This is a genomic window from Halovibrio salipaludis (assembly GCF_002286965.1).
Lineage (GTDB): Bacteria > Pseudomonadota > Gammaproteobacteria > Pseudomonadales > Oleiphilaceae > Halospina > Halospina salipaludis.
This window is the reverse complement of sequence record NZ_NSKD01000002.1, coordinates 514462-570874: the sequence shown is the minus strand read 5'-3', so window position 1 is coordinate 570874 and position 56413 is coordinate 514462. Positions and strand designations below refer to the sequence as shown.

Below are 56413 nucleotides of genomic sequence, written 5' to 3'. Positions count from 1 at the left end.
ACCTGGCGCAGCGGACCCAGGATTCCACCAATCAGGTCCAGGAAACCATCGAGCGGCTCCAGCAGCAGGTCCAGACCCTGGTCAGCGAGAGTGAGGCGAGCGCCAGTGCCAGCCGGGAGAGCGTTGCCTCGGTCAACCGGACGTCCGAGGCCATCCACCGTGTGATGGAGGCCATTGGGCAGATCCAGGGCATGAACGACCAGATCGCGGCGGCTGTGGAGCAGCAGAGCCAGGTGTCGGACGACATCAGCCGGCGGATGGAAACCGTTTCAGAGGTGGCTGAACAGACGGATACGGATGCCGGCCACACGGTTGAGGCGGCCCACGCCATACAGGCGCAGATGGATCAGCTGCGTACCACCATGGGGCGTTTCCGAACTCAGTGACCCAGTACCCGCTTGCGCAGGCGACGCCAGCGGGTGATCAGCCAGTCCATGACAGTGGGCCGGTCATCGATCATCTCCGCTTCCTCGTGATGGGGGCGGGTGGGATCGCTTTCATCCTCGCCGGTTTCCACCTCCACGCCATAGCGTTCGCTGGCGTGTTCCCACTCTTCCCAGTCGTGCGGCGTACCGGCGTTCGGCTGATGGAGACGCACCGCCCGTTCCCAGGAATTCTCGCGGAGTGAATGCTCCCGCTCCTGGTCCGAGGGCTCGATGCCGTATTTTCTGAGGAACTCGTCGGGGTTCATGGGCGCCTCCGGCTGCCGTTCACCGTGAGTACCAGTGTAACGACAACCGGCGGCGCTGCCATCATTATCGGATCACTGTTCCACGAAGGCGCGTTCAATCACGAAATGGCCCTGGTGGCCCTGTTTGGCTTCCTGGAAGCCGCGCTCGGTGAGGATGCGCACCATGTCCTTGAGCAGGCCCGGGCTGCCGCAGATCATGAAGCGATCCTCTTCCAGGCTAAGGTCGGGCATGCCCAGGTTCTTCGTCAGCTCGCCGTTTTCGATCAGGTCCGTAACGCGGCCCTGATTGTCGAAGTTCTCACGCGTGACCGTGGGGTAGTAGGTCAGCTGGTCCCGGATCATGTCGCCCAGGTACTCGTGCTGCGGCAGTTCGCTGGTGATGGCCTCGCGGTAGGCCAGTTCATCCACGTAACGCACGCCGTGGACCAGGATCACGTTCTGGAACTGCTCGTAGATTTCAGGGTCCTTGATGATGCTCAGGAAGGGCGCCAGGCCGGTGCCGGTGCCAATAAGGTAGAGGTTACGCCCCGGCAGGAGGTTGCCGCCGATGAGCGTCCCCGTGGGCTTCTGGCCGACCAGTACCTCGTCGCCCACCTCCAGGTGCTGCAGGCGCGAGGTCAGGGGGCCGTCCTGGACCTTGATGCTGAAGAACTCGAGGGTGTCCTCATGGTTGGCACTGGCCATGCTGTAGGCCCGCATCAGCGGCTTGCCGTCCTCCAGCTGCAGGCCGATCATGGTGAACTGGCCGTTCTTGAACCGGAATGCCGGATCACGGGTTGTACGGAAGCTGAAGAGTTCGTCCGTCCAGTGGTGAACGTCCAGTACGGTCTCCACATTGTATTTGGCCATTAATGCTACCTCGCTGATGGCTCACCGGGTGAGTGGGCGCAGGCAGTTGCCTGGACGATACCCAGTGTTTAACGTATGTATTGGTTGAATGGATTATCAGGCTATGTTTTATCGGAACACTCGATTATGAAGTACACGCTGCGCCAGCTTGAGGTCTTTCTGGCCACGGCCCGTAATGAAAACATAACCCGCGCGGCCGATGAGCTGGCCATGTCCCAGTCCGCTGCAAGCGGTGCGCTGCGCGATCTCGAGAACCAGTTCAGCGTTCAGCTTTTCGACCGCATGGGCAAGCGCCTGCAGCTCAATGAGCTGGGTCGGCTGGTACGCCCGAGGGTCGCTTCGCTGCTTGATGAAGCCCACGAGCTGGAACATGCGCTGGCGCGTCATGCCGAGGTGGGGCACGTCAAGGTAGGTGCCACACTGACCATCGGCAACTATATGGCGGTGCCGATTATGGCACGATTCATGAGTGAAAACGAGGGCGCCAACGTGTCCCTGGAGGTGGCCAACACCCGCACCATCGGGCGTAAGGTGGCGGATTTTGAACTGGATGTGGGTCTGATCGAGGGGGAGATCCATTCCCCGGAGCTGGAAGTGATCCCCTGGCGGGGCGACCGGCTGATGGTGTTCTGTGCCCCGGGACATCCGCTGGCAGAGCGGGAGGCGCTGACCGACGAGGACCTGCTGGCCGCCACCTGGATTCTGCGCGAGGGCGGTTCCGGAACGCGCCAGACCTTTGACCGCGCCATGCACGGTCTGCTGCCGGATCTCAACGTGCTTCTGGAACTGCAGCACACCGAGGCCATCAAGCGCGCCGTGGGTACCGGTATGGGCGTGGGCTGTCTGTCCGAGGTGGCCCTGAGGGACGCCTTCGACCGCGGTGACCTGATCCCGCTGCCCGTGCCTCACAGGGATCTGGCCCGCTCGTTCTATTTCATACTGCATCGCCAGAAATACCGCAGCGCTGGCGTGGATCAGTGGCTGAAGCTGTGCCGTGAAACCACCGGACTCAATGGAACCATGGAGGCGGCCGATGGGGAATGAGCTGCAGAACCGGGAGATCCGGCTCGCGTGGCTGGGATTCATTACCGCATTACTGCCGATACTGACCTTCCACACCACCTATCTGCTGTCCGCGTGGAATGGCTATGTGCCCTGGTGCGTTCCGTACTGGGATGCCTGTACCTCCATCAGCGCCACAGGGCGCAACGGCCTGGCCTATTTCATTTTCAAGGGCGCGATGATTCCGGCGATTACGCTCCAGGTCCTGTTCTGGGCGATCAATCACCGCTGGCTGCAGGCGCTGGGGTACCCGCGAGGTAAGGCTGTGGGCTGGCTCGGGGCGCTGGCGGCGGCTTTTCTGTTGCCCTATGTGCTGAGTCTGGGCCATGCCGGAGATGCTTTCGCGCTGGCACGGCGCATCGGCACGGCCGGCTACGTGGGGGTGACGGGCATCGTCCAGATCCTGCTGGGCAGTGTACTGTGGCGTTCGCGCTATCCGTTGCTGCAGCGTGGCGGCGCCCGGTTGCTGGCGCTGAGTGGCGTTACCCTGGGTATCGCCATCCTGACGCTGATCCTTCAGTCCATTCCGGCGGTTGATTACGACAGCATCAAGTATGCCTTTGACTGGATCCTGATTGTGCTCCTCAACATCCACGGCGTTGGCGTGGCCGTGCTCTGGTGGCGGGCAGGCCTGGCGGTTACACTGCCGCGCACCCTCAATCTGGAGTAGCGGCGGATGCATGTGGCGGTCCTGGGTGCCGGTGTGATCGGCACCACCACAGCCTGGTACCTGCGTGAGGCCGGGTATGATGTGACTGTGGTTGAACGCCGGGCTGGCCCGGGCGAGGAGACGAGCTTTGCCAATGGTGGCCAGATCTCGGTCTCGCACGCCGAGCCATGGGCCAGCCCGGGTGCTCCTGTCCAACTCCTGCGCTGGCTGTTCCGCCCTGATGCGCCCCTGCGCTTCCGGCCGCGCCTGGACCCTCACCAGTGGGCCTGGGGGCTGCGTTTTCTCAGTGAATGCCGCAGTCACCGCTATGTACGGAATCTCGAAACCGTTGTGCAGCTTGGCCTCTACAGCCGGCAATGCCTTTCCGAACTGCGTGAACGCACGGGGATCGAGTACCACCAGCGCCGGGAAGGTATTCTCCACTTCTATACGGATCCGGGCGTCTACGCCGCTGCCCATGACCCCGCCGCCCGTATGCGGGCCCTCGGTTGCGAACGCGAGGTGATCGATGTGGCGAAGGCTGTAGCCAGGGAGCCCGCGCTTGGCACGCTGCAGCCAGAGCTGAAGGGCGCCACCTGGACGCCCGGGGATGAATCCGGTGACGCCCATGTTTTCACCGCCCGACTGGCCGGGATGGCCGAGGCGGCAGGCGTGCGATTCCTGTTCAACAGCCGGGTGATGGGACTTGAAACCGAGGCTGGGGCGGTGCGGCGGGTCCGTCTCAACCAGGCCGGGGCCTTTACCCATCTGGAGGCGGATGCCGTGGTGGTCGCATTGGGCAGCTTCTCGGCGCCCCTGCTGCGGCCCCTGGGCATCAACCTGCCGGTGTATCCGGCGCGTGGCTATTCCGTGACGGTACCGGTGCGGGATCCGGAGCAGGCCTACACCGTCAGCCTGATCGATGATGAATACAAGCTTGTCTATTCCCGTCTGGGAGATGAGCTGCGCGTGGCGGGTATGGCGGAGATTGACGGCTGGCGCCAGGATATTGACCCGGCCCGTTGCCGCCAGATCCTGGACCGGCTGGCGCACTGCTTCCCCAAGGCGGGGCACTGGGACCAGGCCCGGTTCTGGGCGGGGTTGCGGCCCGCGACGCCTTCGAGTGTGCCTTTCGTGGGTACGACCCCCTGGCCGGGTCTCTACCTGAATACCGGCCACGGCACCCTGGGCTGGACCAACGCCTGCGGTTCGGCGGCGCTCCTGAGCGATCGGATTGCCGGAGAAATGGGCCCGTTGGATCTGGATTACCATGGGCGCTGAAACACCCCGGCTACTGTGCCTCTCCGCCTACGAGGCGGCCAGCCATCGACTCTGGCGGGAGCGGCTGGGGCAGGGGTTGCCGGATTATGACTGGCAGGCCCTCACGCTGCCGGCGCGTCATTTCCGGTGGCGCATCCGGGGCAATCCCCTGAGCTGGTACGACGCCCCGGAACTGCAGCGGGCGCCGGATCTGGTGCTCGCGACCAGCATGGTGGACCTGGCCGTGGTCCGCGGCCTTAACCGGGGGCTCGCAGCCGCGCCCACCGTGGTTTATTTCCACGAGAACCAGTTCGCCTACCCGGAGCAACATGAGCGGGTGGCCAGTAACGAGCCCAAGGTGGTGAATCTGTACACGGCCCTGGCGGCCGACCAGGTGCTGTTCAACAGCGAATGGAACCGGAGGAGTTTCCTGAAAGGGGCCCGGGAGCTGCTCAGGCGCATGCCGGACCGCAAGCCGGAAACCGCCGTGGCCACCATCGAGGCGCGTTCGCGGGTGGTGCCGGTGCCGATCCCCGATGAGCGGTTCACGGCGCTGCAGCGGGACTGGCCCGCGGTCCCCCATCTCCTGTGGAATCACCGTTGGGAATACGACAAAGGCCCGGAGCGTCTGCTCGCTCTGCTGCGGGCCCTGCGCCAGCGTGGGCAGCCCTTCCGGCTGAGCCTGGTGGGCGAGGGATTCCGTCAGGCGCCGGAGGCGTTCGCGCGCATCCGGGAGGAATTCGCCGGGGAACTGGTCAACCTGGGCTACATGGAAAGCCGGGAGGCCTACGACCGGCTTCTGGAGGAGGCGGACATGGTCCTGTCCACTGCGCTGCATGACTTCCAGGGGCTGGCGGTGCAGGAGGCCATGGCGGCGGGCTGCGTGCCCATTGTCCCGGACCGTCTTGCCTATCCGGAGTATGTGCCGGCGGACTTCCGTTACCTTTCCCAGGAGGCCCCCGAACGGGAAGGGCAGGCGGCGGCGGAGCGGCTTATGGCTGTCCTGGCGGAACCGCGGCCCGGGCCGGAGACCCTGATGCCGGAACGCTACCGCCGGAACCGCGTCATCCCGGAATACCGGCAGCTGTTCGAGTCACTGCTTGGAGGGACAGGCCCACGGCCTCAGCCACGCCCGTGAAATCCCCATCCGGCGTGGTCTGGATCTGAAGCGGTTCGCCTGTTACCGGATGCTCGAAGGACAGGCTCACCGCGCACAGCATAAGGCGGTTGAGCCCGTACTGCTCCCGGAAAAAGCGGTTATGGATGCCCTTGCCGTAGTTCACGTCCCCGATCAGGGGATGGTTGCGGCTCTTGAGGTGACGCCGGAGCTGGTGGCGGCGCCCGGTGACCGGACGCAGGCGCACCAGACTGTAGCGGGTATGGGTATAGCGCCCGTCCACGGAGATCGGGATCGAGGTGCAGGCCAGGCGATGGTACAGGGTCATGGCCGACTGTGGGGCCTTGCGGCGTTTGCGCTTGCGGCTGTCCGGGTCGCGCGGGGCCAGGGGCTGGTCGATGATGCCGCCCAGCGGTGGCCAGCCGCGCACCACCGCCAGGTAGTCCTTGCGGACCCGGTGAGCCTGGAACGCATTGGCCAGCTCACGGGCTGTGTCCGGGTCCAGCGCGAACACCAGAATCCCCGAGGTGGGCTTGTCCAGCCGGTGGACCGGGTAGAGATGCTGGCCGATCTGGTCGCGCAGCAGGGGCAGGGCGATGCGCTGTTCGTGGCGATCCACCTTTGTGGGATGCACCAGCATGCCGGAGGGTTTGTGCATCGCCACCAAATGTTCATCCCGGTAGAGGATGCTGAGTGGTTCGCGCTCCTGAGGCTCTCCGGTTATCATCGTTGCCATGGATCAGGGCTCCCGCACAATCACTGAAATCAATCGGCCCGTGCCGGGTGAAGCCAGCCACCGTGCTGTAAACCCGGGGCGGCCTATGAAGGGCGGAGAGGATACCACAGGCGGGTGTGCCGGCCGGAATCCGGGTCACTGCTCCGGCTGGGGATCCGCCGTCATGCCCGCCTGCTGACCGGGAGCTCCCATGGGAAACAGGACGTCCATGCCCCGCCGGCTCTGGTGGCTTGTTCTCGGGCTCAGCCTGGCGCTGCACCTGCTGGTTGTCAGCCTTCTCCCTCCCATTCTGCCCCGTATGCCGGAGGTGGAGCCCCTTCAGCGGGACGTACGCGTTTCCTTTCCGCAGCCTGAGCCCGAACCCCCACCGGAGGAATCCGAGCCGCCTGAGCCGGAACCTGAGCCTGAGCCCGAGCCCGAGCCCGAGCCGGAACCGGATGAACAGCACATGCCCCGGGATACGGATGAGGTGACGGACCTGGATGGCACCCGCATGGATGCGCCCGAGGCCGAGGAGGAACCAGCCGCCGCACCGGAAGATCCCGGTGCCACAGGCGACGCGCCCAGCCCGGAGACCTCTGAGCCCCCCAGCCGCCCGGAATCCCCGGAGGACACTCGGGAGGGGGCGGATGAACAGCCGTCGCCGGACAGTGGCGCCCCCAGTCCGGATGCAGCGACTGAGGGCGAGGCCCGGAGCGAACCGGATCCGGCCAGTGCCAGCATGTCCCTGGGCCAGGAAGAGGTGGAACCGGAGACGGCGCCGGAGACCGGGAAGGGGCCGGAAATCGGCGCTGATACGGGCATGGAAGCGCTGGATGAGGGGGAAATGGATGCCATCCGTGGCGAGTCCATGGTCAGCGAGATCGAGGAGCGCCGTATCCGCATGGCGAATGAGTATCTCGCCCGGATGAAGCGCCAGATCATGGCCCGCTGGGAACAGCCCGACGGGGCGGAGGCGCGTCACCGCGGCGAGATCCGTTTTTCCGTGGACGCACAGGGCTATCTTCAGAGCTCCCGCGTCCATCTGCCCAGCGGCCACAGCCGTCTGGATGAAAGCGCACTGCGTGCGGTGCGCTCCGTGGGGCGGTATCGTGTGCCGGACTCCCCGGCCATTGTGCGCCGCTATTACCAGAATCTCCGATTCACCTATTCGGGAGAACCCCTGAACAATGATGACTGAAGCCAGCCCGGCGCTCAGCATTCTGGAACGCTCACTGGACCGGCTGGGGGAGCGCGTCTGCCTTGTCGGCCATGATGGCGCCATGCCCCACTGGACGGGATGCCGGCTGCACGCGCTGACCACCCATTACGGTGTTTACGGGCACGGTGGCGGGGCTGACGGAGGCATGCTCTTCGGCTATGACGATCCGGAGACACCGGATGCGTTTGACACCATCGTGATCCTGATGCCCAAGGCGCGCTCGGAGTTGACGATGCGCATGGCCTGGGCGGCTGCCCGGCTGGCCGCGGGCGGAGAACTGTGGCTGGTAGGGGCGAAACGTGAAGGCATTGCACGGGGCAGCCGTCAGTTCCGGGAGCGCTTCCCCGGTGCCTTCCGGGTCGACAGTGCCCGGCACTGTCAGCTCTGGTGCGCGACGCTGGAGACTCCGGCGGCGCCTTTCCGTGTCGGGGACTGGCTGGAGCCGGTCACGGTGGCGGCTCCGGGCGCCGGGTTGGAGCTCTACAGCCTTCCCGGCCTGTTCAGTGAGGGACGGCTGGATGAGGGTACCCGCCAGCTGCTGGCAACGGTAACGGAGAAACCGGCTGAGCCGGTGCTGGATCTGGCCTGCGGCAACGGCGTGATCGCCGCCTGGCTGCGCCACCAGTGGCCGGAGCTCACTGTCACACTGGCCGACGTGCACTGGCAGGCTCTGTGCTGTGCCCGAGCGTTTTTCGGGGAAGGGCAGGGTGTGACGGTTGTCGCGTCAGACGGTCTTGCTGGTATCACAGGCCGTTATGCCAGCGTCTTCAGCAATCCGCCTTTCCATCAGGGTCAGAAGAAAAATCTGGATCCAATCCATCAGTGGTTCCGGGTATTGCCGGAGTTCCTGAAGCCGGGGGCTGAGCTCAGGCTGGTGGCCAATGCTTTTCTGCCCTACCAGGAGCCAATGACCCGCTCCATAGGCCCGGTTCGGACCCTGTCGGACGATGGCCGGTACCGGGTCTATTCAGTCCGCTACAACATTCACGGAAAGAATGTCGGGAATTGATTGCATTGATTTTAATTATGATATGAATCCGGATAGAATACGCCAGCGCTCGAGGCACGACTCCTCGTCACAGGGGAGCCGCCGACCAATCGTGTTGTTCCACTCCCGAAGCATAGGTGAATCATGTCGAACTACATGAAGGACATTGAAGAAGCAGCTGCACTGCGCAAGTCGCAGGGCGGCAAATGGGACCACATTACGCCTGAGTATGTGGCCCGCATGCGCGCCCAGAACCGGTTCCAGACCGGCCTGGACATCGCGCGCTACACCGCGAAGATCATGCGCGAGGACATGGCCGAGTACGATAAGGACCACAGCAAGTACACCCAGTCCCTGGGTTGCTGGCACGGGTTCATCGGCCAGCAGAAGATGATGGCCGTCAAGCGCCACCACGGCACCACCAAGCGCAGCTACCTGTATCTCTCAGGCTGGATGGTCGCCGCCATGCGTTCCGAATTCGGCCCGCTGCCGGACCAGTCCATGCACGAGAAGACCGCGGTACCGAGCCTGATCGAAGAGCTCTACACCTTCCTCAAGCAGGCGGATGCGCGTGAACTCAACCATCTGTTCCACGATCTGGACGCAGCCCGTGAAGCCGGTGATGACAAGAAGGTCCAGGAGCTGATCGACAAGATCGACAACTTCGAGACCCACGTTGTGCCGATCATCGCCGACATTGACGCTGGTTTCGGTAACGAGGAAGCGACCTACCTGCTGTCCAAGAAGATGATCGAGGCGGGCGCCTGCGCCATCCAGATCGAGAACCAGGTGTCCGACGCCAAGCAGTGCGGTCACCAGGCCGGCAAGGTCACCTGCCCCCACGAGGACTTCATCGCCAAGATCAACGCGGTTCGCTACGCGTTCCTCGAGCTGGGTGTTGAGGACGGTGTCATCGTTGCGCGTACCGACTCCCTGGGCGCTGGCCTGACCCACAAGATTCCGGTCTCCCAGGAGCCGGGCGATCTGGCGGCCACCTATACCAGCTTCCTGAAGACCGAGCCGGTCAAGTCCGCCGAGGACGTTCAGGAAGGTGACATGGTCATCAAGAAGAAGGGCGAGCTGCACAAGCCGATGCGCCTGCCGAACGGCCTGTACGAGTTCCAGGAAGGCACCGGTGAAGATCGTGTTGTGCTGGACTGCATCACCAGCCTGAAGAACGGCGCGGACCTGCTGTGGATCGAGACCGAAAAGCCGCACGTCGGCCAGATCGCGGGCATGGTCAACCGCATCAAGGAAGAGATCCCGGACGCCAAGCTGGTCTACAACAACAGCCCGTCCTTCAACTGGACCCTGAACTTCCGCCAGCAGGTGTTCGATGCGTGGAAGGAAGAAGGCAAGGATGTGTCCCAGTACGACCGCGCCGATCTGATGAACAGCAAGTACGACGATTCCGAGCTTGCTGCGGAAGCCGACCGCTGGACCCAGAACTTCCAGAAGGATGGTTCCAAGCACGCGGGCATCTTCCACCACCTGATCACGCTGCCGACCTATCACACAGCGGCCCTGTCCACGGACAACCTGGCCAAGGGCTACTTCGGTGAGGAAGGCATGCTGGCCTATGTGCGGGACGTCCAGCGCCAGGAGATCCGTAAGGGTCTGGCGTGCGTCAAGCACCAGGATATGGCCGGCTCCAACATCGGTGACGACCACAAGGAATACTTCGCGGGCGAAGCAGCCCTGAAGGCCGGTGGTAAAGACAACACCATGAACCAGTTCTAAGACCGGTTCCGGTGTTGCGGCCCCGCGGGGTCGCGCCGATACAGAACCCCCTGCCGGATTCCGGCAGGGGGTTTTTTGTGCGTGTCTGTCCGTTATGCTTGAAGCATTACTGGATTATGGGAGGTCCGGACATGTGGCACCTGTTCAGCAGGGAAAAAATGCGGATGGTGACGCCGGAGGAGGCGTTGGCCGGGCGTTCTTCCGGAATGCCCGTCAGCAATCGGCATGCGGTGCTGGGAGCCCCTCTGCTCCCGCCTTTCCCGGATCACTGCCGGGAACTGATTGTGGGCATGGGCTGTTTCTGGGGCGCCGAGCAGTGTTTCTGGCAGCTGGAGGGAGTCCATACCACAGCGGTGGGCTATGCCGGCGGTTATACGCCCAACCCCACCTATGAAGAGGTGTGCACGGCACGCACAGGCCATACGGAAGCGGTCCGGGTCATTTATGAGCCGGAGGTGGTGTCGCTGGAAAGGCTCCTTCAGGTCTTCTGGGAGTCCCATGACCCTACCCAGGGCATGCGCCAGGGCAACGATGTGGGAACCCAGTACCGTTCCGCGCTCTATCTTCCGGATGAGCAGAGCCTTGGGATCGCGCAGGCCTCCATGGAGGCCTATCAGAAGGCGCTGGATGCCGCCGGACAGGGGCATATCACCACCGAACTGGCGCAGGCCGTGACCTTCTATTACGCGGAGGACTGGCACCAGCAGTATCTGCACAAGAACCCCGGGGGTTACTGCGGGCTGGCGGGCACGGGCGTGCGTTACGCATAAAAAACCCCGTGCGCAGGGCACGGGGAGGAGGGGTAACCTGTGTGAGTCAGGCAGGGGTTACTGCTGCGTGTCAGCGCTGTCGGAAGCCGCGGAGTGGAAGCGCTCGCGCATGCTGCGCAGCTGCTGCTTCAGGGCCGTCAGCCGCTCGCTCGCCTGCTGGCGGTAGTTGGCCATCAGCGGCTTGAGATCATTGGTGTAGGAGGCTTCCACCCGGTTCATGAGGTAGGCGGACGTCATGTGCGCGTTCCACGACAGGCGCTTGCGTGTGTCGTAGGTGGCGGCGTCCAGGCTGAACATGAACTCCCGGAATGACGGGTTCTTCTCGCGGATATCCCGCACCATCTCCTGGAAGGACTCATTTTCCGCATCCCGCGCACCGAGATCCCTGAGCACACGCTGCAGTTCCTGGTTGGCCTTCTGCCATTGCTGGCTGGTCTGTTCCTGAATCCTGCGTGTGAGATCGCTCATGGTTTTACTCTGCCTGTCTGCGGACTTCTCAGCCATGGGTCACCTCCATTGCTGCCCTTGAGTTCTGAAACCAGATTAGGGTGAAAAATTAGAATAATCACCCTAATCCGAGTAAAGACTCTAGTCCCGGTAAGCCTCCGGGCTCGGGCAGCTGCAGATCAGGTTCCGGTCCCCGTAGACGTTATCCACGCGGTTAACCGTCGGCCAGAACTTGCCGTCACGCACCGCCTGGGACGGGAATACCGCCAGATCACGGCTGTAGGGGCGGTCCCACTCATCCACCAGATCGCTCTGGGTGTGAGGGGCCTTGACCAGTGGGTTGTTGTCCGCCGGCCATTCGCCATTGGCCACCCGGTCAATCTCCCTGCGGATGCCTTTCATCGCCTCGATGAACCGGTCCAGTTCCTCGATGGACTCGGATTCCGTTGGCTCGATCATGAGCGTACCCGGAACGGGGAAGGACATGGTCGGCGCGTGGAAGCCGTAATCCATCAGGCGCTTGGCCACATCTTCCTCGGTGATGCCGGACCATTCCTTGAGCGGGCGCAGGTCCAGGATGCACTCGTGGGCCACGCGGTCATGACGCCCCTTGTAGAGCACGTCGTAGTCGTTCTTGAGGCTGTTGGCGATGTAGTTGGCGCCCAGAATGGCGACTTCCGTGCTGTGGCGCAGGCCATCGCGGCCAAGCAGGCGGTTGTACATCCAGGTGATCGGCAGGATGCCCGCCGAGCCAAAGGGTGTGGACGCCACCGCGCCTTCAGCGACGCCGCTTTCATTATGGCCGGGCAGGTAGGGCGCGAGGTGTTCGCGGACACCAATGGGGCCCATGCCCGGGCCACCACCGCCGTGCGGGATGGCGAAGGTCTTGTGCAGGTTCAGGTGGGATACGTCGGAGCCCACCAGCGTCGGCTGCACCAGGCCCACCTGGGCGTTGAGGTTGGCGCCGTCCATGTACACCTGACCGCCATGCTCGTGCACGATGCGGCAGATCTCCGGCGCGCCTTCCTCGTACACCCCGTGGGTGGAGGGATAGGTGATCATGCAGGCGGAGAGGTGGTCCCCGGCCTTTTCCGCCTTCGCGCGCAGGTCCTCCAGGTCCACGTTGCCTTCATCGTCGCAGTCCACGATGACCACCTTCATGCCCATCATGGCGGCGGAGGCCGGGTTGGTACCGTGCGCCGAGGCGGGAATCAGGCAGACATTACGGTGCGTTTCACCCTTTGCTTCCTGGTAGCGGCGGATGGCCAGAAGGCCGGCGTATTCGCCCTGGGCCCCGGAGTTGGGCTGCAGGGAGAAGGCGTCGTAGCCGGTGATCTCCCGCAGCTGCTCATCCAGCTCTTTGAGGAGCTGCTGGTAGCCCTGGGTCTGTTCCCGGGGGGCGAACGGATGGATCTCCGCGAATTCGGGCCAGCTGATCGGTTCCATCTGCGCGGCCGCGTTGAGCTTCATGGTACAGGAGCCCAGCGGGATCATGCCGTGCACCAGGGAGAAATCGCGGTTCTCAAGGCGCCGGATGTAGCGCAGAAGTTCGGTTTCGCTGTGGTACCGGTTGAATACCGGGTGGGTCAGAACCGCATCGCGCCGGCGCATGGCATCGGTGATGCCGGTTTCGGCACCGTTGGCAATGCGTTCATCCAGTTCCGCAACGGACTGGTGACTGTCCGAACCGAGCACGATCCGCAGCAGGCATTCAACGTCTTCTTCGGTGGCTGTTTCGTCTAGGCTGATGCCGGTACGCCCATCGCCCAGAATGCGCAGGTTGCAGCCCTCGGCGTGGGCCCGGTCGTGAACGCCCTCATCAGCCCGGAAGCTCAGGGTGTCGAAATAGCGCTCCTGGGGTTCCACACCGCCGGCACGCAGTCCTTCCGCCAGGATGGCGGTCAGGCGGTGTACGCGCTCGGCCTGGTTCCGCAGGCCTTCCGGCCCGTGGTAGACGGCGTAGAAGGCCGCCAGGTTGGCCAGCAGTGCCTGGGCGGTGCAGATGTTGGAGGTGGCCTTCTCGCGGCGGATGTGCTGTTCACGGGTCTGCATGGCCATGCGGAAGGCCGGCTGGTCACGGTTGTCCTTGGAGACACCGATGATGCGGCCCGGCACCTGGCGCTTGAGGCTGTCACGGGTGGCAAAGAAGGCCGCGTGCGGGCCGCCGTAGCCCATGGGCACGCCAAAGCGCTGGGCGGAGCCCAGGACCATGTCGGCACCCAGTTCGCCGGGGGAGCGCAGCATCATCAGCGCCAGCAGATCCGAGGCCACGGCGGTCATGGCGCCCTGGTCGCTGGCGGTGCTGATCAGCTTCTCAAGGTCCGGGATGCTGCCATCGGTGGCCGGATACTGGAAGGCGGCCCCGAAGGCTTCGTGTTCGCCGACCGATTCGGCCGGGGCGACCACCAGCTCAATGCCCATGTAGTCGGCCCGCGTACGCAGCACATCCAGGGTCTGCGGATGCAGTTCCTCTGCCGCAAAGAACACATTACTCTTGCTCTTGCGGTTGGCCCGCCGGCACAGCGCCATGGCTTCCGCCGCGGCGGTGGCTTCGTCGAGCAGCGAGGCATTGGCCAGATCCAGGCCGGTGAGGTCCATCACCATCTGCTGGAAGTTGACCAGGGACTCCATGCGACCCTGGGAGATTTCCGGCTGGTAGGGCGTGTAGGCCGTGTACCAGGCCGGATTCTCCAGCACGTTGCGCTTGATGACCGAGGGAATGCGAGTCGGGTAATAACCCTGGCCGATGTAGGAACGGAACACCTGGTTGCGCTGGGCCATGCCGCGCAGTTCGGCCAGCGCCTCGTGTTCCGCGCGGCCGGGGTCCAGGGCCAGCTCACCGGGCATACGGATGGACCCCGGAATGATCTGGTCCACCAGTTCATTCACGGATGACAGCCCCAGAGTGGCCAGCATGGCCGACTGATCATCGGCGTTGGGGCCGATGTGCCGGTCGCTGAAGGGCCGGTCGTTCATCTGGGCCAGTGTCGCATTGGCCAGGGAAGACTTCGCATTCATGAGCTACCTCCTGGGTCAGGCTTCGTCGGCAACGAGCTCCTGATAGCGCTCGGCCGACAGGAGTTCAGAGAGTTCGTCCGGGTTGTCCAGCTTGATGCGAACCATCCAGCCGTCCCCGTAGCAGTGCTCGTTCACGGTCTCGGGGGCGTCCTCGAGTGCCTCATTCACGCTCTGGACGGTGCCACTGATCGGGGAGTAGATGTCGGAGGCGGACTTCACGGACTCCACAACCGCCAGCTCATCGCCCTTGGCAAAGCTCTGGTCGGCTTCGGGAAGTTCGACAAAGACAACGTCGCCGAGCTGGTCCTGGGCGTGGTCGGTGATGCCCATGGTCACGGTGCCGTCGCCGTTGTCACGGATCCATTCGTGGCTGGGGGTGTAGAGAAGTTCCTCGGGCGTCGCTGTCATCGCTCCGTCCTCCTGCTGCAGGGTCATGTGGTGGTGGTGTTGTCTGTGTTAGATTAACAACGGATTTTCCCACAAACAACGTAAATTTCCTATAGGAAACACGCGAATCATGTCCGAGGACAGCGAGAACATGCGGGAGCCGCTCCACGAGACCCTGCAGGTCCAGCGCGGTGAAACCGAAGCCACACTGCAGCCCCTGCGGCTGGGTGAGCGTGTCCGGTCCCTGCGGCTGGGCCAGGGGCTGACCCTGGAAGAGGCCAGCAAACTGACGGGACTTGCGCGCTCCACGCTGTCGAAGATCGAGAACGAGCAGATATCACCCACCTTCTCGGTGGTGCACAAGCTGGTCAACGGGCTGGGTATCGACCTGCCGCAGCTGTTCTCAGAGCCCAGCAACAGCGCCCAGCCTTCGGGGCGGCGCGATATTACGCGCCGCGGGGAGGGCAAGCCCCATCCCACCGCTACCTATGAGCACGAACTGCTGGCCACGGATCTCAGCCACAAGAAGATGGTGCCCTTTACAACGCGTGTGCGCGCGCGTGCGTTCGGGGACTTTCCGGAATGGATCCGGCACGATGGCGAGGAATTCCTGTATGTGCTGAGCGGGGCCATCCTGTTCTATACGGAGTTCTATGAACCCGTGCGCCTGGAAGCCGGAGACAGTGCCTATTACGACTGCACCATGGGGCATATGCTGGTTTCCGTGAGCGAGGAGGATGCGGAAGTTCTCTGGGTGACGGCCTGACAGGAAACTTTGTTTCCAATCGGAAATACGGCATCATAGGGCAACCCAGTCCAGCGGGAGCCGCAGGTACAGGTGGCTCCGAAACAGCAACAGGAGAGACAGGCTCATGGCGAACGATCAGGCAATGCTTACAACCCCGCTGACCGCCCTCCACGAGGAACTCGGTGCGCGCATGGTCCCGTTTGCCGGCTACAGCATGCCGGTGCAATACCCTGCGGGGATCAAGCAGGAACACCTTCATACCCGGGAAGGCGCAGGTCTTTTTGATGTCTCGCACATGGGTCAGGTATGGCTCAGCGGCGAGGGCATCGCGGAAGCGCTGGAGGCCATGGTGCCCTCTGACCTGGTCGGGCTGGGCATGCACCGCCAGCGTTATGGCCTGTTTACCAACGAGGACGGAGGGGTACTGGACGACCTGATGATCAGCCGCCATGAGGATGGCTTCTATCTCGTCGTCAATGCCGCCTGCAAGGCTGAGGACATCGCGCACCTGCGTGCCGGGCTCCCGGCCTCCGTCACGCTGACCGAGATGACCGACAGGGCGCTGATTGCTCTCCAGGGACCCAAGGCAGAGGAAGCTCTGGCGAAACTCCAGCCGGAAGTCCGGAAAATGAAGTTCATGGACAACTGGCCCATGACACTGCTCGACAGCCCGGCGATTATTTCCCGCAGCGGCTACACCGGCGAGGATGGGTACGAGATCTCGGTGCCGGCTGAGGTGGCGGAGACCCTGGCCCGGCGTCTGCTGGAGGATGAGCATGTGGAGCCGGTGGGGCTTGGTGCCCGGGATTCATTGCGTCTTGAGGCCGGGCTCTGCCTTTATGGTCATGACATCACCACCCGGACGACCCCGGTTGAGGCTTCCCTGGGCTGGGCCATCGGCAAGGCCCGCAGGCTCGGCGGGGAGCGTGAGGGCGGCTTCCCGGGGGCGCAGCGGGTTCTGCAGCAGATGCGCGACAGCGCGCCGGAGCAAAAGCGCGTCGGGCTCGTTGCTGAAGGCAAGGCGCCGGTACGCGAGGGCGCCGTGCTCTACGCGGAAGGTGGTGATGAGCCCATTGGGGAAGTGACCAGTGGCAACTTTGCCGCCAGTGTCGGTGCGCCCATTGCCATGGGGTATGTGCGCGCGGACCTGGCGGAGAAAGGCACCACCGTTGAGGCGGATGTGCGCGGCAAGCGCCGCAGCATGACGGTTTCCTCGATGCCCTTCCTGCGCCCTGGCTACCAGCGCTAGAAACGGCCACCGCGGGGTCAGTCGGCCCCGCGGGGTGCCAGGTCCAGACGGTTCAGGGTATCGATGATCGTCTGGGTCTGATGGTCGATCTCAATGTTCACCTGATCCCCTTCATCGAGCGTACCGAAACGCGTGGCCCTGAGCGTTTCGGGGATCAGGTAGACGGCAAAGCCGTCGCTGGTCAGTTCGGCGACGGTGAGGCTGGCTCCATCCACCGCGATGTAGCCCTTGCTGATGAGGTAGGGGCGCCACGCAGGGGGAACGGAAAAGGCGATCCGACGGTTGTTCTCGGGCTCCTCGATCGAGCTGACCCTGGCCATGCAGTGGACGTGACCTGAAAGCAGGTGGCCACCGATTTCATCGCCGATCCGAGCGGCGCGCTCGACGTTGACCGGACTCCCTTCCTGCAGCTCCCCGAGGGTGGTGACCCTCAGGGTTTCCATCATCACATCAAAGGCTGCCAGATGGCGGTCCGGCCAGGCGTCGGTGACGGTCAGGCAGGCACCGTTGATGGACACCGAGGCGCCGATCGCAATGCCGTCAATGAAGTTTTCCGGAAAACGCAGGCTGATACGGTGAAGCCCGGCCAGCCGCTCAACGGTGGCTACCCGGGCGATGCCCTGTACGATTCCTGTAAACACGCTGGCAACCTGTCAGATGTGGCCGTGGCCACTGTTGCGTACACGGCTCAGGGCCCGCAGTACATCGCCCCGGGTGATGACCCCGATAACCCGGCTGTTGTCGACCACGGGGTAGATCTTGGGCTTGGCGCCGATCATTTCCTCCGCCAGATGGGTTACATCCTCGTCCGGCCCCACGGATACGGTCCTGCGGGACATCACGTCGCTTACCAGCTGGTGTTCCTGGGCGTAATAGGAGTCATTGAGCATTTCCTTGATGCAGTCCTGCTCGGTCACAAAGCCGATGAGCCGTTTGTGTTCGTCCAGGACCGGTGCGCCCAGCTCCTCCTGCTTGACCAGCGTGGCCGCCACCTTCTCGATCGGGTCGGAAGGTGAGAACCAGAGGGACAGTGAACGCATGTAGTCGCGTACCAGGATCTTGGGAGTGGTGGTCATTGGAGCCTTGCCTCTGTAAAAGTGTGTTCCACAGCCGTCAGGGTGAATCAGAATACGCTACGCTGCCAATACATGCCAGAGCATGGGCGGCGGGCATTCAAGCCCCTTGAGGATCAGCCGTTAACCAGTGATGGTACAGGTACGCGGAGAGTGGGATGGCGCAGCATCAGCCTGAACGGCCCGAGGAACCGCGGGTTCACCCTGGCGGTCGATTGGAGCCGGTTCCCGAACCGGAAACCCCGGCAGAGGATCCGTCGGTGGTGTCCGGGAGCCCGGGGAATGGCCCGGACGGTGAGCCGTCCGGGGGGCGGGAGGCGTCAGCGGATGCGGACCCCGAGGCCGCCCACCGGGCGGCGCGCGAGGCTGAGCGTAAGCGCCAGCAGCGCCGACGGAAGCTGCTGCACGACTGCGAGCGTCTGCTCCTGCTCGACTTTGATACCCTGGCCATGCCCGGCTGGCCGGATCACCACCAGCTGCACCTGGCGCGGCGCCGGCGCGACAGCTGGCTCCTGCTGCTGAGCGTGCTTGCCGTCGTGGTTCTGGCCGGCATGGGCAACCTGGTGCCGGCGCTGATCGGTGGGGTGGCGTTTGGCGCCCTGGCGCTGGCCGCTCTCTGGGGGCTGCCGGGTGTGCGCCATGTCTTCACGCACCAGGCCTCCCATATGGAGCTTCTGCTGAAGCGGCGGCGTCTGCTGCACCGTGCCCGCAAACACGTTGAGCACCTGGAAGGGCCGATCGGGCTGGCGGCTGCGTGCCGCCCGCTGGCCGAGTATAATCCGGCGTTGCGTCGCAGCCGTTACACCAGCCTCTACAACCTTTCCGAGAGAGGGCAGCTGGTAGACAGCATCCGCAACCGCTCCCAGGCCCAGCTCTATCTCATTTTTGCGCTGGAAGCGGAAAAGGCCTATAACCGTCTGCGGGAGGAATACCTGCGGACCCATGAGCAGATGCTGGATGAAGGGGACGCGGAGCCGCTGGATGCGGCTGCCCGGGCCAGCGACCCAGGCGTGGTGCCAGTGCCCGAGTCGGATCCGGGGCCCGACTCCCAGGAATCCGGTGCGGCCGGAGGTGACAGCGTCACCGCGCACTCGCCTTGACACCTTTCCGTCTCAAACGTATGTTTCAAACAATTGTTTGGTCAAACGTTTGAGCGGGATTCCATGGCGCAGTCGGATACAGTGGACAGGATTCTGGATGCGGCGGAGGAGCTGTTCGCCGAAAGAGGCTTCTCCGAGACCTCTCTTCGCATGATCACCGGTAAGGCCGGCGTGAATCTGGCTGCGGTCAATTACCATTTCGGTTCCAAGAAGTCGCTCATCCAGGCGGTGTTCGCACGTTTCCTGACGCCCTTCTGTATCGCGCTGGAGGCGGCCTTTGACCGCCTTGAGGCGGAAGCGGCTCCGGAGCCGCCTGATCTGGAGTCAGTGCTGCGGGTGCTCACCAGTACCCTGGTGGAGATGCCGCGCCAGCACGACCGCAGCATCGCCATCTATATGCGCCTGCAGGGGCTCGCCTATACCCAGTCCCAGGGGCACCTGCGCCGCTTTCTGGAAGCCGAGTACAGCCACACTTTCGACCGCTTCATGCGGCTTCTCAAGAACGCCACCCCGGAGCTGTCCGCCGTGGAGCGCTACTGGCGCAATCAGTTCATGCTCGGTGCCACGGCTTTCACTCTTTCCAGCAGTGATGCGCTCACCGAGATCCTCTGGAACAAACTGGGGGTTGAAACCCCCAACGAGGAGATCGTGGATCACCTCGTGCCCTTCCTTGCCGCGGGAATGCAGGCGCATACTGTTGCCCATGGCAACAGAGGGAATTCCGACAGCGGTGCCTGACGGCGCTAATCCGATCGAGCGGATCGAGGTGGACATGGCCCGTCAGGTCATGATCCTGCACGGGCGCGCTGGCCCATGGCTGTGTTACCGCATTTCCACGGCCGCTGCCGGTGCCGGTCAGCAGGACGGTTCCGGTGGGACGCCGCTGGGGCGGCACCGGCTCCGTTCCTGTATCGGGGCCGGCCAGCCCCGGGGGGCGGTGTTCCGTGGCCGGCGCCCCACCGGCGAGGTCTGGAGCCCGCAGCTGCACCGTGAACATCCCGGGCGTGACTGGATACTGACGCGGATTCTCTGGCTCTGTGGCGAAGAGCCCGGGTATAACCGTGGAGGCGCTGTTGATACCATGCGGCGGTTCATCTACATCCATGGCACTCCGGATACGGAACCCATGGGGCAGCCGCTGTCCCACGGTTGTATCCGGATGCGCAATGATGACATTCTTCAGCTCTGGGAATGGGTACGCCCGGGTACGCCTGTCTTTGTTCAGTGAGGCGGGCCCGGGCTGTTCTTGCGTCGTTTAGGGAGGCCCGGTGAGCGGACCATTGATGATCGATCTCGAGGGGCCACGTCTCAGCGCCCCCGAGCGTGAACGACTGGCCCATGAGGCGGTGGGCGGGGTGATCCTGTTCACCCGCAATTACGAGTCACCGGCCCAGCTCCGGTCCCTGGTGCAGTCCATCCGCCAGATCCGCCCGCGCATCCTGATTGGCGTGGACCAGGAGGGTGGCCGGGTACAGCGTTTCCAGTCCGGGCTCACACGCCTGCCACCGATGCGCAGCTTCGGTCTGGCCTGGGAACGGGATCCCGAGAATGCCCGAGCCATTACCCATGCCGCGGGCTGGCTGATGGCGTCCGAGCTGCGGGACATGGATGTGGATTTCAGTTTTGCACCGGTTCTGGATCTGGATCACGGGGTTTCCAGTGTGATCGGTGATCGCAGCTTCCATTCGGACCCCCAGGTGGTGGCCGAACTCGCCGGTGCCTGGATTGGTGGCATGCATGAAGGCGGTATGGCGGCAGTGGGCAAGCATTTCCCCGGCCATGGGGCCATTGCTGCGGACTCCCATCACGAACTGCCCAGCGACGGACGCACCCTGGAGCAGATCCTGGAGCACGACGCGGTGCCTTTCCGGGAGCTGGCGGAGACTCTGGATGCTGTCATGCCCGCCCACGTGGTCTACCCGGGCGTGGATGAGCAGCCGGCCGGTTTCTCTCCGTTCTGGCTGAAGAATGTGCTTTCCCGCGAGGTCGGGTTCCGCGGCGTTGTGATCAGCGATGATCTCACCATGGCCGGCGCGGCTGTGGCCGGCGAACCGCCGGAACGGGCACAGGCTGCACTCGATGCCGGCTGTGACCTGCTGCTGGTCTGCAATGACCCTGAGGCCGCCGATACCGTGGCCGCGGGCCTGAGCGAGGCCGGCGCGCGCGCCTCGGCCGGGTTGGTGTCGCTGCGGGGTAAGCCACTGCCGGGGCCCCGGGGTGCCTTCCGCAGTACGGCCCGGTACCGTGATACCCGTGCAGCCCTGCTGCGCATGCTGGATGAGGCACCCGCATGACGCTTGCCCGCCTTGATGATGTTCTCTCTGGTCTCGGGATCGCCCCGGAATTCCGCGGGCTGCTCTGGGTCGGTGTGATCCTGGTGGTCACCTTCGTGGTGGCTTTTGTCGTCTGGTGGGTGATCCGGGCGGTTGAGAACAAGCTGCGGAACAACCGCAATCTCTGGGACGACGTCCTGATCCACGCCATACGCCGCCCGCTGTACTGGTACATCTGGCTTCTGGGCCTGTATTTCGCCTCGGAAGCCGGCGCCCGCTTCTATGAGATCGATCTGCTCAACCTCAATGGGCTGGGCCTCAGGTTCGGTTTCATACTGCTGCTGGTCTGGGCGCTGCTGCGCTTCATTCAGGGCACCGAGGAGCTGCTGGTCTCGAGCCGTGTTGCCGAGCCCATGGATTACACCACGGTCTCGGCCATTGGCAAGCTGTCCCGGGTCTCGGTGTTCGTCATCGCCGCCCTGGTCATCATCCAGAACCTGGGGTACAGCATTTCCGGGGTGCTGGCCTTCGGGGGCGTGGGCGGTATTGCCGTCGGCTTCGCGGCCAAGGACATGCTGGCGAATTTCTTCGGTGGCGCCGTTGTCTACATGGACAAGCCCTTCAAGGTGGGCGAGTGGATCCGCTCTCCCGACGCAAGTATTGAAGGGGTCGTCGAACACATTGGGTGGCGCGTGACCCGGATCCGGACCTTTGAGCTGCGCCCGCTCTATGTTCCCAATGCCATTTTCACCACCATCTCCGTGGAGAACCCGTCCCGGATGATGAACCGGCGGATCTACGAGATGGTCGGGGTGCGCTACGGCGATGTGGACATGGTCGCTCCGATTGTGGCCGACATCCGCAGCATGCTGGAGGAGCATGAGGACATCGATGCCAACCAGTTCCTGATCGTCAACTTCACCACCTTCAATGCTTCCTCCCTGGACATCATGATCTATGCCTTTACCCATACGCGTCAGTGGATTGAATACCAGAAAGTGAAACAGGACGTGATGCTCCGCATCAGCAGCATCATCCGCGAGCATGGGGCGGAAGTGGCCTTCCCGACGCGCACCCTGCACATTGCGGGCGAAGGGCCCCAGGCTCTGCTGGGCGAAGGCATGGCGGCGGAGGGCGAGCAGCCCGCAGCGACAGGTGGAGGAGCCAATGGGCAACAGTGAGCCGGTATGGGGCATTATTGGCGGTACAGGGCTGACCGCCATTGATTCACTGATGGTTGATGACACCCTTGAAACCGAAACCGTGTGGGGGGCGCCCTCCGCGCCTCTGCGGATCGGTCGACTGGGTGGCCGGAAGGTGGTCTTTCTGGCCCGCCATGGCGATCCCCACCGGATTCCGCCCCACCGGGTCAACTATCGGGCCAATATCGAGGCGCTCAGGCGGGCCGGCGTTGACCGGATCATCGCGGTCAATGCGGTTGGCTCCATCCATCCGGCCATGACCCCGTCCAGCCTGGTTCTGCCGGATCAGATCATTGACTACACCTGGGGGCGTGCGCCCAGCTTCCATGAGGAGAACCTGGAACACGCGGTGCACGTGGACTTCACCTGGCCATACTCAGAGTCGATACGCGATGCCCTGCGGGCGGCAGCGGCGGAGGTGGGCGTGGCGTGCCACGACGGCGGTGTCTATGCGTGTACCCAGGGGCCGAGACTGGAAACTGCCGCGGAGATCCGGCGCCTGGAACAGGACGGTGCGGATATCGTGGGGATGACGGCCATGCCCGAGGCGGTTCTGGCCCGGGAGGCGGAGCTGGATTACGCCTGTCTTGCCCTGGTGGTGAACTGGGCGGCGGGCAGAACCAGTGAGGTCATCACCATGGATGACATCCGTTCGAACCTGGATGCGGGCATCGGACGGGTGCTGCAGGTTCTGGAAGCCTGTCTCCGGGCGGATTGAGCGACGCCTGGCGCCGGTCAGCCCTCTTCCTCTTCCTCCTCGTCTCCGTTCTCTTTGGTAATGGGGTGGAAATAGACCACCAGACCGAAGGTGGGCGCGTCGAGGTAATGCACCTCCTCGCTGCGCATACGCCGGTTCTCGGTGAGCCGGGTTGCTGTTTCCCTGAAAGCCGGGCTTTCGGGAGCCAGGTAACGGGGCAGGGGCAAGATCAACCCTGACGCCACCGGAAAGCGGGGAATCGGTGTCACGTCCAGTGCGGGTTCATTCAGGCGCGTGTCATGCAGCGAGGCCCGCACATGGAGATAACGCCGGCGTTCGATCTGCAGGCTGCCCTGGATCCGCTGCTTGCCCGCCTCGTCCGCCGCGAGATCCACGACCAGTGGAGCGGTACGGTAGCCATCCGGGAAGGGGTTCTGCCATCCGGTGAAAGCCAGCAGGCGGTAACCGGAATCGTTTTCCAGCGCCCGGGCGATATTGTTGAGCCGGAGTTCTTCGCGCGGCAGAGCCAGGATCTCCGGAACCCGCTCCACGGGCGCATCGGATTCCGTGTCGGCATCGACAGCGCTCCGGGGCTCCGGCATCCACTGGCTGTCCACCCACAGCGGCACACCCCTTTCCGGCAGGGAAACGGCGGTATGGGGATCCGGGAGCTGTTCGGGCTCTCCCAGCAGGCGTTCGAACAGCAGCAGCTCCACCCGGTACAGTTCCGCACCCGCTGCCGGCATGGCGGTGGTGCAGAGCAGCAGCATGCTGACCAGGATGCGACGGGTTCCGCGACTCGGCACGGCGGTCTCCTCTATTGGGTTCCTTTGCTCTCCGTGGCGCGTTCTTCCAGAAGCGTCAGGAAGCGGTCAAGATCATTGAGTCTATCATCGGCGGTTTCCCCGTTCAGCCGGAACTTCAGCTGGTCACCACTTTCCAGCGCGTAATCCGCGGGGGAGCTCTGGACCAGTTCCACCAGCACCAGTGGATCCACCCGGGTATCGGCACTGAATGCCATGGTGGCGGAGGAGCCTGCTGCATCCACCTTGCTGATCCCGAGCGCTTCGGCCCGGATGCGCAGGCCGGTCTGGCGCACCAGGTTCTTCAGCGGCTCTGGCAGCAGGCCGAAGCGGTCGATGATTTCCACCTGGAGTTCCTTCAGCTGTTCCTGGCTCTGGGTGCTGGCCAGGCGCTTGTAGAGGATCAGGCGCTGGTGGACGTCTGGCAGGTAGTCCTCGGGGATCAGCGCCGGGATGCGCAGGTTGATCTCGGTGCCGTGGCGGATGGGCAGGTCCGCGTTGGGCGTGCGCCCCTCACGGATGGCCTTCACGGCCTCGTCCAGCAGTTCCATGTAGAGGGTCAGGCCCACGCCCTGGATCTGGCCGCTCTGGTCGTCGCCCAGCAGTTCGCCGGCGCCGCGGATCTCCAGGTCGTGGGTGGCGAGCATGAAGCCGGCACCCAGGTCCTGGGCGGCGGCGATGGCATCCAGGCGTTTCTCCGCATCGCCGGTGATCTTCTTGCCTTCCGGTGTCAGGAGGTAGGCATAGGCCTGGTGATGGGAGCGGCCGACCCGGCCCCGGAGCTGGTGCAGCTGGGCCAGGCCGAAGCGGTCCGCACGCTCGATGAGGATGGTGTTGGCGCTGGGGATGTCGATGCCGGTCTCGATGATGGTGGTGCAGACCAGGACATTGAAGCGCTTGTGGTAGAAGTCGGACATGATCTGTTCGAGCTCGCGCTCACGCATCTGCCCGTGAGCCACACCCACCCGGGCCTCCGGAACCAGGGTCCGGACCTCTTCGGCCAGCCGCTCGATGGATTCCACGTCATTGTGCAGGTAGTAGACCTGGCCGCCACGCAGGATCTCCCGGAGTATCGCCTCCTTGACCAGTGCGTCTTCACGCCGGCGCACGAAGGTTTTCACGGAGAGTCGCCGTGCGGGCGGCGTGGCGATGATGGACAGGTCCCGCAGGTTGCCCATGGCCATGTTCAGGGTCCGCGGGATGGGCGTTGCGGTGAGGGTGAGCACGTCCACCTGGGCGCGCAGCTGCTTGAGCTTTTCCTTCTGGTTGACGCCGAAGCGGTGTTCCTCGTCGATGATCGCCAGGCCCAGGTCGGGGAAGTTGAGGTCCCCCTGGAGCAGCTTGTGGGTGCCAATGATGATGTCCGCCTCACCCTCGGCGGCGCGGGCCATGGTCGCCTGCTGCTGTTTCTGGCTGCGGAAGCGGCTGAGCAGTTCCACGCGCACGCCGGTTTCGGCAAAACGGTCGCGGAAGGAGTCGTAATGCTGCTGGGCGAGCAGGGTGGTGGGCACCAGCACCACCACCTGTTTGCCGGCATGGGTCGCCAGGAACGCGGCACGCATGGCCACTTCCGTCTTGCCGAAGCCCACGTCGCCGCAGATCAGCCGGTCCATGGGCTGCTCACTCGCCATGTCGTTCTCCACGGCCTCGATGGCCGCCATCTGGTCCGGTGTTTCCTCGAACGGGAACTCGGCGCAGAAGGAGCGGTAGGCGTCATCCGGCTGCGGGAAGGCGTAACCCTGGCTGGCTTCGCGCCTGGCGTACACGTCCAGCAGCTCGGCGGCGGTGTCACGGACCTTCTCCAGTGCTTTCTGTTTGGCCTGGTTCCATTTCTCCGAACCGAGCCTGTGCAGGGGCGCGGTGGCATCGTCCACGCCGCTGTAGCGTGAGATCAGGTGCAGGTTGGAGACCGGCACATAGAGGTTGGTGCCGTTGGCGTACTGCAGGGTCAGGAACTCGGTGGGCTGGCCGTCCACCTCGATGGTCTGCAGCCCCTGGTAGCGTCCGATGCCGTGGTCGATGTGCACCACAGGAGCGCCGACGCGCAGCTCGGAAAGATCCCGGATGCTCCCTTCGGTCTCCGAGTCCGTGGCGCGCTGGCGCCGCCGGCGCTGCATCACCCGCTGGCCGTAGAGCTCCGCCTCCGCGATGACGCAGAGCCCGGCGTCGTTGAGCCAGGCACCATGTTCCAGTGGGCCCGTGCACAGTCCCATGACGTCGCTGCCGGTCTGGAACTGCTGCCAGTTATCGACTTCCCTGGGGTTCCAGCCGTACTGTTTCAGCTGCTCCAGAAGCGCCTCGCGTCTGCCGGCGGAGTCGGCGGCAAAGAGCACCCGGGGCGAGCGCTGCTCGATGAAGTGCCGGAGCTTTGCCGCGGGATCCTCGGCGCGCGCGTCGAGTGCTATGTCCGGCAGCGGGGTGCAGGGCATATTGAGCACGCCGGCCCCCTGGGGCTGTTCCCCGGCGAACCAGGTGACCCGGGGCAGGTGGCGGATGTGCCGGAAGCATTCCTCGGTCCGCAGAAACACCTCTTTCGGAGCCAGTAAGGGCCGGTAACGGTCGTATCGGCGCTCCTCGTAGCGTTCATCGACCTCTGCCTGGAAATGATCCAGGGCAGCCTGGAGCTCGGGGTCCGTCAGGACCAGCGACTGCCCCGGCAGGTAGTCGAACAGGGTGGCGGTTTCGTCGAAGAAAAGCGGAAGGAAATACTCGATCCCCGGAGGCCGGATGCCGGCCGCCACGTCCTGGTACACCGGAGCCTCCCGGGGTGCCTCGGGGAATGCCTCGTTCCAGCGGTTGCGGAAGCGCTGGCGGGAGCGTTCGTCCCAGGGGAACTCATGGGCCGGAAGCAATTTGATGCGCTCGACCTGATCAATGGAGCGTTGGGTCTCCGGATCGAAGGTGCGGAGCGTTTCCACTTCGTCATCAAAGAGTTCGATCCGGTAGGGGAGGTCGGCACCCATGGGGTAGATGTCGAGGATCGAGCCGCGTACGGCGTATTCGCCGTGTTCCTGGACGTTATCGGCATGCCGGTAGCCCACAGCCTCCAGCCGCTGGCGCCAGTCGTCGATCGGCAGCGGATCCCCGGTTGCCAGCATCAGGGTGTTGCCCTCAGTGAACGAGGGCGGCGGCAGCCGGTGCATCAGGGTCCGGGCCGGCAGCACCAGGAGACCGCGCTGCATCCGTGGCAGCTGGTGCAGAGTCCGTATGCGCTGGGAAATGATCGCCTCATGGGGCGAGAACATGTCGTAGGGGAGTGTCTCCCAGTCCGGCAGTGAGAGCAGGGCATCGTCCTGTTCATCATCACGGTAGAACGCCAGTTCCTGCTCCAGCGCCTGGGCTTCGTCGGTAGTGCCGGTAATCACCAGTGTAAGCCCGGGGAAGCGCCGGCTGGCTTCCAGTATGGCCAGGGCGCGTGCGCTGCCGGGGAGCGATCCCCAGTGTCGGTGATCGCCGCCGCGTGTGGGTGGATCGGCGGGCAGGAGCGGGGACTGGGTGCTGGTCTGGTTCATCAACGCTGCATGGTTGGTGTGCGGAGGCGCCATTCTAAGCCCGAGGCGCCGCGCCTGCCACCCCGACGCGGCGGAGTCGATTGCGCCGGGGCGCTTTAAGCTGGATAATACGCCGGCCCGCAAGGGCCAGAGGCCATGACCCGACATACACCCTGTTTCAGAGGACCCTGATCGTGAGCCAGGAGCAACTCAACCGCTACTTTTCCGACTGGACCGAGCGTGAAGCCATCGCCGAAGCCATGATTCCGCTGATCGGCCGTCTGTACCGCCGCAACAATGTGGTGACGTCCATGTACGGCCGCGCGCTGATCAACCAGTCGGTCATCAACATCCTCAAGGCACACCGATTCGTGCGCCAGATCGAGGCGGAAGAGCTGGATGTCCACGATACCTACCCGGTCCTCGAGACACTGGACCGGCTGAACCTGGGCCAGGCGCACATCGACATCGGCAAGCTGGCGAACCAGTACAACCAGGTGCGTGACGAACAGAGCCTGGAGGACTTCCTGCGTGAAGCGGTCAATCCGGTTGTTGACCGGTACGACGAGGAGGCTAAGGCCGCCAGCGAGAGCGAGACCAAGGATATTGTCCTTTACGGTTTCGGCCGGATCGGGCGCTATCTGGCCCGCATCCTGGTGGAAAAGGCCGGCGGCGGGAACAACCTGCGCCTGCGTGCCATCGTCGTCCGCAAGGGCGGAGCCGAGAACGACCTGGAAAAACGGGCCAGCCTGCTGCGCCGTGACTCCGTGCATGGCTCATTCCGCGGCACCATTACGGTGGACGAAGAGAACGAGGCCATCATCGCCAATGGCAACTACATCAAGGTCATCTACTCCGATGGCCCGGATCAGGTGGATTACACCCAGTACGGGATCGACAACGCCATCATCATCGACAACACCGGTAAATGGCGTGATGACGAAGGCCTTGGCCTGCACCTCAAGTCCAGGGGGGCCAGTCGTGTCGTCCTGACGGCGCCCGGCAAGGGCAACATCAAGAACATTGTTCCGGGCATCAACAACGATCTGTACACGGACGAGGATCGCATTCTCTCCGTGGCGTCCTGTACCACCAATGCCATCACCCCCGTTCTCAAGGCGGTGAAGGAGCAGTTCGGGATTGTTGATGGGCACATGGAGACGGTCCATGCCTACACCAACGACCAGAACCTGATCGACAACTACCACAAGGGTGAGCGCCGGGGCCGCAGCGCGCCGCTGAACATGGTCCTGACCGAGACCGGGGCGGCCAAGGCGGTTGCCAAGGCCCTGCCGGATCTGGATGGCAAGCTTACCGGCAATGCCATCCGGGTGCCCACGCCCAACGTGTCCATGGCCATTCTCAACCTGAACCTTGAGAAGGCGGCGACGCGTGATGAGATGAACGAGTTCCTGCGGGATGTGGCGCTGCACTCGGATCTACAGAAGCAGGTTGATTACGTGAGTTCCCCCGAGGTGGTGTCCTCCGATTTTGTGGGCTCCCGCCATGCAGGGGTTGTGGATGGCCAGGCCACGATCGCCAACGGTAACCGTGCCGTGCTCTATGTCTGGTATGACAACGAGGCGGGCTACAGCGCCCAGGTCATCCGGCTGGTGAGCGAGATGGCCGGCATGTCCTTCCCCATCTTCCCGGAGCGCGGCACCGCTGCGGATCACTGATCAGCTCCACGGCACGTGGCCGGCCCGGGCGCGTCTCCCACCTATTGGGTAGTCGCTCCGGGCCGGTTCTGTGTGGAATCCTGGGCCTGGTATCTCTATAATTGGGCCGGTTTTTCACTCCATCCAGTTCTGATTGGGCAAAGCGAATGATCAAGATCAAGAAAGGCCTCGATCTTCCGATAACTGGCGCGCCCGAACCGACCATCGAGCAGGGACGGCCGGTACGGCATGTGGCCCTGACCGGTTTTGACTACATCGGCATGAAGCCGACTCTGAAGGTTCGGGAGGGCGACCAGGTCAAGCGGGGGCAGCTCCTTTTCACGGACAAGAAGAACGAAGGCGTTGTCTACACCGCTCCGGCCGGCGGCACCGTCCGGGAAATCAACCGCGGCGAACGGCGCGTTTTCCAGTCCCTCGTCATCGAAGTGGATGAGAACGAGGAGGCGGAAACCTTCAACCGTTACAGCGCTTCCGAGATTGATGGGCTTGCCCGTCAGGACGTGGTGGACAGCCTTGTCAATTCCGGCATGTGGACGGTGATCAGAACCCGTCCCTACAGCAAGGTGCCGGCGATTGACGCACCGGAGCCTCACGCGATTTTCGTCTCCGCGATGGATACCCATCCGCTGGCGCCGGATCCTCAGACCATCATCAATGAGGATCCCGAGGCATTCGAGAACGGTCTGCGCGTACTCTCACGGTTGACCAGTGGCGCCGTCCACCTGGGAAGCGGCCCGGATGCCCGGATACCGATGCCCTCCGGCGACCAGTTCCAGCAGCATACGTTTGATGGTCCCCATCCCGCCGGCAACGTCGGCACCCATATCCACTTCATTGACCCCGTGGGCGGTGAGAAAGTGGTCTGGACGGTGGGCTACCAGAATGTGATGGACATCGGCCGCCTTTTCACCACCGGCATGCTGCCCACGGAACAGATCGTGGCCATCACCGGCCCCTGTGCCGCCAGGCCGCGTCTGCTCCGCACCCGTATCGGTGCCAGCCTCGAGGAGCTGCTCGAAGGAGAGCTGGAGCAGGGCGACATGGATATCCGGCTGGTGAACGGCTCGGTGCTGGGCGGGCGTGCCGCGCGCGGGCCCGTCAGCTACCTGGCACGCACGGCCACCCAGGTCACCGCCCTCGAGGAAGGCTATCGCCGGCACTTCATGGGATGGCTCTCGCCTGGGTCCAACCGGTTCTCCCGCCTCAACATCTACCTTTCCAAGCTGATGCCGGGCAAGCGGTTCAACTTCACAACCACCACCAATGGCTCAGAGCGGGCCATGGTTCCGATCGGAGTCTACGAGGAGGTGATGCCCCTCGACATTCTGCCCACCCAGCTGCTGCGTTCGCTGATCGTTCAGGACACCGAACAGGCCCAGCAACTCGGGGCACTGGAACTCGACGAGGAAGACCTTGCGCTGTGCACCTTCGTGTGTCCCGGCAAGTATGAGTTCGGGCCGATTCTCCGACAGAACCTGACGCGCATTGAGATCGAGGGCTGATTCATGGGGCTGAGACAGATATTCGACCGGATTGAGCCGCACTTCGAGAAGGGGGGGCGCTTTGAGCGCTGGTATCCCCTGTACGAAGCGGTGGACACCATTTTCTATACGCCGCCATCGGTGACACGAACCAACGCCCATGTGCGTGATGGTATTGATCTCAAGCGGATCATGATCACCGTATGGTTCTGTGTCTTCCCGGCCATGTTCTTCGGTATGTGGAACGCGGGGTACCAGGCCAACACCTACCTGGCCGAGCAGGGCATGGCCATGGCGGACGAGGGGCTGCGTGCCGCCTTCATCTCCGCGCTCGCAGGCAATGACCCCGGCAGCATCTGGGACAACATCATCTTCGGTGCTGCCTATTTCGTTCCCATCTACTTCGTGACCTTCGTGGTTGGCGGTTTCTGGGAAGTTCTCTTCGCGACCGTGCGCAAGCATGAGGTCAATGAAGGCTTCTTCGTCACCTCCATTCTGTTCGCGCTTATCCTGCCGCCCACCATTCCCCTGTGGCAGGTGGCGCTGGGCATCACCTTCGGTGTGGTTGTCGCCAAGGAGATCTTCGGGGGGACCGGAAAGAACTTCCTGAACCCGGCACTGACCGGGCGGGCCTTCCTGTACTTCGCGTATCCAGCCCAAATCTCGGGCAATGAGGTCTGGACGGCCGTGGATGGCTTCAGCGGTGCGACCGCACTGAGTGTTGCAGCTTCCAGTGGCATGGAGGGGCTGAGTAACCATCTGACCTGGTTTGATGCCTTCTTCGGGTTCATGCAGGGGTCCGTCGGTGAGACGTCGACGCTGATGATCCTGATCGGTGGGGCCGTGCTGCTGTTGATGAAGATCGCCAGTTATCGCATCGTATTTGGTACGCTGATTGGTCTGATCGGTACGGCGTTGCTGTTCAATGCCGTTGGGTCCGACAGTAATCCGATGTTCGAGGTGCCGCCTCACTGGCACTTTGTGATTGGCGGTTTCGCGTTTGCCATGATGTTCATGGCGACCGACCCGGTGTCCGCGTCCATGACCAACACCGGGCGCTGGGTGTTCGGCATCTTCATCGGTGTGATGACGGTACTGATCCGGGTAGTGAATCCCGCATTCCCGGAGGGTGTGATGCTCGCTATCCTGTTCGCGAATCTGTTCGCGCCCTTCATCGACCACCTCGTCATTCAGGCGAACATCAAGCGGAGGCAGGCCCGTGTCGCAGTCTAACGATACCGTCAGCAAGATCCTGATCGTCGCCGTCACGCTCAGCATCGTCTTCTCCGTGATTGTCTCCGGCGCGGCGGTCACGCTGCGACCGGCGCAGGAGCGTAACGAGGCGCTGAGTACCCGTTCCAACATGCTCGCCGCAGCCGGGATCATTGAGGCGGACGCATCCAATGATAAGGTTGCGGAAACCTTTGACCGTTTTGAGGTGCTGCTGGTGGAAATGGGAACAGGGGAGACGGTTACGCCCGAAACAGCCAAGGCGAAATCCGCGGAATCCTATGACCAGCGCCGGGCTTCCCGTGATCCGGATATCTCCCGGGGGCTTCAGGACGATCCGGCCGGCATCAACCGGCAGGCAACCTACCGCAAGGCCTTCGTGCTGAAGGAGAATGGGTCGGTTGAGCGGGTTGTTCTACCGATTCACGGGTATGGCCTCTGGTCAACAATGTACGGGTTCCTTGCCCTTGAAGGGGATGCGAACACCGTTGCCGGCCTGCGTTTCTACGAACATGGCGAGACCCCGGGCCTGGGCGCAAAGATCCAGAGCCCTGACTGGGTTGCCAAGTGGAAGGGCAAGAAAATCTACGAGCCGGGCAACTGGCAGAACCCCAACTTCCGCCTGATCAAGGGCGGTGTGGGCGAGAACACCGAGGGTCGCGAGCACAAGGTTGATGCGCTTTCCGGAGCGACGCTGACCTCCCGGGGTGTTGAAAGTACGATCAATTTCTGGCTTGGCGAGCGGGGCTACGGGCCCTTCCTCGCCAGGGTGCGCAACGGGGAGATCTGATCCATGGCGGAACTGAAAACCAAAGACGTCCTGTTTGGACCCATACTGCACAACAACCCGATCGCACTTCAGATTCTGGGCATCTGTTCGGCCCTGGCCGTTACGTCCAGCGTCACGGTGAGTCTGGTAATGTGCGCCTCCGTGATCGCGGTGACCTGTGCCTCGAACTTTGCGGTATCGCTGATCCGCAAGCAGATCCCGAGCAGTATCCGGATCATTGTCCAGATGACCATCATCGCCTCCCTGGTCATTGTCGTGGACCAGTTCCTCAAGGCGTTCGCCTACGAGATCAGCAAGCAGCTCTCGGTGTTCGTGGGCCTGATCATCACCAACTGCATCATCCTCGGCCGGGCCGAAGGGTTCGCGATGCAGAACGGGCCCTGGCTGAGCTTTGTGGACGGTCTGGGTAACGGCCTGGGCTACAGCCTGATCCTGATTGTGGTGGCCACCTTCCGCGAAGTGCTGGGCGCCGGAACCTGGATGGGATATACCGTGCTCCCGCTGGCCAGCGAGGGGGGCTTCTACGTGCCGAATGGCCTGATGCTGCTGCCGCCGAGTGCTTTCTTCCTGATCGGCTTCTTCATCTGGGCCGTGCGGATCTGGGATCCGGACCAGATCGAGGAAGAGGAGTTCGAGATGCAGCCCCATAAAGTACGGGAGGCATTCTGATGGAACACTATATCAGCCTCATCCTGCAGGCCATCTTCGTCGAGAACCTGGCGCTGGCCTTCTTCCTGGGGATGTGTACGTTTCTGGCCATCTCCAAGAAGGTGGAAGCCGCGCTGGGGCTGGGGATCGCCGTGGTCGTGGTGCTTACCATCTCGGTTCCGGTGAACAACCTCATCTACAACTATGTCCTGCGTGACGGCGCCCTGTCCTGGGCGGGGCTGCCCAACATGAACCTGAGCTTTCTCGGGCTTCTGACCTACATCGGTGTGATCGCGGCTCTGGTACAGATCCTGGAGATGTTCCTGGACCGCTATGTACCGGCGCTGTACAGCGCGCTGGGGGTCTTCCTGCCCCTGATCACGGTGAACTGTGCCATCCTGGGTGCGTCGCTGTTCATGGTCGAGCGCGACTATGCGTTCGGTGAGAGCGTGGCCTATGGGTTCGGTGCCGGCGTTGGCTGGGCACTGGCCATCGTGGCCCTTGCGGGCATCCGCGAGAAGCTCAAGTACAGCGATGTTCCGCCGGGACTGCGTGGGCTCGGTATCACATTCATCACCGTGGGGCTGATGTCGCTCGGTTTCATGTCCTTCTCGGGCATATCGCTGTAAGACGGCGTATTCGGATTCAAGGCAGAAGGCGGAGTCATGGTTACAGAAATCATACTGGGCGTGGTGATGTTCACCGTGATCGTCCTGTCGCTGGTCGCGATCATCCTTGGTGCGCGGGCGCGACTGGTCAGTTCCGGTGACATTGAGATCGAGGTCAACGGCGACCCGGAACACAGTTTCACGACACAGGGCGGCGGCAAGCTCCTGGGCAAGCTCGCCGAACAGGGCATCTTCCTGTCCTCCGCCTGTGGCGGCGGCGGCAGCTGTGGCCAGTGCGTGTGCAAGGTTCACGAGGGCGGCGGTGCGGTGCTGCCGACCGAGAAGAACCATTTCACGCCGCGGGAGCAGCGTGAAGGCTGGCGTCTCTCCTGCCAGGTGCCCGTCAAGCAGGACATGAAGGTGGAGGTTCCGGAGGAGTTCTTCGGCGTGCGCAAGTGGGAGTGCACGGTCCAGTCAAACCACAACGTGGCGACCTTCATCAAGGAAACCATCCTCAACCTTCCGGAAGGCGAGGACGTGGACTTCCGTGCCGGCGGCTATGTGCAGTTCGAGGCGCCGCCGCACGAGGTGCACTTCAAGGACTTCGATGTGGAGGAGGAGTACCACGAGGACTGGGACAAGCACGGTCTCTGGGACATCAAGTCAGTGGTGAAGGAAGACATCGTGCGGGCCTACTCCATGGCCAACTACCCGGAAGAGAAGGGCGAGCTGCGCTTCAATATCCGGATCGCAACGCCGCCGCCCGGGACCGACCATCCGCCGGGGCAGATGTCCTCCTACGTCTTCTCCCTGAAACCGGGCGATAAGATGACGGTAATGGGTCCCTTCGGCGAGTTCTTTGCCAAGGATACCAATGCCGAGATGTGCTTCATCGGCGGTGGTGCGGGTATGGCGCCGATGCGCGCGCATATCTTCGACCAGCTCAAGCGTATCAACACCAACAGGAAGATCACCTTCTGGTATGGCGCGCGCAGCAGGCGTGAGATGTTCTATGTGGAGGACTTCAACCAGCTCCAGGAGGACTATGACAACTTCAACTGGCATGTAGCGCTGTCCGACCCGCTGCCCGAGGATGAATGGGAAGGCGACGTCGGGTTCATCCATAATGTCCTCTATGAGAACTATCTGAAGCACCATGAGGCGCCTGAGGACATTGAGTACTACATGTGCGGGCCACCCATCATGAATGCGGTGACCATCAAGATGCTCAAGGATCTGGGCGTCGAGGATGAGAACATAGCCCTGGATGATTTCGGGGGCTGATCCCGAGAACACCCGGCCAAGGTCGGGTGTTTTTGGTTGAATCCACTGGCGCCCGGGCGTCACCATGGCAGCAGGTGGGTCCGTTAATGGAGGTAATGATGTTTGAGACATTTGTTCTGGCAGTGGTCCTTGTGATGGTGCTGATCGCCGGCATGTCGATTGGTGTTATCTTTGGCCGCAAGCCGATCAGCGGCTCCTGTGGGGGCGTTGGCAACCAGGTGGGCGGCGGTAGCGGCTGCTCCGTCTGCGGGCGGTCCTCGGGAAGCTGTTCCGACGATGACGAGGCGCCGGACGCTGGAGAAGCGGATAACCTGACCTACAATGCAGACAGCGACCGGCGGGCCTGAGTAGCACCGGTTACGGAATTCAGGTAAATAGAGGAGTGAGTGAGCGGATGTCGGATCAGCATTTTGATGTTGTGGTAATTGGTGCCGGGCCTGCAGGCGAAGGGGCCGCCATGAACGCGGCAAAGCACGGTCGGCGGGTTGCCATTGTGGATGACAAGCAGACGGTTGGCGGCAACTGCACCCACTGGGCAACCATCCCCTCCAAGGCGCTGCGTTACTCGGTCAAGCAGATCATCAACTTCAACACCAATCCGATGTTCCGTGATATCGGCGAGCCACGCTGGTTCTCCTTTCCCCGGGTGCTGCAGAACGCCGAACGCGTGCGCAACAAGCAGGTGAAACTGCGAACCGGTTTCTACGCACGCAACCGGGTACAGCGCTTCCACAGTCGCGCGCGCTTCCTGGACCAGAACCAGCTGGAGCTGCACGACGAGGAGACCGGTGGTCAGCGGATTACGGCGGACAGCTTCGTGATCGCCACGGGGTCCTCGCCGTACCTCCCGCCGGATGTGGATTTCTCCCACGACCGGATCTACAACAGCGACTCGATCCTGACGCTTTCCCATACGCCGCGCACCATCACCATCTATGGTGCGGGCGTGATCGGTTGCGAATACGCCTCCATCTTCTGCGGTCTGGGCGTGAAGGTGGATCTGATCAACCCTGGCAGCCGCCTCCTGTCATTCCTGGATGATGAGATCTCCGACGCCCTCAGCTACCACCTGCGGAACAACGGCGTACTGGTCCGTCACAACGAGAAATACGAGTCGGTGGAGGGGGATGACCACGGGGTGGTGCTGAACCTTGAATCCGGCAAGAAAGTGCGCTCCGATGCCTTCCTCTGGTGCAATGGCCGAAGCGGCAACACCGGCTCCCTGGGCCTTGAGAACGTGGGCCTGGAGACCAACTACCGTGGCCAGCTTGCCGTGGATGATCACTATCGGACCCAGGTCCCGAACATCTATGCGGTAGGCGATGTGATCGGCTGGCCTGGCCTTGCCAGTGCCGCCTACGACCAGGGCCGCTCGGCCTCCTCGGACATCATGGCGGACCGGTATTTCCGTTATGTGGATGACGTACCCACTGGTATCTACACCATTCCGGAAATCAGCTCCGTGGGTAAGACAGAGCGCGAACTCACGGAAGCCAAGGTGCCCTATGAAGTGGGGCAGGCCTTCTTCAAGGACCTGGCCCGGGCGCAGATTTCAGGGGACCCGGTGGGCATGCTCAAGCTGCTGTTCCACAGGGAGACCAAAGAGCTTCTGGGCATCCACTGCTTCGGGGACCAGGCGGCGGAGATCGTCCACATCGGGCAGGCGATCATGAACCAGCCCGGTGAGGCGAATACGCTCGATTACTTCATCAACACCACCTTCAACTACCCCACCATGGCGGAAGCCTATCGGGTGGCGGCCCTCAACGGTCTCAACCGGATTTTCTGAGAGACGGATCCGGGTCTGTGTCGGTCTCCGGGCCGCGCAGGCTCTCCACCTGATGCCCCAGCCGACGCCGGTTCTCGAAGTAGATCAGGGCGCTGGTTGGGTAGTCCGTAATCACGGACGCCACGCCCATTTTCTCCAGCATCAGCATGTCGTGGATCCGGTTGACTGTCCATGTGGACACGCTCATGCCTTTGTTGCGGGCGTCGCTGACCAGGCCCGAGCTGCAGATCCGGTGATTGCAGCACAGGTACTGGCAGTCAAGACTCCTGGCCTGTCTGACCGGGGAGGGGAAGCGGCGTTCCGCCACATAGCCCAGGCTCACCCGGCGATCCAGCCTCCTGGCCGAGCGCAGGAAACCGGTATTGCTTGAGGTCAGGGTGATCCGATCGTAGAGGTTTTCCCGCTGGATCCACTCGACCAGACGGTTGCAGAGCCGGTTGAGCCGGCCGCGCTCGTCGGACTTCACCTCCAGCTGAAGATGCTGGTAGTCGGGGCAGGCCCATACCACATCATCAAGGCTGGGAATGCCGGTGGCATGGTGCCAGTTCGCGGTGTTCTGGCGGGCGTCCAGGGTGCTCATCTCCAAGGCGGACACCGAGCTGACAGCCCGGTCACTGCCCGTGGTGCGCAGCAGGGAGCGGTCGTGAATGACCACGGGGACGCCGTCCTGGGAAAGGATAATGTCCATCTCAAAGCGGCGGATGCCATGGCGGTAGGCGTGCATGAAGCCGGCAAGGGTGTTCTCGGGTGCTTCGCCTTTGGCGCCGCGATGGCCGTAGATCAGCATGGACGCGGATGCCTCCTTCATCCGTTATCGGTGTAGAGAGCGCGCCGTTTGCGGTACGTCTCGTGGCAGAGTTCAACGTCTTTAAGGAACCGGGGCAGATCCCGGGGCAGCATTGCCTGGGGGCCGTCCACCAGGGCTTTTTCCGGGTTCGGATGGAAGTCCGCCAGGATCATGTTGGCCCCGGCGATCACCCCCTGGGCAGTGGCGTGGACGATATCGGACATTCCATCCGGTGCCCGGTCGCGGACACCCACGGAGTGGGAAGGATCAATGCACACCGGCATGCGGGTCAGGCGCTTGACCACCGGAATGTGGGCGAAATCAACGAGGTTACGGTGTGGGTTGCCGGCCTCGGTTTTCATGCCCCGAAGGCAGAAGATCACATTGGTGTTGCCCTCGGTGGCCAGGTATTCAGCCGCGTTGAGGGATTCGTTCAGGGTGATGCCGAATCCGCGCTTGAGCAGCACCGGAAAGGTGCTCTGGCGGCCCAGGGCCTTGAGCAGCTCGAAGTTCTGGGTATTGCGGGTCCCGACCTGGAGCATCACGCCGGTCGGGTGCCCGGTCTGCTCAAGGGCCTGTTCGATCTCCTGCACGTGGTTCTCATGGGTCACCTCCATGGCGACTACCCGGATGTCGTACCGGCCCGCAAGTTCGAACACCCAGGGCAGGCAGTCGGCGCCATGGCCCTGGAAGGAATAGGGGTTGGTGCGGGGCTTGTAGGCGCCCATGCGGGTGCACTGCTGGCCATTGTCCTTCAGCGCCCGGAGCATCTCCTCCACGTGAGTGGGATTGTCCACCGCGCACAGGCCGGCAAAGACATTGAGGTTGTCCTGGTCAAAGTGGATGCCGTTGTAGTCGAAGCCGGTCTGGCGTTCGGCGTCACTGTGCCTGCCCAGAACCCGGAAATCGTCGGAAATGCGGATGACCCGCTCAACGGCGGGCAGCGCTTCAATCTCCCCGGCGTCGAGGGCCTTGGTGTCGCCGATCAGGTAGACCTCGGTCAGTGTCTGCTGGCTTCCGAGCACGTCATGGACACGGACCTCGACATTGCTGAGCTGATCGAGGAAGTTCATGGTCTCGCGGTACGCTTCGCTGTCGCGAGCCGTATCCGGGTGAAGTATCAGTAGCATGGGCCCTCCGGGTCTCTGTATGGCGTTCAGGCGGCCTGGATCCAGTCTCCCAGATTCTTCTCCAGCTGACGCTGGTCGGCGGCAAAGCGCCGGATGCCATCAGCAAGCTTATCGGTGGCCATGGCATCCTCATTGAGGTGCCAGCGGAAGCCGCGCTCATCCAGCGGGGGATATGTTTCCGTTTGGCTGGCGTTTCCGGGATCCAGGCGACGTTCCAGGGTGCCGGTATCCTGTGACAGCGATTCCAGCAGCTGCGGGCTGATTGTCAGCCGGTCGCAGCCGGCCAGGTGCTCGATCTCGCCCTGGTTGCGGAAACTCGCCCCCATGACGATGGTGCGGTAGTTGTGCGCCTTGTAATAGTCGTAGATGCGCTGTACCGAGCGCACACCGGGATCCTCGCCCGGCTCAATGGCATCCAGGCCCGCCTGCGCCAGATGCCAGTCCAGGATGCGCCCTACAAAGGGCGAAATCAGCGTGGCGCCGGCATCGGCGCAGGCCATTGCCTGGGTGAATGAGAACAGCAGTGTCAGGTTGCACGCAATGCCTTCGCGTTCCAGAACCCGGGCTGCCTGGATGCCTTCCCAGGTGGCGGCGATCTTGATCATGACCCTGTCGGTGTCCACGCCCCGCTGGCGGTAGAGCTGCGTAAGCTCGCGGGCACGGGCAATGGTGGCATCACGGTCGAACGACAGGCGCGCATCGACCTCCGTGGAGACCATGCCCGGCACGCTCTCCAGGATCTGTTCTCCCGCCAGTACGGCCAGGCAGTCCCCGGCCAGAACCGGGTCCGGAGAAGCGCTCCGGTCCTGTTCCCGGGCCCAGGCCAGTGCCTGTTCCACCAGGCTTCGATAGGCGTCGGAGGACACGGCCTTGAGCAGCAGCGACGGGTTGGTTGTGGCATCCCTCGGCTGCCATTGGCGGATGGCGTCCAGGTCACCGGTGTCGGCGACCACGGTGGTCATTTGGCGGAGCTGATCAAGTTTGGAAGTCATCGGCTGGTTGCGTCCATTGTGCATCCGGGTGTCTGGAACCCTGAAGGGTAACCCGAGTCACGATAGCGCGCTGTCGCCGGTGTCACAAGCGCGGAATCCGCCTGTCAGGCGGCATCGGCCTTTTCCTGGACCAGCGCCAGCGCCTCCCGGACAACCCCGGTGCCGGCCCCGGCGCGATGGGCGTTCTCGCTGAGATGGCGGCGGAACTGGCGGCCGCCCGCACAGCCGTGGAAGAGGTTCATGATGTGGCGGGTCATCGCCTGCAGGGGGACGCCCTCGGCCAGACGCCGTTCCAGATAGGGGATGAACCGCTCGATGGCCTCTGTGCGCGTGATGCTGGGCTCTGGCGTGCCGTGGATCTCCGGGTCCACGCGGCTCAGCAGCCAGGGCTGCTGGTAGGCGGCGCGCCCGATCATGACGCCGTCCACGTGCCTGAGCTGCTCGCGGATGGCGTCCATCTGCCAGAAACCGCCATTGATGATGATTTCCAGCTGGGGGAACCGTTCCCGCAGGGCATGGACCCAGTCGTACTTCAGTGGCGGCACCTCCCGGTTCTCCTTGGGGCTGAGCCCCTGAAGGATGGCGATGCGCGCATGTACGATGAAGGTGCGGCATCCGGCCTCCGCGACCCGCTCGATGAAGTGGACCAGGTCCTCCCACTGCTCGTGGCCGTCGATGCCGATGCGATGTTTGACGGTGACGGGCAGGGCCGTGCTGGCCTTCATGGCGGCCACCGCATGGGCAACAGTGTCCGGCTCTGCCATCAGGCAGGCGCCGATACGGTTGTTCTGGACCCGGTCGCTGGGGCACCCCACGTTCAGGTTGACCTCATCATAGCCCCAGGCCTCGGCCATGGCCGCGCACTGGGCGAGTTCCGCAGGGTCCGCGCCCCCCAGCTGCAGCGCAACGGGATGCTCCTCCACGTCATAGTCCAGGAAGCGTGCCCGGTCGCCATGGATGAGGGCACCAGTGGTTACCATTTCGGTGTAGAGCAGGGCATGATGGGTCAGACCCCGGACGAACCAGCGGTAGTCCCGGGTGGTGTGGTCCATCATTGGTGCGATGCTGAATCGGCGATCCGGTTCGGGGCGCTGCATGCCGGTCTACTTTTCCTCGGACTGTTGTTCGGGGCGACAGCGGCTCACCGCGTCCGCAAGGGACTCCAGGAACGCTGTATAGCCGCCCACGGCGATCGGGATGTCACCCCCGATTGGGTCCCAGCGGCTGACGGCGAGGGGCTGGGGCACATCCAGGCCCCGCCACCAGTCACCGCCGAGTTGGGTTTCCATCATGATACAGGGGAATCGTGCCGCTTCAAGGGACTGCTGGAGGCCAGCGATGTGCCGCGCGCTGGGGCTGCGCTCCGGGTTGCTGGTGAGCGTCCCGGCGATGGTCAGCCCGAAGTGATCCGCGAAATAGTGGAACGCATCGTGATAGGTGAACAGGGTAATCACCTGCAGAGGCTCAAGCTGTGCGCGGATGCGCTCCGTGGTCTCAGCAAGCTCCTGCTCAAAATGTTGGTAATTGCGTTCAATGGCCTGGTCGTCCACCCCGTCCAGTGCGCCCAGGGTTTCCCGGGCACGCCGGGCCATGGCAAGGGCCCTCTCAGGAGACAGCCAGACATGGGGATCCTCGCCGGTGCCGTGATGGTGCCCATGATCATCATTTTTCGCGGGCTCTTGGGGTGCCCCGACCAGCGTCCGGGTCTTGCCGGCCAGCGTGCTGTCACTCATGGTCCCCTGCAGGTAGGGTTCCAGCCCGGCCCCCAGCCAGTAGATGCGGTCCGCCTCCGCGAGGCTGCGGCGTTCGGAGGGCCGCATGCTGTAGTGGTGGGGGCTGACATCCGCGGGCACCAGCGCCCGGACATCCGCCTGCTCGCCAGCCACTTCCTTGACGATCAGTGCCAGGGGGTGGGTGCTGGTGACAATGAGCGGGCGCTCCGCCCAGGCGGGGGACGAAGTGAAGCCCAGAAGGAGTAGCAACAGGCACAGCAGGCGTCGTCTTGTCATAGATCGTTATAACATAACATGTTGGTGGAGGCGCCATTCTATCCAATCATGGCCGGATCGACCATAGGGGAGGATACGGAAGGACGACCCGGCCCGGTGGAGGCGTTATAATGCGCGCTTTCATCGAGCCGATGCCGACCTATTCGAGGAGCCAGGAACCGACATGACCGTCAGAACCCGAATCGCCCCTTCGCCCACCGGCGACCCGCATGTGGGTACGGCCTATATCGCGCTGTTCAACCAGTGCTTTGCACGCCAGCACGGCGGGCAGTTCATCCTGAGGATTGAGGATACCGACCAGGCCAGAAGCACACCGGAATCCGAGCAGGCGATCCTGGATTCCCTGCGCTGGCTGGGGCTGGAATGGGACGAGGGGCCGGATGTGGGCGGCGAATACGGCCCCTACCGTCAGTCCGAGCGCCGCGACGAGTATCGTGCCTATGCCGAACAGCTGGTCGAGAGCGGTCATGCGTTCTATTGCTTCCGCAGCCCCGAGGAACTGGATGCCATCCGTGATGCCCGCCGGGAGCAGGGCCTCAACCCGGGCATCAAGGGGGACCTGGAGCTGTCCGCGGATGAGGTTAAGCGTCGTATGGACGCCGGTGAGCCCTACGTGATCCGGATGAAGGTGCCGGAAGAGGGCGTGTGCGAGATTGAGGACATGCTGCGGGGCACGGTCACCATCGACTGGACCCAGATCGACTGTCAGATCCTGCTCAAGTCCGATGGCATGCCCACCTACCACCTGGCGAACGTCGTCGACGACCACCGTATGGGCATCACCCATGTGATCCGGGGCGAGGAGTGGATCAACTCCGCGCCCAAGCACAGGCTGCTGTATGACTACTTCGGCTGGGACATGCCGACGCTGTGCCACATGCCGCTGCTGCGCAATGAGGACGGCACCAAGCTCAGCAAGCGCAAGAACCCCACCAGCATCGATCTGTACGAGCGGCTCGGTTTCATGCCCGAGGCGGTGCTGAACTTCCTGGGGCGCATGGGCTGGTCCATGCCGGACGAGCGGGAGCGGTTCACGCTTGATGAGATGCAGGCGGAATTCGATATCCATCGCGTGTCACTGGGCGGGCCCGTGTTCGACCAGGCCAAGCTGCGCTGGCTCAACGGCCTGTGGATCCGCGAGACACTGACCGACGAGGCCTTCATGGACCGGGTGGGGGACTGGTGGTTCAGCCGTGACCAGCTGGCGCCGCTGGTGCCGCACCTCAAGAGCCGTGTTGAGACCTTTTCGGACATTGCCCCGATGGCGTCGTTCATGTTCTCCGGGATGCTGGATGTGCGCCCTGAGGATTTCCAGCACCGCAAGCTGGAGGAGGAGACCGTGCGGCGGATTCTCCAGTTCGCCCTGTGGCGGCTTGAGGCGGAGCGTCACTGGAGTCGGGATACGGTCTTTGCCGATCTCAAGGCGCTTGCGGGTGCCATGGGACTCAAGATGGGGGAGTTCATGTTCCCGATTTTCGTGGCTGTGGCCGGGACGCCCAACTCCTGGTCAGTGGTGGACTCCATGGGGCTTCTTGGCCCGGACGTGAGTCGGGCGCGTCTGCGCCACGCGCTGAATGTGCTGGGCGGTTTCTCGAAGAAACAGGCTAAGAAGGTCGAGAAGGAATACGCGGCACTGGAGACCGGCGAATAAAGGCGGCAATCAGGGGTTGACGCGCCCCTGGGTCGCCACTAATATACGCACCCGTTGGACGCAGTGGGGCCATAGCTCAGCTGGGAGAGCGCGGCGCTGGCAGCGCCGAGGTCGGGAGTTCGAGCCTCCCTGGCTCCACCACTTTTTCAGTCCCGTTCGTCTAGAGGCCTAGGACACTGCCCTTTCACGGCAGTAACAGGGGTTCGAGTCCCCTACGGGACGCCAGATACAGAAAAGCCGGCCACTTGGCCGGCTTTTTTTATGTCCGGATTCCGGCTCAGCCCTCCGCTATAGCCCCCTTGTTCACCCCTTCAAAGGCGTGTACCTCAATCCGGCTTTCCGGTTCCAGTTTCCGCGTTTCATCCCACAGGTAGCAGGCAATCCATTCCACGGTGGTATCAGGCCCCATGATCTCCGTACGGGCCGCAGGCAGGGCGATTTCAAAATGGCCCTGGTCCGAGTCGTAGCTGAACCGGTGATAGGAGATGCCCGCGTCGTCGAAGGTGTCGTTCCGGTCATCCGCCGTTGCCAGGTAGATATCACGCCAGCGCTCGCCCCAGTAGTGCTCCAGGTCCGGGGCACGCTCACCGTTGCGCAGGATCTGGATGCGGGAACGGTGGCCGTGGGCGATGCGCTGGCAGTTGCCGTCGTGTTTCTTGAGCCCGTGAGCGTAGTGGTACCAGGCGCCCTCGATCTGCTCCAGGCGCAGATTGATGCGTACCTCGTGGACATTGTCCGGGAGGACCCGCTGAAGGCTTTCTGACAGCCGGGTGGCTATGGCCTGGCGTTCAACGGCTTCTCCGGGGACGGTGGCAACGGCCTGTGCAGGGGATCGGTGCTCGATCCAGGTGCCGTCCTCCAGGTGCCAGCGGAAATGGCCGGGGGACTGCGGGTCCAGCCATTGCAGTCGGGAGTAATCCGCAGGGATCAGCAGCCGGTGATCCACCTGGTCGTCAATGTGCGCCTTGATGGTGCTTTTGACATGGCCGAAGTCGAACACCATGCCGGCATCGTTCAGTTCGCCGGCGAGTTCAATGTCCACGATCCAGCTTTCGCCGACCAGGCCGCGGTGACGGTCCAGGTAGGCAAAGTCAATGACGGTCAGGTTATCAACGAAAAGACGGTTCATGATGCGGTGGCTGCCTGCGCTGTGAAAGGCCGCATGGTAGCAGATCACCCCATGCGGCGGGCAGCCGCTCAGCCGATAAGCCCGCCCAGCCAGGCAATGCCGAGACTGAAGATGCCCAGGCTGACGGCCAGTGCCATGGTGTAGATCCGTGCTGCCGTGGTTTTCTGCTCACGCCGGTAGAGATCCAGGGTGCGCTGGGCGACCTCCTCGGAAGTGTCCCGCGCGATGTCATGGGCCTGCTGGACCGCTTCCGACTGCAGGGACTGCCAGAACTCCGTATCCACCGTCTGTGTCGCTGTCAGGTGATCCTTGAGTGCGTTCAGGTCGCTTTCCGTCAGTCCCTGTTGGGTCTGCTCCCGCATCTCCCGGCGCAGTTCGCTGAGTTCATTGCCCAGGTTAAGGGTGACTTCAGCGGCTACTTCATTCTTCAGCGCCTCCAGTCGGTTTTCCACCAGTTCGCGGAAATCCGTGGTCTGCTTTTCAATCGCCTCTTCCCGGCGGCGCTCACTGTCCTCGATCAGGCGGCGGACATGGTCGTGCTGTTCGTCGAAGAGACTGGAAAGCAGCTCATGCAGCCGGTTGTGGATGTGGGTCTTCACCGCTGAACGCGCGATCTGTTCGATCAGCTCCGTGGTCAGGGGAACGGTGTCCCCCTCGGTGCCCGTGCTCTGGGGGCTGTCCGCAAGCCGTACTCTGGCCCCGGTCTCAAGGGGCTCGGAGTCCTCCGGTGGTTCGGCCACATCCTCGGGCGCCGGTGGTTCGGGCAGGGTACCCTGGTTCAGGTCCTGGGTGAGTGCCGTGAGGATGCTGTCGAGCCCGTCGGCCTGCGGGGGCTTGGTGAGGATGTTGTAGACCCCATAGCCCTGCGCTTCCTGGATGAAGTCATCCGATTTCTTTGAGGTGCACATGACCACCGGGATGGAGGCGGTTGCCGGGTTGCGCTTGATGGCCTTGGTGGCCTCCACGCCATTCATGCCCGGCATAAGGTGGTCCATGAAGATGACGTCCGGCGGCTGTTCGCTGTTCAGCAGATCCAGAGCCTCCTCGGCAGAGCCCGCCATGCTCACCTCCATGTTCCGGCTCTCAAGGAGTTTGCTCAGGGCGAAGCGGGCGACCTTGGAGTCGTCCACCAGCAGAGCGGTATTGATGGTCATCTGGCTTCCTCTTGCGTACTGCGTTGTTACCGGATGGGCTGACATGGGTCACCACGCCTCCATGGATGGACACTGGGTTTCCCGGTAGCTGCCCTTGCGGTAGCACACTCCCGGCTCCGAAGTGCGGGCGATGAAGACCTCGCCCTCCGGCGTCGTCATGCGGACCTCGCCGTAGGGTTCGCCTTCCCGGAACGTGCTTTCAATGCTGGCGCCGCTGGGATGACGGATCTCGCCCTGACCGTGGAAACGGCCATCGACAAACTGGCCACGGTACTGGCGGCCACTGCTGAAGGTGCGGACACCCTCGCCATGGAAACGGTCGTTGGCGAAGTCACCACGGTAATAGCCGCCGTTGGGATAGGTCAGGCGGCCCTCGCCGTGCAGCTCGCCGTCCCGGAAATCCCCCACGTACATGAGTCCATCGGCGGTGGTGAGGGTGCCGTGTCCATTGAGCTCGCCGTCCTCCCAGTTACCGGTGAAGGTGTCGCCGTTGCTGGCGGTGAGTGTGCCGCGGCCATGGTACTCACCGTCCTGGAACTCGCCCTCATAGACATCCCCGTTGGGGCGTTGAAGGCTGCCTTCACCATGCATGGTGCCCTGCTTCCACTCGCCTTCATAGATGCGCCCGTCCGGGAAGTGGGCCGTCCCCTCACCGTGGAACTCGCCGTTGCGGAATTCGCCCTCATAGGTGAGGCCGTCGCTGTCGCGGTAGGTGCCTTGGCCGGTTTTAACGCCGTGTTCCCAGGTACCGTCGCGGTAACGGACAGTGGTGTAGCGCTCAAGGCGCGCCATCAGCGTGGGAGAGTCGCCAGCATCCAGATGGACCTGCTCGCGCCAGGTACTGTGTTTCGGCTTGCTGATTTCGATGGTATAGGTTCCGGGCTCCAGCTCCAGGTCCATGGCGGTGGAGCCTCTTGGCTCGCCATTGATCCGTACCTGGTCGTCGTAGACGTTGGAGCGCAGTGTCAGTCGTGCCTGTGTCGGCTGCTGCTTCTGTTCCGGCGACGGCTCTGTGGTCGTGGAGGGCTGGGGGTCAGCTGCCGTTTGGGCGCTGGCGGTATCCGGAGTGGTTTCGGGGCTGCTCCCGGTATCAGGTACGGAAACGGCCGGGATGACCCTGGGGATCCTGTCGGTACCGGCCTGGGCGCTGTCTGCCGGGGTGCGTTCATCGTCCGCGCTGGTTTGCGTCTCCCCGGAAGAGGAGGGGGAAACCGCCGGAATGCGTGAGCCCACCAGCTCCGGAGAGCGCTGGATGGTGGCAAAACCGGCCGTCACCAGCAGCATGATCGCGAGAAAATTCGCAAACAGCAGCGGTCTGTAGTCGATCATTGCATGCCACTCCGTTCATTCCGGCACAGCGGGTCAGGCAGGGGGCAACGATGCCCACCTGTTCAGTCTGACTTCATGTTATCGGAGAACGGGCACCGGCTGCGTGAAGTGACGCACTTTTCAGGCGTTTTCCGGGCGACTCTGCTGCTGCAGTTCCTCCCAGGCGCGCATGTGCACGTCCGCTTCGTACTCGTAGGGCGACTTGAACGGCGTCAGGACCAGGTCAAAGACCGCGAAAAGCAGGCCCACGGAAAGCCAGGACAGTACCAGCGTCTCCAGGGTGGTGGCCTGGACCTGGGCGGTTGCGTCCACGAAACGCTCCAGGTGGGGCAGGGCATTGTCCACCAGCGCCACGGGATTGAAGCGGGCGAACACCAGCGGAATCCAGAATCCCAGAAATACCGGGAAGAACCCGAAGGACCAGAGGATCCGGCGGATCAGATAGATCGCCAGTGCGTTGATGTATCGCCGCCGCAGTTCCGGTATGCCCCGGATCTCCTCCAGGTAGCGCTTGCGCTCGACCCAGTAGGCCTCAACCCGCGGACGGGTCCCGGACGTCTCGGTATGCTCGTTTTGGCTGGTCAATGATTGTCCATGCATAGGTTGCCCAGTGTCCCCTCACTATAAACAAGATGTGAGCGGTTGCCAGAGGGCACCCCGCTACGCCTGTGGGAACACGGGCGCGCAACCGCTAGAATGGCGGCACATTCATCGGACAGGACGAGAGCATGCTGGATCAGGCGGAACCGCAGGTTCACCCGGCTTTCGAGTGGGTACGCAATCACCGGATCGAGACACTTCACCTGGAGGTGGAGGAGTACCGTCATCGGGCCACCGGGGCATGCCATCTGCATCTCGCTTCAGACAACGACGAGAACGTTTTCCTCGTGGCGTTGCGGACCTTCCCCATGGATTCCACCGGGGTCGCGCACATCCTTGAGCACACGGCCCTGTGCGGCAGCGAGAACTACCCCACGCGCGATCCTTTCTTCATGATGATCCAGCGTTCGCTGAATACCTTCATGAACGCGCTGACCAGCAGCGACTGGACCGCCTATCCGTTTGCCAGCCGCAACCGGAAGGATTTCGACAACCTGCTCTCGGTCTATCTGGATTCCGTGTTCTTCTCCAACCTGGACCCGCTGGATTTCGCCCAGGAGGGCCACCGGCTGGAGTTCGAGACCCCGGATGACCCCAGTACGCCGCTGGTGCACAGGGGCGTGGTCTACAACGAGATGAAGGGCGCCATGAGCTCCCCGGTCTCGCAGCTCTGGCAGACGCTGTCGAAGCATCTGTTTCCGACCACGACCTATCACTACAACAGCGGCGGCGAGCCGGACCATATCGTGGACCTGAGCTATGACCAGCTGGTCCAGTTCTATCGCCGCCACTACCACCCCAGCAACGCCATCTTCGCCACCTTCGGCGATATTCCGGCGCGCGAGCACCAGGAGCGTTTCGAGTCCCTGGCGCTGAACCGGTTCCAGGCGGCGGAGATCGACCTGCCGGTGCGCAATGAGAAGCGCTACTACGCCCCTGTGAGGGTTCAGGAGCATTACGGCGTGGACCCGGACGAGGGCACCGACAACCGGACCCATGTGGTCATGGGCTGGCTGCTGGGGGAGAGCTTCGACCTGGAGAAGAACCTTGAGGCGGAGCTGCTCACAGCCGTTCTGCTGGAAAACAGCGCCTCACCGCTGCTTCAGGCGCTGGAGACCACCAGCCTGGGGCAGGCACCCTCGCCGCTGTGCGGGCTCGAGGATTCCAACCGGGAAATGACCTTTGTCTGCGGCATCGAGGGCACGGAGCCGGAGCAGGTCGGTGAGGTGGAGAACCTGATTCTCGGGACACTGGAACAGGTGGCACGCGAGGGTGTCGCCCATGAGAAGCTGGAGGCCATCGTGCACCAGCTGGAGCTGCAGCAGCGCGAGATTTCCGGCGACGGGTTCCCCTACGGCCTGCAGCTGATCATGCAGGCGCTTTCGCCCATGGTGCACGGTGGTGATCCGGTGGACCTGCTCGACCTGGAGCCCGTACTGGAACGCCTCCGTGAGCGCATCCGTGACCCGGAGTATGTGCCGGGGCTGATCCGGCGCCTGTTGCTGGACAACCCACACCGGGTACGCCTGGCCCTGGCGCCGGACACCGGTCTCAACGAACGCCGGGAACAGGCGGTGCGGCAGGCACTGGACGAGCAGAAGGCGAGCCTGACCGAGGACGAGCAGCGTACCCTGGTCGAGCAGGCGCAGGCCCTTCAGGCGCGCCAGAACCAGGAAGCGGACGACAGCATGCTGCCGCGCGTGGGCATCGAGGATGTGCCGGCGTCGCTGAAGATCCCGGAAGGCGAGTCCGACGCGTCCGGGCGCATCACCCGCTATCACATGGGCACCAATGGACTGGTGTACCAACAGCTTGTGGCGCCGCTGCCGGATCTCGCCCCGGAGCAGCGCCAGCTTCTGCCCATCTATTCGAGCATGCTGAGCGAGGTGGGCGCGGGCTCGGATGACTACCTGCGTATGCAGGACCGCATCTCGGCAGGCAGTGGCGGTATCAGCGGGGCGGCCACGATCAAGGGCAACGTCGACGACGTCCAGTCCGTGCGTGGCTACTTTACCCTGGGCGGCAAGGCCCTGGCGGCGAACAGCGACGATCTCGCCGGGCTTCTGCACGACGTTGCTTCGGCCGCACGTTTTGACGAAAAAGAGCGGGTGCGCGAGCTGGTGGCACAGATGCGCGCCCGCAGGGAACATTCCATCACCGGCAGCGGTCATGCATTGGCCATGGGCGCGGCTTCACACGGGGCCAGCCCCGGTGCCCGCCTGACCTATGAACTCGGTGGGCTCGAGGGCATCCGCCAGCTTGTGGCGCTGGATGACCGCCTGGACGACAGCGCCGAGCTTGACCGGTTCTGCCAGCGCTTGTCGGAGCTTCATGAGCGGATCCACGCGGGCGGGCCGGACTTTCTGCTGATTGGCGAGAGCAGTGGACTGGAAGGCTCCGAGGCCGCCGTGCGAGGCCACTGGTCCCTGGACGGGGATCGGGCTGAAGGTGGCTTCCATCTGGATCCGGTGAGTGAACAGGTCAACGAAGGCTGGCTGACCGCGACCCAGGTGAACTTCTGCGCCCGGGCCTTTCCGACGGTGCCGGTGGAACATCCGGATGCGGCGCCTCTGAGCGTTCTGGGTGTGCTGCTGCGCAATGACAACCTGCACCGCAGTATCCGGGAGCAGGGCGGCGCCTATGGCAGTGGCGCGGGGCAGGACAGCGCCAACGGGGTTTTCCGTTTCTTCTCCTATCGCGATCCGCGCCTCGAGGAGACATTGGCCGACTTCGACCGCTCACTGGAGTGGTTGCATGCGGGCGGGCAGACTGCAGCTTCCGTGGAAGAGGCCATACTGGGCGTGATCTCCCAGCTGGACCGGCCGCGCTCACCGGCGGGCGAAGCCCGTTTCGCCTACCAGAGCCGGCTGTTCGGGCGTACGCCCGAGCAGCAGCAGCGCTTCCGGGAACGGGTCCTGGCGGTGGACCTGGCCTCCATGCAGGGGGCTGCCGAACGCTGGCTCACGCCTGACCGGGCCAGCACAGCCGTTGTGACCGGCCACGGCAACCGTCAGAAGCTGGCGGATCTGGGCATGAAGGTGCTCGAGATCTGATCAGCGTGCCCGGCGTTCGATCCCGGTCTGGACCAGGAGACGGGTGGAGATCTCCTCCACCGAGTAGTCCGTGGTGTTCAGATTCGGGATCCGCTCGCGCCGGTACATGCTCTCCGCTTCACTGACCTCCATCATGCACTGGCGCAGAGACGCGTAACCGGAGTTGGGGCGGCGTTCATTGCGGATCGCCGACAGCCGGTTGGGATCGATGGTGAGCCCGAAGAGCTTCTGGCGGTGGGGCTGCAGCGCCGAGGGAATGCGCTGCTCCTCCATATCCTCCTCGGTGAGCGGGTAGTTCGCCGCCTTGATGCCGTACTGCAGGGCCAGATACAGGCATGTGGGCGTTTTGCCGCTGCGTGACGGGCCGATCAGGATGACGTCGGCATCGTCGTAGTAGCGTGTGCGGGCGCCGTCGTCGTTCTCCAGCGCGTAGTTCACCGCCTTGATCCGCTCCTCATACCCGCCGTCGCGGGAGATGGCATGGGATTTACCCACGGTATAGGAGGAACTGGAATGGAGCTCGTTCTCCAGTGGCGACAGGAAGGTGCCGAAGATGTCCACCATGAAGGCGTCGGCGCTGGAAAGCTCGCCCCGGATCCCGCTGTCCACGATGGTGTCGAATGTCAGCGGCCGTGCTCCGTCCAGTTCTCCCGCCTTGTTGATCTGTGCAACCGCCTCCTGGGCCTTCTGCACGGAATCGATGTAGGGCAGGGTGATTTTCTCGAACTGGATGCTGTCAAACTGCGCCAGGAGGCTGTTGCCAAGGGCCTCCGCGGTAATGCCGGTGCCGTCGGAGATGAAGAATGCGGTGCGTTTCATGGGGCGGGGGGCTCCCTCCTGATTTTCCGGTATCCTAGGCCGATACAGTCGGTGTGTGAACCCGGACCGCGCAATGGTGGAGATGACCCCGCCGGTTACAGTATGATACGCGGGCTCTTCAGGGCGCGTGGCGCCCCGGGTGACAGGCAATAACGAGGGAGATTGGCTTTGGACGATTTCATCATCGGTTTCGAGCAACTCGGCATGGACGATGTCGAACGCGTGGGCGGTAAGAATGCCTCCCTCGGGGAGATGATCAGTAACCTCGCCAATGCCGGTGTGACGGTACCCGGTGGGTTCGCCACCACAGCACAGGCCTACCGCGAGTTTCTTGAGAAGGATGGGCTGCGCCAGCGCATTGATGAGACCCTGAACAGTCTGGACATCAATGACGTGAACGAACTGGCACGGGTCGGCGCGAAGATCCGCCAGTGGATCATCGATACACCTTTCCCGCCGGCACTGGAACAGGCGATCGCGGACCGCTTCGGCGCCATGCAGGAGGGGAACGAACGCATGGCGGTGGCCGTACGCTCCTCCGCGACGGCGGAAGACCTTCCGGATGCCTCCTTCGCGGGCCAGCAGGAGACCTTCCTTAATATTGTGGGGCTGGACAACGTCAAGCTCGCCATCAAGGAGGTTTTCGCCTCCCTGTTCAATGACAGGGCGATTTCCTACCGGGTGCACCACGGCTTTGACCACAACAAAGTGGCGCTCTCCGCCGGTATCCAGCGCATGGTGCGCAGTGAGACCGGCAGCAGTGGTGTGATGTTCACCCTCGACACCGAATCCGGTTTCCAGGACGTGGTGTTCATCACCGCCTCCTACGGCCTGGGTGAGACAGTGGTGCAGGGGGCGGTCAACCCGGACGAATTCTACGTGCACAAGCCCACCTTCGAGGCCGGGCGTCCTGCCGTGCTGCGGCGCAATCTGGGCAGCAAGGCCATCAAGATGGTCTATGCCGGCGACGGTGAAATGGGCCGCTCGGTCGAGACGGTCAAGGTGGACGCCGAGGACCGCAACCGGTTCTGTCTTTCCGATGAGGACGTCACCGAACTCACCCGCCAGGCACTGACCATCGAGAAGCACTATGGTCGGCCCATGGACATTGAGTGGGCCAAGGATGGCGACACCGGTAAGCTGTTCATCGTGCAGGCGCGGCCGGAGACGGTGCGCAGCCGCAAGGGCCTGCATACCATGGAGCGCTACCTGCTCAAGGAGAAGGGCACGGTGCTGGTCGAGGGGCGCAGCATCGGCCACCGCATCGGTGCCGGGCCGGCCCGGATTGTCACCAGCATCAACGAGATGGATCGCGTCCAGGAAGGGGACGTGCTGGTCACGGACATGACCGACCCGGACTGGGAGCCGGTCATGAAACGCTCCGCCGCCATCATCACCGACCGTGGCGGCCGTACCTGCCATGCGGCCATCATCGCCCGGGAGCTCGGTATTCCCGCGGTGGTTGGCTGTGGCAACGCCTCTGAGCTCATCCATGAGGGTCAGGAACTGACGGTTTCCTGTGCCGAGGGCGATACCGGCCTTGTGTATGACGGCCGGCTGGATTTCGAGCTGCGCGAGAATTCCGTTGAGTCCATGCCGAAGCTGCCGTTCCGCATCATGATGAACGTCGGCAATCCGGACCGGGCCTTCGATTTCCAGGCCATGCCGAACGAGGGTGTGGGCCTGGCCCGGCTGGAATTCATCATCAACCGCATGATCGGTGTCCACCCCAAGGCGCTGCTGAATTTCGAGTCGCTGCCGGCTGACATCAAGCAGACGGTTGAGAAGCGTATCGCCGGTTACGATTCGCCGGTGGACTTCTACATCGACAAGCTGGTCGAGGGCATCTCCACGCTGGCGGCAGCGTTCTATCCCAAGCCGGTCATCGTGCGGCTGTCGGACTTCAAGTCCAATGAGTACGCCAACCTGATCGGGGGCACCCTGTACGAGCCGGATGAAGAGAACCCGATGCTCGGCTTCCGCGGGGCTTCACGCTACATCTCGGACTCCTTCCGGGACTGCTTTGAGCTTGAATGCCGAGCGCTGACCCGCGTCCGGGACGAGATGGGCCTGAACAATGTCGAGGTCATGGTGCCGTTTGTGCGCACCCCGGGTGAGGGGCGCCAGGTGGTGGAGCTGCTGGCCGAGAATGGTCTTGAACGCGGTCGTGAGGACCTGCGTGTGATCATGATGTGCGAGCTGCCGGCCAATGCGCTGCAGGCCGAGGAATTCCTGGAGCATTTTGACGGCTTCTCCATCGGCTCCAACGATCTGACCCAGCTCACACTGGGGCTGGACCGGGATTCCGGGATCGTTGCGCATCTCTTTGATGAGCGGAACGAGGCGGTCAAATCCCTGCTGGCGAATGCCATTGCGGCCTGTCGCAAGGCGAATAAATACGTTGGCATCTGCGGCCAGGGCCCCTCGGACCATCCGGACCTGGCCAAATGGCTGATGGAGCAGGGCATCGACAGTGTCTCCCTGAATCCGGATTCGGTTCTGGACACCTGGTTCTTCCTGGCGGAAGGGCAGCACTCCTGATCGTCCGGTGGAACCCCAGGCAGGCTTGAGGAAGGCGGGTATGCAGAGCAGCAGCCGATTGTTTCCGGTGACCCTGTCGGCCACCGAAATGGCCGCTGACCTCTATGAGGACGTGTATCTGCTGAACCCGGGCGTCAGCCCGGATCCCAGCGTCCGCATCGCCGTGACGCGGGTGCGGGATCCGGCCTGGCAGGGCCGGCGCGTGCCGGTGGTGCTCATCCACCGGGAGTTCCAGAACAAGCGCCAGTGGCTCTCGCCCGGGGGTGAGGGGTTGGCGGCGCTGCTCGCCCGTTACGGGTTTGACGTCTGGCTGCCGGAGATGCGCGGCCATGGCATGTCCCCGCGCAATCGTGACTGGGCCCTGGGCCATATTGCACTGCTGGCGGAGGAGGATCTGCCACCGGTACAGCGGTTCGTGGAAGAGCAGAGCGGCGTGCCTCCGGCCTGGCTGGGGCAGGGCCTTGGTGCCCGCATGCTGGCGCACGCCCTGATCAACAACCATCGCTTCCTGCGCCTGGTGCCCGCCGCGGTCTTTGTGGATCCCGGCCGGGCGGATGCCCACTGGACGGAATCCGAGGCCACCATGGGCGAGAAGCTGGGGCTCCGGCGCCGCCAGCGTTTCCTTGGCGGTCTGCACGGCTGGGGCCCGGAAGATGAGCCCAGCGCCCTGTTCCGGGATCTGTACCGGAACCAGAAACGTTATCGCAGGGGCAAGGGGCACCCCACCCACGAGGGGCTGCGCGTCATCCGCTGCCCGGGCCTGGTGGTCGGTGTCGAGGATGATGAGGCCACTGTGCGCGGTTTCGCGGGCAATCTTGGCGGACAGGTCCGCCACACCCTGGGGCCTGGGGACGGGGGCAGAAGCCCCGCCGGTCAGAGTGCCCTGGGGACGGCGCTTCAGGATGATATCCGCGCCTGGCTGACGGAACACACCCGCGACCTGCGCGCGGACAGTATTGACTGAAATCGCAACTGGATCAGGAGGAAATCGTGTCGGAAGAGACAATCGTTACACCGGACCTCGTGGATGAGCACCCGGAAGTTGCCGTGGTGGAGCCCATGTTTGTGAACCTGGGCGGGCGCAGCGCTTTTGGTGGTGAGATCGTGACCGTGAAGTGCTTCGAGGACAACTCCGTGGTCAAGGAGCAGGTCGGCAAGGAGGGGCACGGCAGAGTTCTCGTCGTCGACGGTGGTGGTTCGCTACGCATTGCCCTTCTGGGTGACATGCTGGCGGAGAAGGCGTCGAAGAACGGCTGGCAGGGTGTGATTGTCTACGGCTGCATCCGGGATGTGGACGTGATCGGTGAGACGGACATCGGTGTCCAGGCCCTGGCCACCCATCCGCGCAAGAGTGAAAAGCGTGGTCTGGGGGATCTCAACGTGGCCGTGAGCTTCGGCGGTGTCACCTTTGAACCCGGTCATTACGTCTATGCTGACAATAACGGCATCATCGTATCCGCCGAGCCGCTGCCGGAAGTCTCGGTGTAACAGGCGTCTTAATCTTTGACGCCTGCTGTCTCCTCCCGGTATAACGTATCGAACCAGTAACAATAACAACCGTGGGACGGGATCATCTCATGACTGGAGACTCGATGCGGGATACCTCGGAGAAGCGCGATTTCATCCGTATGCACGTGGATACGGTGATTGAGCTTTTCGAGGATGGCAGTGATCAGCGTATGGAAGGACGCTGCGTGGACCTGAGCGCCACGGGCATGGCGGTAGAAATGGAGCGGGAACTGGCGGAAGGGCAGCGGGTGCACACCTCGCTTCCCTCCAACAACCCTGATTTTCCGCCGTTCGAGACCGTTTCCAGCGTCCTGAGGAGCGAGCCGATTGAGGGCGGTCGCTGGCGGGTGGGGCTGCGGATTGAAGAGGTCAAACGCTGAGCCTGACCCAGGTCAGGCCCAGTTGTCGCTCTTGCGACTGGGTTTGAGCAGCGGGAAGACAATCGCGATGAAGATGCCCGCAATCACCAGTCCGCCACCGGTGAGCAGGTAGCTGGACTCACGGCTGTCTTCGAGGCGCTGGTTCTCGTTGGTCAGAAGCTCAACCTCCTTGCGCAGCTCCTGGCGTTCCTCGCGCAGTTCGCGGTTGCGTTCCTCAAGGTTGATCGCGTCCTCGGAGATGGACCGGATGCGCTCCAGTTCTTCACTGGT

At 63.3% G+C, this 56413-nt stretch carries 53 protein-coding genes and 2 tRNA genes (2 of these 55 running past the window's edge); 34 read left to right on the top strand and 21 right to left on the bottom strand.

What is annotated here, in order from left to right; all coding sequences use genetic code 11:
* A protein-coding gene (locus CK501_RS07405; RefSeq protein ID WP_095617083.1) for a methyl-accepting chemotaxis protein crosses the window boundary here: on the top strand, positions 1-386 show its final stretch. It extends 1147 nt beyond the left edge of the window; the window shows 386 of its 1533 coding nt (coding positions 1148-1533); its start codon lies beyond the left edge, outside the window; the stop codon is at positions 384-386.
* On the opposite strand, the gene CK501_RS07400 is transcribed toward CK501_RS07405, so the two are convergent.
* Together CK501_RS07400 and CK501_RS07395 are read right to left on the bottom strand one after the other, a co-directional pair.
* Positions 380-691: a hypothetical protein gene (locus tag CK501_RS07400; protein WP_095617082.1), complete on the bottom strand. Its 312-nt coding sequence runs from the start codon at positions 689-691 to the stop codon at positions 380-382. The genes CK501_RS07405 and CK501_RS07400 overlap by 7 nt on opposite strands.
* 72 nt (positions 692-763) lie before the next feature.
* Positions 764-1540 carry a ferredoxin--NADP reductase gene (locus CK501_RS07395; protein ID WP_095617081.1) on the bottom strand — a complete coding sequence of 259 codons (777 nt, stop codon included), beginning with the start codon at positions 1538-1540 and terminating at the stop codon, positions 764-766.
* A gap of 126 nt (positions 1541-1666) precedes the next feature.
* On the opposite strand from CK501_RS07395, the gene CK501_RS07390 reads away from it, so the two are divergent.
* Genes CK501_RS07390 through CK501_RS07375 form a run of 4 tightly spaced genes read left to right on the top strand, consistent with a single transcriptional unit; the run spans position 1667 to position 5649 of the window.
* Positions 1667-2584 carry a LysR family transcriptional regulator gene (locus CK501_RS07390; RefSeq protein ID WP_095617080.1) on the top strand — a complete coding sequence of 306 codons (918 nt, stop codon included), beginning with the start codon at positions 1667-1669 and terminating at the stop codon, positions 2582-2584.
* On the top strand, positions 2574-3272 hold the full coding sequence (locus CK501_RS07385) for a hypothetical protein (RefSeq protein WP_095617079.1): 699 nt from the start codon (positions 2574-2576) through the stop codon (positions 3270-3272). Before CK501_RS07390 ends, CK501_RS07385 begins: the two co-directional genes overlap by 11 nt.
* Before the next feature lie 6 nt (positions 3273-3278).
* Entirely contained in the window at positions 3279-4532 is a 1254-nt protein-coding gene (locus CK501_RS07380; protein WP_095617078.1) for a D-amino acid dehydrogenase, read from the top strand.
* A complete protein-coding gene (locus CK501_RS07375; RefSeq protein ID WP_095617077.1) occupies positions 4522-5649 on the top strand; it encodes a tRNA-queuosine alpha-mannosyltransferase domain-containing protein in 1128 nt (375 codons plus the stop codon). Before CK501_RS07380 ends, CK501_RS07375 begins: the two co-directional genes overlap by 11 nt.
* On the opposite strand, the gene CK501_RS07370 is transcribed toward CK501_RS07375, so the two are convergent.
* Positions 5576-6364, bottom strand: coding sequence for a pseudouridine synthase (locus tag CK501_RS07370; protein ID WP_198949425.1), 789 nt, complete (start codon positions 6362-6364; stop codon positions 5576-5578). The genes CK501_RS07375 and CK501_RS07370 overlap by 74 nt on opposite strands.
* Positions 6365-6554: 190 nt before the next feature.
* Between CK501_RS07370 and CK501_RS07365 the strand changes: the two genes are divergently transcribed.
* The 4 genes from CK501_RS07365 (at position 6555) to msrA (ending at position 11063) form a co-directional block, all read left to right on the top strand.
* Complete coding sequence (locus CK501_RS07365) at positions 6555-7544, top strand: TonB family protein (RefSeq protein ID WP_143421403.1); 990 nt, start codon at positions 6555-6557, stop codon at positions 7542-7544.
* Positions 7534-8574 (top strand): methyltransferase, encoded by a 1041-nt coding sequence (locus tag CK501_RS07360; protein WP_095617075.1) that lies wholly within the window; start codon positions 7534-7536, stop codon positions 8572-8574. The genes CK501_RS07365 and CK501_RS07360 overlap by 11 nt, the downstream gene beginning before the upstream one ends.
* 123 nt (positions 8575-8697) lie before the next feature.
* Positions 8698-10293 (top strand): isocitrate lyase, encoded by a 1596-nt coding sequence (locus CK501_RS07355; protein WP_095617074.1) that lies wholly within the window; start codon positions 8698-8700, stop codon positions 10291-10293.
* 131 nt (positions 10294-10424) lie between these two features.
* The gene (gene msrA, locus CK501_RS07350) at positions 10425-11063 is read left to right on the top strand and encodes a peptide-methionine (S)-S-oxide reductase MsrA (RefSeq protein ID WP_095617073.1); all 639 of its coding nucleotides are present in this window, start codon (positions 10425-10427) and stop codon (positions 11061-11063) included.
* 57 nt (positions 11064-11120) lie between these two features.
* On the opposite strand, the gene CK501_RS07345 is transcribed toward msrA, so the two are convergent.
* The 3 genes from CK501_RS07345 to gcvH form a co-directional block, all read right to left on the bottom strand.
* Positions 11121-11531 carry a hypothetical protein gene (locus CK501_RS07345; RefSeq protein WP_143421402.1) on the bottom strand — a complete coding sequence of 137 codons (411 nt, stop codon included), beginning with the start codon at positions 11529-11531 and terminating at the stop codon, positions 11121-11123.
* A 120-nt stretch (positions 11532-11651) separates the two neighbouring features.
* Positions 11652-14528, bottom strand: coding sequence for an aminomethyl-transferring glycine dehydrogenase (gcvP, locus tag CK501_RS07340; protein WP_095617071.1), 2877 nt, complete (start codon positions 14526-14528; stop codon positions 11652-11654).
* 15 nt (positions 14529-14543) lie between these two features.
* Complete coding sequence (gene gcvH / locus CK501_RS07335) at positions 14544-14936, bottom strand: glycine cleavage system protein GcvH (protein ID WP_095617070.1); 393 nt, start codon at positions 14934-14936, stop codon at positions 14544-14546.
* A 130-nt stretch (positions 14937-15066) separates the two neighbouring features.
* Between gcvH and CK501_RS07330 the strand changes: the two genes are divergently transcribed.
* Both CK501_RS07330 and gcvT read left to right on the top strand, forming a co-directional pair.
* Positions 15067-15681 (top strand): helix-turn-helix domain-containing protein, encoded by a 615-nt coding sequence (locus tag CK501_RS07330; protein WP_233128867.1) that lies wholly within the window; start codon positions 15067-15069, stop codon positions 15679-15681.
* A gap of 106 nt (positions 15682-15787) precedes the next feature.
* A complete protein-coding gene (gene gcvT / locus CK501_RS07325) occupies positions 15788-16912 on the top strand; it encodes a glycine cleavage system aminomethyltransferase GcvT (RefSeq protein WP_095617068.1) in 1125 nt (374 codons plus the stop codon).
* Positions 16913-16929: 17 nt separating this feature from the next.
* On the opposite strand, the gene CK501_RS07320 is transcribed toward gcvT, so the two are convergent.
* Entirely contained in the window at positions 16930-17553 is a 624-nt protein-coding gene (locus tag CK501_RS07320; protein ID WP_095617067.1) for a riboflavin synthase subunit alpha, read from the bottom strand.
* Between the two features lie 12 nt (positions 17554-17565).
* Positions 17566-17988 carry a CBS domain-containing protein gene (locus tag CK501_RS07315; RefSeq protein ID WP_095617066.1) on the bottom strand — a complete coding sequence of 141 codons (423 nt, stop codon included), beginning with the start codon at positions 17986-17988 and terminating at the stop codon, positions 17566-17568.
* Positions 17989-18143: 155 nt separating this feature from the next.
* On the opposite strand from CK501_RS07315, the gene CK501_RS07310 reads away from it, so the two are divergent.
* The 6 genes from CK501_RS07310 (at position 18144) to CK501_RS07285 (ending at position 23278) form a co-directional block, all read left to right on the top strand.
* Positions 18144-19085, top strand: a complete 942-nt coding sequence (locus CK501_RS07310; protein ID WP_095617065.1) for a hypothetical protein — start codon at positions 18144-18146, stop codon at positions 19083-19085.
* A gap of 63 nt (positions 19086-19148) precedes the next feature.
* Complete coding sequence (locus CK501_RS07305; RefSeq protein ID WP_095617064.1) at positions 19149-19823, top strand: TetR/AcrR family transcriptional regulator; 675 nt, start codon at positions 19149-19151, stop codon at positions 19821-19823.
* The gene (locus CK501_RS07300; protein ID WP_269844183.1) at positions 19789-20313 is read left to right on the top strand and encodes a L,D-transpeptidase; all 525 of its coding nucleotides are present in this window, start codon (positions 19789-19791) and stop codon (positions 20311-20313) included. The genes CK501_RS07305 and CK501_RS07300 overlap by 35 nt, the downstream gene beginning before the upstream one ends.
* A gap of 40 nt (positions 20314-20353) precedes the next feature.
* The gene (gene nagZ, locus CK501_RS07295; protein ID WP_233128859.1) at positions 20354-21379 is read left to right on the top strand and encodes a beta-N-acetylhexosaminidase; all 1026 of its coding nucleotides are present in this window, start codon (positions 20354-20356) and stop codon (positions 21377-21379) included.
* The gene (locus tag CK501_RS07290) at positions 21376-22539 is read left to right on the top strand and encodes a mechanosensitive ion channel family protein (RefSeq protein WP_095617062.1); all 1164 of its coding nucleotides are present in this window, start codon (positions 21376-21378) and stop codon (positions 22537-22539) included. Before nagZ ends, CK501_RS07290 begins: the two co-directional genes overlap by 4 nt.
* Positions 22526-23278, top strand: a complete 753-nt coding sequence (locus CK501_RS07285) for an S-methyl-5'-thioinosine phosphorylase (protein ID WP_095617061.1) — start codon at positions 22526-22528, stop codon at positions 23276-23278. Before CK501_RS07290 ends, CK501_RS07285 begins: the two co-directional genes overlap by 14 nt.
* A gap of 17 nt (positions 23279-23295) precedes the next feature.
* Here CK501_RS07285 and CK501_RS07280 read toward each other — a convergent pair whose 3' ends face one another.
* Together CK501_RS07280 and mfd are read right to left on the bottom strand one after the other, a co-directional pair.
* Positions 23296-24063 (bottom strand): CsiV family protein, encoded by a 768-nt coding sequence (locus CK501_RS07280; protein WP_095617060.1) that lies wholly within the window; start codon positions 24061-24063, stop codon positions 23296-23298.
* A gap of 11 nt (positions 24064-24074) precedes the next feature.
* Positions 24075-27572, bottom strand: a complete 3498-nt coding sequence (gene mfd / locus CK501_RS07275; protein ID WP_095617059.1) for a transcription-repair coupling factor — start codon at positions 27570-27572, stop codon at positions 24075-24077.
* A 173-nt stretch (positions 27573-27745) separates the two neighbouring features.
* On the opposite strand from mfd, the gene CK501_RS07270 reads away from it, so the two are divergent.
* The 9 genes from CK501_RS07270 (at position 27746) to sthA (ending at position 37060) form a co-directional block, all read left to right on the top strand.
* Positions 27746-29230: a glyceraldehyde-3-phosphate dehydrogenase gene (locus CK501_RS07270; protein ID WP_095617058.1), complete on the top strand. Its 1485-nt coding sequence runs from the start codon at positions 27746-27748 to the stop codon at positions 29228-29230.
* A 146-nt stretch (positions 29231-29376) separates the two neighbouring features.
* Complete coding sequence (locus CK501_RS07265) at positions 29377-30732, top strand: Na(+)-translocating NADH-quinone reductase subunit A (RefSeq protein ID WP_095617057.1); 1356 nt, start codon at positions 29377-29379, stop codon at positions 30730-30732.
* 3 nt (positions 30733-30735) lie between these two features.
* A complete protein-coding gene (locus CK501_RS07260; RefSeq protein WP_095617056.1) occupies positions 30736-31944 on the top strand; it encodes an NADH:ubiquinone reductase (Na(+)-transporting) subunit B in 1209 nt (402 codons plus the stop codon).
* Positions 31931-32731: a Na(+)-translocating NADH-quinone reductase subunit C gene (locus CK501_RS07255; RefSeq protein ID WP_095617055.1), complete on the top strand. Its 801-nt coding sequence runs from the start codon at positions 31931-31933 to the stop codon at positions 32729-32731. The genes CK501_RS07260 and CK501_RS07255 overlap by 14 nt, the downstream gene beginning before the upstream one ends.
* Before the next feature lie 3 nt (positions 32732-32734).
* Positions 32735-33400, top strand: coding sequence for an NADH:ubiquinone reductase (Na(+)-transporting) subunit D (locus CK501_RS07250; RefSeq protein WP_095617054.1), 666 nt, complete (start codon positions 32735-32737; stop codon positions 33398-33400).
* The gene (gene nqrE, locus CK501_RS07245; RefSeq protein ID WP_095617053.1) at positions 33400-34008 is read left to right on the top strand and encodes an NADH:ubiquinone reductase (Na(+)-transporting) subunit E; all 609 of its coding nucleotides are present in this window, start codon (positions 33400-33402) and stop codon (positions 34006-34008) included. Before CK501_RS07250 ends, nqrE begins: the two co-directional genes overlap by 1 nt.
* Before the next feature lie 36 nt (positions 34009-34044).
* Positions 34045-35271: an NADH:ubiquinone reductase (Na(+)-transporting) subunit F gene (gene nqrF / locus CK501_RS07240; protein ID WP_095617052.1), complete on the top strand. Its 1227-nt coding sequence runs from the start codon at positions 34045-34047 to the stop codon at positions 35269-35271.
* A gap of 98 nt (positions 35272-35369) precedes the next feature.
* Entirely contained in the window at positions 35370-35618 is a 249-nt protein-coding gene (gene nqrM, locus CK501_RS07235; protein ID WP_095617051.1) for a (Na+)-NQR maturation NqrM, read from the top strand.
* Positions 35619-35665: 47 nt separating this feature from the next.
* Entirely contained in the window at positions 35666-37060 is a 1395-nt protein-coding gene (gene sthA, locus CK501_RS07230; RefSeq protein WP_095617050.1) for a Si-specific NAD(P)(+) transhydrogenase, read from the top strand.
* On the opposite strand, the gene CK501_RS07225 is transcribed toward sthA, so the two are convergent.
* From CK501_RS07225 to CK501_RS07205, 5 genes are all read right to left on the bottom strand, one after another.
* A complete protein-coding gene (locus CK501_RS07225) occupies positions 37044-37847 on the bottom strand; it encodes a glycerophosphodiester phosphodiesterase (protein WP_095617049.1) in 804 nt (267 codons plus the stop codon). The two genes, sthA and CK501_RS07225, sit on opposite strands and share 17 nt — an antisense overlap.
* Positions 37848-37864: 17 nt before the next feature.
* Positions 37865-38977 carry a 3-deoxy-7-phosphoheptulonate synthase gene (locus CK501_RS07220; RefSeq protein WP_095617048.1) on the bottom strand — a complete coding sequence of 371 codons (1113 nt, stop codon included), beginning with the start codon at positions 38975-38977 and terminating at the stop codon, positions 37865-37867.
* Positions 38978-39003: 26 nt separating this feature from the next.
* A complete protein-coding gene (tal, locus tag CK501_RS07215) occupies positions 39004-39969 on the bottom strand; it encodes a transaldolase (RefSeq protein ID WP_095617174.1) in 966 nt (321 codons plus the stop codon).
* A gap of 104 nt (positions 39970-40073) precedes the next feature.
* The gene (gene dusA, locus CK501_RS07210) at positions 40074-41066 is read right to left on the bottom strand and encodes a tRNA dihydrouridine(20/20a) synthase DusA (RefSeq protein ID WP_095617047.1); all 993 of its coding nucleotides are present in this window, start codon (positions 41064-41066) and stop codon (positions 40074-40076) included.
* A gap of 6 nt (positions 41067-41072) precedes the next feature.
* Entirely contained in the window at positions 41073-41978 is a 906-nt protein-coding gene (locus tag CK501_RS07205) for a metal ABC transporter substrate-binding protein (RefSeq protein ID WP_095617046.1), read from the bottom strand.
* Positions 41979-42141: 163 nt separating this feature from the next.
* Here CK501_RS07205 and gltX point away from each other — a divergent pair, with 163 nt between their 5' ends.
* From gltX to CK501_RS07190, 3 genes are all read left to right on the top strand, one after another.
* Positions 42142-43629, top strand: a complete 1488-nt coding sequence (gltX, locus tag CK501_RS07200; RefSeq protein ID WP_095617045.1) for a glutamate--tRNA ligase — start codon at positions 42142-42144, stop codon at positions 43627-43629.
* Positions 43630-43694: 65 nt separating this feature from the next.
* Positions 43695-43770: transfer RNA gene (locus CK501_RS07195), tRNA-Ala, on the top strand.
* Positions 43771-43778: 8 nt separating this feature from the next.
* Positions 43779-43854, top strand: a tRNA-Glu gene (locus CK501_RS07190).
* A gap of 52 nt (positions 43855-43906) precedes the next feature.
* On the opposite strand, the gene CK501_RS07185 is transcribed toward CK501_RS07190, so the two are convergent.
* The 4 genes from CK501_RS07185 to CK501_RS07170 form a co-directional block, all read right to left on the bottom strand.
* Positions 43907-44758, bottom strand: coding sequence for a 6-carboxytetrahydropterin synthase (locus CK501_RS07185; protein ID WP_095617173.1), 852 nt, complete (start codon positions 44756-44758; stop codon positions 43907-43909).
* Positions 44759-44826: 68 nt separating this feature from the next.
* Positions 44827-45912, bottom strand: a complete 1086-nt coding sequence (locus tag CK501_RS07180; protein ID WP_095617044.1) for a response regulator — start codon at positions 45910-45912, stop codon at positions 44827-44829.
* A gap of 48 nt (positions 45913-45960) precedes the next feature.
* Positions 45961-47241, bottom strand: a complete 1281-nt coding sequence (locus tag CK501_RS07175; protein WP_095617043.1) for a PEGA domain-containing protein — start codon at positions 47239-47241, stop codon at positions 45961-45963.
* Positions 47242-47361: 120 nt separating this feature from the next.
* Positions 47362-47826, bottom strand: a complete 465-nt coding sequence (locus CK501_RS07170) for a hypothetical protein (protein WP_233128858.1) — start codon at positions 47824-47826, stop codon at positions 47362-47364.
* Positions 47827-47969: 143 nt separating this feature from the next.
* On the opposite strand from CK501_RS07170, the gene CK501_RS07165 reads away from it, so the two are divergent.
* Entirely contained in the window at positions 47970-50894 is a 2925-nt protein-coding gene (locus CK501_RS07165; RefSeq protein ID WP_095617041.1) for an insulinase family protein, read from the top strand.
* Here the strand turns inward: CK501_RS07165 and ppsR are convergent, their stop codons facing one another.
* Entirely contained in the window at positions 50895-51713 is an 819-nt protein-coding gene (gene ppsR, locus CK501_RS07160) for a posphoenolpyruvate synthetase regulatory kinase/phosphorylase PpsR (protein ID WP_095617040.1), read from the bottom strand. It abuts the gene before it with no gap.
* A 168-nt stretch (positions 51714-51881) separates the two neighbouring features.
* On the opposite strand from ppsR, the gene ppsA reads away from it, so the two are divergent.
* The 4 genes from ppsA to CK501_RS07140 all read left to right on the top strand — a co-directional run bounded on the left by ppsA (position 51882) and on the right by CK501_RS07140 (position 56143).
* Positions 51882-54254, top strand: coding sequence for a phosphoenolpyruvate synthase (gene ppsA / locus CK501_RS07155; protein ID WP_095617039.1), 2373 nt, complete (start codon positions 51882-51884; stop codon positions 54252-54254).
* 40 nt (positions 54255-54294) lie between these two features.
* Positions 54295-55218 carry an alpha/beta fold hydrolase gene (locus tag CK501_RS07150; protein WP_095617038.1) on the top strand — a complete coding sequence of 308 codons (924 nt, stop codon included), beginning with the start codon at positions 54295-54297 and terminating at the stop codon, positions 55216-55218.
* Between the two features lie 26 nt (positions 55219-55244).
* Positions 55245-55742, top strand: coding sequence for a ribonuclease E activity regulator RraA (gene rraA, locus CK501_RS07145; protein ID WP_095617037.1), 498 nt, complete (start codon positions 55245-55247; stop codon positions 55740-55742).
* 89 nt (positions 55743-55831) lie between these two features.
* Positions 55832-56143 (top strand): PilZ domain-containing protein, encoded by a 312-nt coding sequence (locus CK501_RS07140; protein WP_095617036.1) that lies wholly within the window; start codon positions 55832-55834, stop codon positions 56141-56143.
* 12 nt (positions 56144-56155) lie between these two features.
* On the opposite strand, the gene CK501_RS07135 is transcribed toward CK501_RS07140, so the two are convergent.
* Positions 56156-56413: the 3' end of a TIGR04211 family SH3 domain-containing protein gene (locus CK501_RS07135; protein WP_198949424.1), read on the bottom strand. It continues 432 nt past the right edge of the window; 258 of the gene's 690 nt are visible here — the last part of the coding sequence; its start codon lies off the right edge, out of view; the stop codon is at positions 56156-56158.

Bases quoted from the DNA above. Each gene is read 5' to 3' on its own strand.
- CK501_RS07260 (WP_095617056.1), top strand. From the start codon at position 30,736: ATGGGGCTGAGACAGATATTCGACCGGATTGAGCCGCACTTCGAGAAG.
- CK501_RS07265 (WP_095617057.1), top strand. From the start codon at position 29,377: ATGATCAAGATCAAGAAAGGCCTCGATCTTCCGATAACTGGCGCGCCC.
- CK501_RS07140 (WP_095617036.1), top strand. From the start codon at position 55,832: ATGACTGGAGACTCGATGCGGGATACCTCGGAGAAGCGCGATTTCATC.
- tal (WP_095617174.1), bottom strand. From the start codon at position 39,969: ATGACTTCCAAACTTGATCAGCTCCGCCAAATGACCACCGTGGTCGCC.
- ppsR (WP_095617040.1), bottom strand. From the start codon at position 51,713: ATGAAACGCACCGCATTCTTCATCTCCGACGGCACCGGCATTACCGCG.
- CK501_RS07345 (WP_143421402.1), bottom strand. From the start codon at position 11,531: ATGAGCGATCTCACACGCAGGATTCAGGAACAGACCAGCCAGCAATGG.
- CK501_RS07355 (WP_095617074.1), top strand. From the start codon at position 8,698: ATGTCGAACTACATGAAGGACATTGAAGAAGCAGCTGCACTGCGCAAG.
- CK501_RS07290 (WP_095617062.1), top strand. From the start codon at position 21,376: ATGACGCTTGCCCGCCTTGATGATGTTCTCTCTGGTCTCGGGATCGCC.
- mfd (WP_095617059.1), bottom strand. From the start codon at position 27,572: ATGAACCAGACCAGCACCCAGTCCCCGCTCCTGCCCGCCGATCCACCC.
- CK501_RS07180 (WP_095617044.1), bottom strand. From the start codon at position 45,912: ATGACCATCAATACCGCTCTGCTGGTGGACGACTCCAAGGTCGCCCGC.
- gcvP (WP_095617071.1), bottom strand. From the start codon at position 14,528: ATGAATGCGAAGTCTTCCCTGGCCAATGCGACACTGGCCCAGATGAAC.
- CK501_RS07225 (WP_095617049.1), bottom strand. From the start codon at position 37,847: ATGCTGATCTACGGCCATCGCGGCGCCAAAGGCGAAGCACCCGAGAAC.
- CK501_RS07400 (WP_095617082.1), bottom strand. From the start codon at position 691: ATGAACCCCGACGAGTTCCTCAGAAAATACGGCATCGAGCCCTCGGAC.
- CK501_RS07220 (WP_095617048.1), bottom strand. From the start codon at position 38,977: ATGCTACTGATACTTCACCCGGATACGGCTCGCGACAGCGAAGCGTAC.
- CK501_RS07380 (WP_095617078.1), top strand. From the start codon at position 3,279: ATGCATGTGGCGGTCCTGGGTGCCGGTGTGATCGGCACCACCACAGCC.
- msrA (WP_095617073.1), top strand. From the start codon at position 10,425: ATGTGGCACCTGTTCAGCAGGGAAAAAATGCGGATGGTGACGCCGGAG.
- dusA (WP_095617047.1), bottom strand. From the start codon at position 41,066: ATGCAGCGCCCCGAACCGGATCGCCGATTCAGCATCGCACCAATGATG.
- CK501_RS07385 (WP_095617079.1), top strand. From the start codon at position 2,574: ATGGGGAATGAGCTGCAGAACCGGGAGATCCGGCTCGCGTGGCTGGGA.
- CK501_RS07165 (WP_095617041.1), top strand. From the start codon at position 47,970: ATGCTGGATCAGGCGGAACCGCAGGTTCACCCGGCTTTCGAGTGGGTA.
- CK501_RS07285 (WP_095617061.1), top strand. From the start codon at position 22,526: ATGGGCAACAGTGAGCCGGTATGGGGCATTATTGGCGGTACAGGGCTG.
- CK501_RS07310 (WP_095617065.1), top strand. From the start codon at position 18,144: ATGGCGCAGCATCAGCCTGAACGGCCCGAGGAACCGCGGGTTCACCCT.
- CK501_RS07360 (WP_095617075.1), top strand. From the start codon at position 7,534: ATGATGACTGAAGCCAGCCCGGCGCTCAGCATTCTGGAACGCTCACTG.
- CK501_RS07315 (WP_095617066.1), bottom strand. From the start codon at position 17,988: ATGACCACCACTCCCAAGATCCTGGTACGCGACTACATGCGTTCACTG.
- gcvT (WP_095617068.1), top strand. From the start codon at position 15,788: ATGGCGAACGATCAGGCAATGCTTACAACCCCGCTGACCGCCCTCCAC.
- CK501_RS07330 (WP_233128867.1), top strand. From the start codon at position 15,067: ATGCGGGAGCCGCTCCACGAGACCCTGCAGGTCCAGCGCGGTGAAACC.
- nqrM (WP_095617051.1), top strand. From the start codon at position 35,370: ATGTTTGAGACATTTGTTCTGGCAGTGGTCCTTGTGATGGTGCTGATC.
- gcvH (WP_095617070.1), bottom strand. From the start codon at position 14,936: ATGACAGCGACGCCCGAGGAACTTCTCTACACCCCCAGCCACGAATGG.
- CK501_RS07365 (WP_143421403.1), top strand. From the start codon at position 6,555: ATGGGAAACAGGACGTCCATGCCCCGCCGGCTCTGGTGGCTTGTTCTC.
- gltX (WP_095617045.1), top strand. From the start codon at position 42,142: ATGACCGTCAGAACCCGAATCGCCCCTTCGCCCACCGGCGACCCGCAT.
- nqrE (WP_095617053.1), top strand. From the start codon at position 33,400: ATGGAACACTATATCAGCCTCATCCTGCAGGCCATCTTCGTCGAGAAC.
- CK501_RS07250 (WP_095617054.1), top strand. From the start codon at position 32,735: ATGGCGGAACTGAAAACCAAAGACGTCCTGTTTGGACCCATACTGCAC.
- CK501_RS07370 (WP_198949425.1), bottom strand. From the start codon at position 6,364: ATGGCAACGATGATAACCGGAGAGCCTCAGGAGCGCGAACCACTCAGC.
- CK501_RS07390 (WP_095617080.1), top strand. From the start codon at position 1,667: ATGAAGTACACGCTGCGCCAGCTTGAGGTCTTTCTGGCCACGGCCCGT.
- sthA (WP_095617050.1), top strand. From the start codon at position 35,666: ATGTCGGATCAGCATTTTGATGTTGTGGTAATTGGTGCCGGGCCTGCA.
- CK501_RS07175 (WP_095617043.1), bottom strand. From the start codon at position 47,241: ATGATCGACTACAGACCGCTGCTGTTTGCGAATTTTCTCGCGATCATG.
- CK501_RS07150 (WP_095617038.1), top strand. From the start codon at position 54,295: ATGCAGAGCAGCAGCCGATTGTTTCCGGTGACCCTGTCGGCCACCGAA.
- CK501_RS07300 (WP_269844183.1), top strand. From the start codon at position 19,789: ATGGCAACAGAGGGAATTCCGACAGCGGTGCCTGACGGCGCTAATCCG.
- CK501_RS07205 (WP_095617046.1), bottom strand. From the start codon at position 41,978: ATGACAAGACGACGCCTGCTGTGCCTGTTGCTACTCCTTCTGGGCTTC.
- CK501_RS07185 (WP_095617173.1), bottom strand. From the start codon at position 44,758: ATGAACCGTCTTTTCGTTGATAACCTGACCGTCATTGACTTTGCCTAC.
- CK501_RS07305 (WP_095617064.1), top strand. From the start codon at position 19,149: ATGGCGCAGTCGGATACAGTGGACAGGATTCTGGATGCGGCGGAGGAG.
- nqrF (WP_095617052.1), top strand. From the start codon at position 34,045: ATGGTTACAGAAATCATACTGGGCGTGGTGATGTTCACCGTGATCGTC.
- CK501_RS07395 (WP_095617081.1), bottom strand. From the start codon at position 1,540: ATGGCCAAATACAATGTGGAGACCGTACTGGACGTTCACCACTGGACG.
- CK501_RS07375 (WP_095617077.1), top strand. From the start codon at position 4,522: ATGGGCGCTGAAACACCCCGGCTACTGTGCCTCTCCGCCTACGAGGCG.